At 71.4% G+C, this 56,221-nt stretch carries 52 protein-coding genes and 1 other RNA gene (2 of these 53 running past the window's edge); 22 read left to right on the top strand and 31 right to left on the bottom strand.

Annotation, left to right across the window (positions count from 1 at the left end; all coding sequences use genetic code 11):
• Together ABZV93_RS03130 and ABZV93_RS03125 are read right to left on the bottom strand one after the other, a co-directional pair.
• Positions 1–234, bottom strand: partial view of a response regulator transcription factor gene (locus ABZV93_RS03130; protein ID WP_354929419.1) — the 5' end (the start) only. Its footprint begins 468 nt before the window's first position; the window shows 234 of its 702 coding nt (coding positions 1–234); it begins with the start codon at positions 232–234; its stop codon lies off the left edge, out of view.
• Positions 231–1,658: a histidine kinase gene (locus ABZV93_RS03125; RefSeq protein ID WP_354929416.1), complete on the bottom strand. Its 1,428-nt coding sequence runs from the start codon at positions 1,656–1,658 to the stop codon at positions 231–233. The genes ABZV93_RS03130 and ABZV93_RS03125 overlap by 4 nt, the downstream gene beginning before the upstream one ends.
• A gap of 187 nt (positions 1,659–1,845) precedes the next feature.
• Here ABZV93_RS03125 and ABZV93_RS03120 point away from each other — a divergent pair, with 187 nt between their 5' ends.
• Complete coding sequence (locus tag ABZV93_RS03120; protein ID WP_354929413.1) at positions 1,846–2,640, top strand: class I SAM-dependent methyltransferase; 795 nt, start codon at positions 1,846–1,848, stop codon at positions 2,638–2,640.
• A gap of 18 nt (positions 2,641–2,658) precedes the next feature.
• Positions 2,659–3,507, top strand: coding sequence for an NAD(P)-dependent oxidoreductase (locus ABZV93_RS03115; protein WP_354929410.1), 849 nt, complete (start codon positions 2,659–2,661; stop codon positions 3,505–3,507).
• 6 nt (positions 3,508–3,513) lie between these two features.
• Here the strand turns inward: ABZV93_RS03115 and ABZV93_RS03110 are convergent, their stop codons facing one another.
• Positions 3,514–4,479, bottom strand: coding sequence for an LLM class F420-dependent oxidoreductase (locus ABZV93_RS03110; RefSeq protein ID WP_354929407.1), 966 nt, complete (start codon positions 4,477–4,479; stop codon positions 3,514–3,516).
• Between the two features lie 558 nt (positions 4,480–5,037).
• Between ABZV93_RS03110 and ABZV93_RS03105 the strand changes: the two genes are divergently transcribed.
• Entirely contained in the window at positions 5,038–6,429 is a 1,392-nt protein-coding gene (locus tag ABZV93_RS03105) for a glycosyltransferase (protein ID WP_354929404.1), read from the top strand.
• 131 nt (positions 6,430–6,560) lie between these two features.
• The gene (locus ABZV93_RS03100) at positions 6,561–8,333 is read left to right on the top strand and encodes a sulfatase (RefSeq protein WP_354929401.1); all 1,773 of its coding nucleotides are present in this window, start codon (positions 6,561–6,563) and stop codon (positions 8,331–8,333) included.
• Between the two features lie 32 nt (positions 8,334–8,365).
• Here ABZV93_RS03100 and ABZV93_RS03095 read toward each other — a convergent pair whose 3' ends face one another.
• Positions 8,366–9,589 (bottom strand): esterase-like activity of phytase family protein, encoded by a 1,224-nt coding sequence (locus ABZV93_RS03095; protein WP_354929398.1) that lies wholly within the window; start codon positions 9,587–9,589, stop codon positions 8,366–8,368.
• Between the two features lie 352 nt (positions 9,590–9,941).
• Between ABZV93_RS03095 and ABZV93_RS03090 the strand changes: the two genes are divergently transcribed.
• The gene (locus ABZV93_RS03090) at positions 9,942–10,583 is read left to right on the top strand and encodes an HdeD family acid-resistance protein (protein ID WP_354929395.1); all 642 of its coding nucleotides are present in this window, start codon (positions 9,942–9,944) and stop codon (positions 10,581–10,583) included.
• A 52-nt stretch (positions 10,584–10,635) separates the two neighbouring features.
• Here the strand turns inward: ABZV93_RS03090 and ABZV93_RS03085 are convergent, their stop codons facing one another.
• Together ABZV93_RS03085 and ABZV93_RS03080 are read right to left on the bottom strand one after the other, a co-directional pair.
• A complete protein-coding gene (locus tag ABZV93_RS03085; protein ID WP_354929392.1) occupies positions 10,636–10,956 on the bottom strand; it encodes a hypothetical protein in 321 nt (106 codons plus the stop codon).
• Between the two features lie 34 nt (positions 10,957–10,990).
• Entirely contained in the window at positions 10,991–11,611 is a 621-nt protein-coding gene (locus ABZV93_RS03080; RefSeq protein ID WP_354929389.1) for a DUF308 domain-containing protein, read from the bottom strand.
• Positions 11,612–12,083: 472 nt separating this feature from the next.
• On the opposite strand from ABZV93_RS03080, the gene ABZV93_RS03075 reads away from it, so the two are divergent.
• Together ABZV93_RS03075 and ABZV93_RS03070 are read left to right on the top strand one after the other, a co-directional pair.
• Positions 12,084–12,443, top strand: coding sequence for a hypothetical protein (locus ABZV93_RS03075; protein WP_354929386.1), 360 nt, complete (start codon positions 12,084–12,086; stop codon positions 12,441–12,443).
• A gap of 27 nt (positions 12,444–12,470) precedes the next feature.
• Positions 12,471–12,992 carry a flavodoxin domain-containing protein gene (locus ABZV93_RS03070; protein WP_354929383.1) on the top strand — a complete coding sequence of 174 codons (522 nt, stop codon included), beginning with the start codon at positions 12,471–12,473 and terminating at the stop codon, positions 12,990–12,992.
• A gap of 178 nt (positions 12,993–13,170) precedes the next feature.
• On the opposite strand, the gene ABZV93_RS03065 is transcribed toward ABZV93_RS03070, so the two are convergent.
• Both ABZV93_RS03065 and ABZV93_RS03060 read right to left on the bottom strand, forming a co-directional pair.
• Positions 13,171–13,746 carry a hypothetical protein gene (locus ABZV93_RS03065; RefSeq protein WP_354929380.1) on the bottom strand — a complete coding sequence of 192 codons (576 nt, stop codon included), beginning with the start codon at positions 13,744–13,746 and terminating at the stop codon, positions 13,171–13,173.
• A gap of 99 nt (positions 13,747–13,845) precedes the next feature.
• Positions 13,846–15,930, bottom strand: a complete 2,085-nt coding sequence (locus ABZV93_RS03060; protein ID WP_354929377.1) for an HNH endonuclease — start codon at positions 15,928–15,930, stop codon at positions 13,846–13,848.
• A gap of 181 nt (positions 15,931–16,111) precedes the next feature.
• Between ABZV93_RS03060 and ABZV93_RS03055 the strand changes: the two genes are divergently transcribed.
• Entirely contained in the window at positions 16,112–16,714 is a 603-nt protein-coding gene (locus tag ABZV93_RS03055) for a TetR/AcrR family transcriptional regulator (protein WP_354929375.1), read from the top strand.
• 131 nt (positions 16,715–16,845) lie between these two features.
• Here the strand turns inward: ABZV93_RS03055 and ABZV93_RS03050 are convergent, their stop codons facing one another.
• A complete protein-coding gene (locus tag ABZV93_RS03050) occupies positions 16,846–17,301 on the bottom strand; it encodes a hypothetical protein (RefSeq protein WP_354929372.1) in 456 nt (151 codons plus the stop codon).
• A 139-nt stretch (positions 17,302–17,440) separates the two neighbouring features.
• On the opposite strand from ABZV93_RS03050, the gene ABZV93_RS03045 reads away from it, so the two are divergent.
• The gene (locus tag ABZV93_RS03045) at positions 17,441–17,788 is read left to right on the top strand and encodes a hypothetical protein (protein WP_354929369.1); all 348 of its coding nucleotides are present in this window, start codon (positions 17,441–17,443) and stop codon (positions 17,786–17,788) included.
• Between the two features lie 81 nt (positions 17,789–17,869).
• Positions 17,870–18,259, top strand: a complete 390-nt coding sequence (locus ABZV93_RS03040) for a hypothetical protein (protein ID WP_354929366.1) — start codon at positions 17,870–17,872, stop codon at positions 18,257–18,259.
• A 17-nt stretch (positions 18,260–18,276) separates the two neighbouring features.
• On the opposite strand, the gene ABZV93_RS03035 is transcribed toward ABZV93_RS03040, so the two are convergent.
• Complete coding sequence (locus ABZV93_RS03035) at positions 18,277–18,606, bottom strand: nucleoside triphosphate pyrophosphohydrolase family protein (RefSeq protein WP_354929363.1); 330 nt, start codon at positions 18,604–18,606, stop codon at positions 18,277–18,279.
• 102 nt (positions 18,607–18,708) lie between these two features.
• Here ABZV93_RS03035 and ABZV93_RS03030 point away from each other — a divergent pair, with 102 nt between their 5' ends.
• Complete coding sequence (locus ABZV93_RS03030) at positions 18,709–18,948, top strand: pentapeptide repeat-containing protein (RefSeq protein ID WP_354929360.1); 240 nt, start codon at positions 18,709–18,711, stop codon at positions 18,946–18,948.
• Between the two features lie 147 nt (positions 18,949–19,095).
• On the opposite strand, the gene ssrA is transcribed toward ABZV93_RS03030, so the two are convergent.
• Positions 19,096–19,466: a transfer-messenger RNA gene (gene ssrA / locus ABZV93_RS03025) on the bottom strand.
• A gap of 235 nt (positions 19,467–19,701) precedes the next feature.
• Between ssrA and ABZV93_RS03020 the strand changes: the two genes are divergently transcribed.
• From ABZV93_RS03020 to ABZV93_RS03010, 3 genes are all read left to right on the top strand, one after another.
• On the top strand, positions 19,702–20,646 hold the full coding sequence (locus tag ABZV93_RS03020) for a phosphatase PAP2 family protein (protein ID WP_354929357.1): 945 nt from the start codon (positions 19,702–19,704) through the stop codon (positions 20,644–20,646).
• A 189-nt stretch (positions 20,647–20,835) separates the two neighbouring features.
• Positions 20,836–22,755: an acyl-CoA dehydrogenase family protein gene (locus tag ABZV93_RS03015; protein WP_354929354.1), complete on the top strand. Its 1,920-nt coding sequence runs from the start codon at positions 20,836–20,838 to the stop codon at positions 22,753–22,755.
• A gap of 84 nt (positions 22,756–22,839) precedes the next feature.
• Entirely contained in the window at positions 22,840–23,856 is a 1,017-nt protein-coding gene (locus ABZV93_RS03010) for a LacI family DNA-binding transcriptional regulator (RefSeq protein WP_354929351.1), read from the top strand.
• 38 nt (positions 23,857–23,894) lie between these two features.
• Here ABZV93_RS03010 and ABZV93_RS03005 read toward each other — a convergent pair whose 3' ends face one another.
• Positions 23,895–24,887 carry a helix-turn-helix domain-containing protein gene (locus ABZV93_RS03005; protein ID WP_354929348.1) on the bottom strand — a complete coding sequence of 331 codons (993 nt, stop codon included), beginning with the start codon at positions 24,885–24,887 and terminating at the stop codon, positions 23,895–23,897.
• A 71-nt stretch (positions 24,888–24,958) separates the two neighbouring features.
• Between ABZV93_RS03005 and ABZV93_RS03000 the strand changes: the two genes are divergently transcribed.
• Both ABZV93_RS03000 and serA read left to right on the top strand, forming a co-directional pair.
• A complete protein-coding gene (locus ABZV93_RS03000; RefSeq protein ID WP_354929345.1) occupies positions 24,959–26,293 on the top strand; it encodes an MFS transporter in 1,335 nt (444 codons plus the stop codon).
• 125 nt (positions 26,294–26,418) lie between these two features.
• Entirely contained in the window at positions 26,419–27,639 is a 1,221-nt protein-coding gene (serA, locus tag ABZV93_RS02995) for a phosphoglycerate dehydrogenase (RefSeq protein ID WP_354929342.1), read from the top strand.
• A gap of 25 nt (positions 27,640–27,664) precedes the next feature.
• Here serA and ABZV93_RS02990 read toward each other — a convergent pair whose 3' ends face one another.
• The 3 genes from ABZV93_RS02990 to ABZV93_RS02980 are packed head-to-tail and all read right to left on the bottom strand — an operon-like array spanning position 27,665 to position 32,378.
• Entirely contained in the window at positions 27,665–30,139 is a 2,475-nt protein-coding gene (locus tag ABZV93_RS02990) for a glycoside hydrolase family 31 protein (RefSeq protein WP_354929339.1), read from the bottom strand.
• A gap of 45 nt (positions 30,140–30,184) precedes the next feature.
• The gene (locus tag ABZV93_RS02985; protein WP_354929337.1) at positions 30,185–31,366 is read right to left on the bottom strand and encodes an acyl-CoA dehydrogenase family protein; all 1,182 of its coding nucleotides are present in this window, start codon (positions 31,364–31,366) and stop codon (positions 30,185–30,187) included.
• A gap of 31 nt (positions 31,367–31,397) precedes the next feature.
• Entirely contained in the window at positions 31,398–32,378 is a 981-nt protein-coding gene (locus ABZV93_RS02980; protein WP_354929334.1) for a hypothetical protein, read from the bottom strand.
• Positions 32,379–32,624: 246 nt separating this feature from the next.
• Between ABZV93_RS02980 and ABZV93_RS02975 the strand changes: the two genes are divergently transcribed.
• The gene (locus ABZV93_RS02975) at positions 32,625–33,542 is read left to right on the top strand and encodes a quinone oxidoreductase (protein WP_354929331.1); all 918 of its coding nucleotides are present in this window, start codon (positions 32,625–32,627) and stop codon (positions 33,540–33,542) included.
• Positions 33,543–33,587: 45 nt separating this feature from the next.
• Here ABZV93_RS02975 and smpB read toward each other — a convergent pair whose 3' ends face one another.
• The 12 genes from smpB to ABZV93_RS02915 all read right to left on the bottom strand — a co-directional run bounded on the left by smpB (position 33,588) and on the right by ABZV93_RS02915 (position 43,585).
• On the bottom strand, positions 33,588–34,064 hold the full coding sequence (smpB, locus tag ABZV93_RS02970; RefSeq protein WP_354929328.1) for an SsrA-binding protein SmpB: 477 nt from the start codon (positions 34,062–34,064) through the stop codon (positions 33,588–33,590).
• Between the two features lie 71 nt (positions 34,065–34,135).
• Positions 34,136–35,557 (bottom strand): M23 family metallopeptidase, encoded by a 1,422-nt coding sequence (locus ABZV93_RS02965; RefSeq protein WP_354929325.1) that lies wholly within the window; start codon positions 35,555–35,557, stop codon positions 34,136–34,138.
• A gap of 50 nt (positions 35,558–35,607) precedes the next feature.
• On the bottom strand, positions 35,608–36,507 hold the full coding sequence (ftsX, locus tag ABZV93_RS02960) for a permease-like cell division protein FtsX (protein WP_354929322.1): 900 nt from the start codon (positions 36,505–36,507) through the stop codon (positions 35,608–35,610).
• Positions 36,508–36,555: 48 nt separating this feature from the next.
• Positions 36,556–37,245: a cell division ATP-binding protein FtsE gene (gene ftsE, locus ABZV93_RS02955; protein ID WP_092654259.1), complete on the bottom strand. Its 690-nt coding sequence runs from the start codon at positions 37,243–37,245 to the stop codon at positions 36,556–36,558.
• 397 nt (positions 37,246–37,642) lie between these two features.
• Positions 37,643–38,761, bottom strand: a complete 1,119-nt coding sequence (gene prfB / locus ABZV93_RS02950) for a peptide chain release factor 2 (RefSeq protein ID WP_354929318.1) — start codon at positions 38,759–38,761, stop codon at positions 37,643–37,645.
• 184 nt (positions 38,762–38,945) lie between these two features.
• Positions 38,946–39,407: a pilus assembly protein TadG-related protein gene (locus tag ABZV93_RS02945; protein ID WP_354929315.1), complete on the bottom strand. Its 462-nt coding sequence runs from the start codon at positions 39,405–39,407 to the stop codon at positions 38,946–38,948.
• Positions 39,408–39,412: 5 nt separating this feature from the next.
• The gene (locus ABZV93_RS02940) at positions 39,413–39,904 is read right to left on the bottom strand and encodes a hypothetical protein (RefSeq protein ID WP_354929312.1); all 492 of its coding nucleotides are present in this window, start codon (positions 39,902–39,904) and stop codon (positions 39,413–39,415) included.
• Positions 39,901–40,326 carry a TadE/TadG family type IV pilus assembly protein gene (locus ABZV93_RS02935; RefSeq protein ID WP_354929309.1) on the bottom strand — a complete coding sequence of 142 codons (426 nt, stop codon included), beginning with the start codon at positions 40,324–40,326 and terminating at the stop codon, positions 39,901–39,903. The genes ABZV93_RS02940 and ABZV93_RS02935 overlap by 4 nt, the downstream gene beginning before the upstream one ends.
• Positions 40,323–40,538, bottom strand: coding sequence for a hypothetical protein (locus ABZV93_RS02930; RefSeq protein ID WP_354929306.1), 216 nt, complete (start codon positions 40,536–40,538; stop codon positions 40,323–40,325). Before ABZV93_RS02930 ends, ABZV93_RS02935 begins: the two co-directional genes overlap by 4 nt.
• A 13-nt stretch (positions 40,539–40,551) precedes the next feature.
• On the bottom strand, positions 40,552–41,490 hold the full coding sequence (locus tag ABZV93_RS02925) for a type II secretion system F family protein (protein ID WP_354929303.1): 939 nt from the start codon (positions 41,488–41,490) through the stop codon (positions 40,552–40,554).
• A complete protein-coding gene (locus ABZV93_RS02920) occupies positions 41,487–42,347 on the bottom strand; it encodes a type II secretion system F family protein (protein WP_354929300.1) in 861 nt (286 codons plus the stop codon). Before ABZV93_RS02920 ends, ABZV93_RS02925 begins: the two co-directional genes overlap by 4 nt.
• On the bottom strand, positions 42,347–43,585 hold the full coding sequence (locus tag ABZV93_RS02915; protein WP_354929297.1) for an ATPase, T2SS/T4P/T4SS family: 1,239 nt from the start codon (positions 43,583–43,585) through the stop codon (positions 42,347–42,349). The genes ABZV93_RS02920 and ABZV93_RS02915 overlap by 1 nt, the downstream gene beginning before the upstream one ends.
• 281 nt (positions 43,586–43,866) lie before the next feature.
• Between ABZV93_RS02915 and ABZV93_RS02910 the strand changes: the two genes are divergently transcribed.
• On the top strand, positions 43,867–44,328 hold the full coding sequence (locus tag ABZV93_RS02910) for a hemerythrin domain-containing protein (protein ID WP_354929294.1): 462 nt from the start codon (positions 43,867–43,869) through the stop codon (positions 44,326–44,328).
• Positions 44,329–44,376: 48 nt separating this feature from the next.
• Here ABZV93_RS02910 and ABZV93_RS02905 read toward each other — a convergent pair whose 3' ends face one another.
• Positions 44,377–49,275, bottom strand: a complete 4,899-nt coding sequence (locus ABZV93_RS02905) for an NAD-glutamate dehydrogenase (protein WP_354929291.1) — start codon at positions 49,273–49,275, stop codon at positions 44,377–44,379.
• Between the two features lie 313 nt (positions 49,276–49,588).
• On the opposite strand from ABZV93_RS02905, the gene ABZV93_RS02900 reads away from it, so the two are divergent.
• From ABZV93_RS02900 to ABZV93_RS02890, 3 genes are all read left to right on the top strand, one after another.
• Complete coding sequence (locus ABZV93_RS02900; protein WP_354929288.1) at positions 49,589–50,089, top strand: DUF2505 domain-containing protein; 501 nt, start codon at positions 49,589–49,591, stop codon at positions 50,087–50,089.
• Positions 50,086–50,676, top strand: a complete 591-nt coding sequence (locus ABZV93_RS02895) for a DUF402 domain-containing protein (protein WP_354929285.1) — start codon at positions 50,086–50,088, stop codon at positions 50,674–50,676. The genes ABZV93_RS02900 and ABZV93_RS02895 overlap by 4 nt, the downstream gene beginning before the upstream one ends.
• Before the next feature lie 166 nt (positions 50,677–50,842).
• A complete protein-coding gene (locus tag ABZV93_RS02890; protein ID WP_354929282.1) occupies positions 50,843–51,052 on the top strand; it encodes a hypothetical protein in 210 nt (69 codons plus the stop codon).
• A 122-nt stretch (positions 51,053–51,174) separates the two neighbouring features.
• On the opposite strand, the gene pruA is transcribed toward ABZV93_RS02890, so the two are convergent.
• Positions 51,175–52,800, bottom strand: coding sequence for an L-glutamate gamma-semialdehyde dehydrogenase (gene pruA / locus ABZV93_RS02885; RefSeq protein ID WP_354929279.1), 1,626 nt, complete (start codon positions 52,798–52,800; stop codon positions 51,175–51,177).
• Between the two features lie 201 nt (positions 52,801–53,001).
• Between pruA and ABZV93_RS02880 the strand changes: the two genes are divergently transcribed.
• Positions 53,002–54,282 carry an APC family permease gene (locus ABZV93_RS02880; RefSeq protein ID WP_354929276.1) on the top strand — a complete coding sequence of 427 codons (1,281 nt, stop codon included), beginning with the start codon at positions 53,002–53,004 and terminating at the stop codon, positions 54,280–54,282.
• 66 nt (positions 54,283–54,348) lie between these two features.
• Here the strand turns inward: ABZV93_RS02880 and ABZV93_RS02875 are convergent, their stop codons facing one another.
• Positions 54,349–55,329, bottom strand: a complete 981-nt coding sequence (locus tag ABZV93_RS02875) for a Ku protein (RefSeq protein WP_354929273.1) — start codon at positions 55,327–55,329, stop codon at positions 54,349–54,351.
• A 108-nt stretch (positions 55,330–55,437) separates the two neighbouring features.
• On the bottom strand, positions 55,438–56,221 hold the 3' portion of the coding sequence (gene murQ, locus ABZV93_RS02870) for an N-acetylmuramic acid 6-phosphate etherase (protein ID WP_354929270.1). Its footprint extends 179 nt past the window's final position; 784 of the gene's 963 nt are visible here — the last part of the coding sequence; its start codon lies off the right edge, out of view; it ends in the stop codon at positions 55,438–55,440.

Raw genomic sequence — 56,221 nt, 5'->3', positions numbered from 1 at the left:
CTCCACCCCGCGAGGCGGGTCGAGCAGCTGCCGGGCCGCCTCCAGCCCGTCCAGCTCCGGCATCCGGACGTCCATCAGGACCACGTCCGGCCGAAGGCGACGGCCGGCTTCGACCCCGGCCCGGCCGTCGGCGGCGTCACCGACCACCTCGATGTCGGGTTGGGCGGCGAGCAGGGCGGCGAAACCGGCCCGCACCATCGCCTGGTCGTCGACCACCAGGACCCGGATCGTCATCGCTCCTCTCCCTGGCCGGGCCCCGATGGCACCGCTGGTCCGGACGCCACCAGCGGACGGCCGGCGCCGAGGGGAAGGCTCGCCCGGACCACGAACCCGCCGTCGGGTGCCGGACCGGCCGCGAGCTCACCGCCGGCCAGCCCGACCCGCTCGCGCATGCCGAGCAGGCCGTGCCCGGCGCGGGCGGTCTCGGCCAGCGCCTCGACCGGCGCCTCGACCGGCGGGCTGCCCGGGCGGCCCGGCCCTCCGGCGGCGTTGGCCACCCGGACCACGAGGTCGGAGCCCACGATGTCGACCGACACCCTGGTGGACGCTCCGCTCGCGTGCCGGACGACGTTGCTGAGCGCCTCCTGCACGATGCGGTAGGCGGTCAGTGCGAGGACGTCGGGCACCTGCTCGGGTATGGCGGTCATCGACAGGCGTACCGGCGTGCCCGCGCGCCGGGTCGACTCCACCAGCGACGGTATCCGGGCGAGCCCCGGCTGCGGGGTGCGCGGGGAACTGGGGGAACGCGTGGACCTCGTGGAACCCGTGGCGTCGCGGGTGTCCGCCGGGCTCGGTGCACCCTCGGCTGTCCCGCTCTCGGCTGGCGCGGTCTCGGCAGCGCTGTCCTCGGCGGGCCGGTCCTCCCGCAGCACCCGGAGCAGCCGGCGCATCTCCGTCAGGGACTCCCGCGCGGCCGCCGCGATCGAGCCGAACTCCTCCTTCGCCGCCGGCGGCAGGCCGGAAAGGCGGTATTCGGCGGTGGAGGCCTGCACCACGATCACCGACATGTGGTGAGCCACGATGTCGTGCATCTCCCGGGCGATGCGGGCGCGCTCCTCCAGCAGCGTCCGCCGGGCGCGCTCCTCGGCGGACAGGCGTTCCTCGGCGAGGAGCCGGGACCGCATCCGGGTCCTGATCCGCAGCCCGACACCGGCGACCAGCGCGAGCGCCGAGGTCAGCACGAACAAGGTCACGTCCGGGCCGGTGGCCAGCACATCGTCGCCCGTCTGTGCCATCACGACGAAGGCCGCGCAGGCCAGTGCCCAGGCCGCGGCCGCGACGTAGAGCGGTCGCCGCCAGGCCAGCAGGATCTGGATGACGAGGTAGGCGATCAGGGCCGGCGGCAGCAGCGGCCACGGCTCGGACGGGTCGACGGGGGTGACCAGGAGGGGCGCGACGACCAGCGTCGGCGCGTAGACACACCAGGCGACCAGCGGCCGGCGTACCGCGATCAGCAGCGGGACCACCTGCCACAGCGCGATCAGCACGCCGACCGCGCCTGGCGCGCCGACCCGGTAGTTGGTGCTGGTGAACACCGCTCCGGAAGCCCCCAGCACCGCCGCGAGCGTGAAGGCACCCAACGTCGGAGCGACCCGGGCCACGACCGACCGGCCGGCGCCCTCGTGGGCGTCGGCGCGCGGGTCCGTGGGAGTGGTCATCGCCGCTCACTTTAGATTCCCCGACCGACATCGCGGATCACACCACGGTGTGACCTGCCGACCGTCCCTCCCCCGCTGGTGCCACCGCGCGGACCGGTCTCCCGTACGACGCGACGACGGCGACCTCCGACCTAGCTTCTCGCCGTCGGCGCCCGAAGGCGGCGCCGCCGAAGCGACGGGAGATATCATGCGAACCACGTCCGACACGCTCGTGACCGAGTCCTTCGTGTCCGCCCTGTACGAGAGATACGCCGAGGGCCTGCGGAGGGTGCGCCAGGAACAGCGGGAGCTGTACGACCGGCACCGGCGCGCCGGAGGCCGGGCCCAGCTGGACGACCTCGAGGCCGAGATCAGCTACCTGCTGGTGCGCCACACCAGGCCGGCCGCCCTGGTCGAGATCGGCTGCCTGCACGGCTGGTCGACGAGCTGGTTGCTGCGGGCGCTGCGGGACAACCGGGAGGGGACGTTGTACTCCTTCGACCGGACCGGAGCGGCCCGCCGGTGGGTTCCTCCGGAGCTGTCGGAGGGCCGCTGGCTGTTCACCGAGGGCGACGTCCGCGAGCGGGTGGCCGAGCTCCCGGACGACATCGGGTACCTCTTCCTGGACGCCGCACACTCGGCGCGCTTCGCCCGGTGGTACCTCCGTACTCTGCTGCCGCGGCTCGCTCCGGGCACCGTCGTGAGCGTGCACGACGTCCATCACCGGGCCAGGCCACTGCCGGGTACGGAGGGCGCCGAGCTGCTGCGGTGGTTGTGCACGGCCGGGATCACGTCGTTCACCGTCGCCGCCGCGAAGGCGCCCGACGTCAACGCCCGGTTGCGCCGGCTGCGCGTGGAGCTGGGGCTGGCCGAGCCGGTCCACTCCGGAGCCGACGACCCGATGGTCTTCTTCACCACCCCGCACCCCGCAGGCCACTCCGGCCCCTCCCTGGCGGAACCGGCCGCGGCCCCGGGTCGCGTCGGCCACGCGGAACCGCGATGATGCGGAGGACGCCGGTTCGTGGCGTCGGTCAGGCGCCGGTCGGGCGCCGGCACCGGCTTCGGGGAGGTCTGCATGCGGGTACTCGTCATCGGCGGTTCCGGTCTGGTGGGCGGGCTGGTCCTGCCCCGGCTGGCCGAGGAGCACGACCTGCGCGTGTTCGACCTGAAGCCGCCGCGCTCCGACGTCGACGTCGAGTACGTCCCGGGTGACCTGCGGGACGTGACGGCGGTGACCCGCGCCGTCGACGGCGTGGACGCGGTGATCTTCATGGCGATGGGGCCGATGGCCGACTGGGGCAGCCTGGACAACGCCCGCATGCACCTGGAGGTCGCGGTGCCCGGCCTGCACGTCGCGCTGCGGGCCGCGCACGAGGCCGGTGTCACGCACGCGGTCTACACCAGCAGCATGTCGGTGTACGCCGAGCCGGCCGTGGACGACCCGAGGGGCGGGGACGACTCGCCGAACGACACCTCGATCAGCGCCGGCGTCCCCGGCCGCGACCGCTATCCCGACGAGTCCACCCCGCCGGACGGGACCGACTTCTACGGCCTGGCCAAGCGGCTCGGCGAGGAGGTCTGCCGCAACGCCGCGGAGGTGTACGGCATGAGTGTCGTGGCGCTGCGGCTGTGCCACCCGGTAGCCGACGCCGACTTCCCGCGTACGGACCACCCACGGGCCAGGCTGATCTGCACCTCCGCGCGCGACGTCGCCCGGGCGCTGCTGGCGGCCCTGGACCGGCGTGGCCACGGGTTCGAGCCGTTCGCGATCAGCGGCGACGCCGCCGAGCGGCTGGTCCCGATGGCCAGGGCGCGGGAGGTGCTGGGCTGGACGCCGCTGGACAACACCGACCGGCCCGACCCGCGGTAGTCCGCCTCACAGTTCCCGGAGGGCCGGCAGCAGCTCCTTGTTGGCCCAGGCGACGAACTCCTCCTGGTGGTCGCCGCCGATCTGCACCAGCGCCACGTGCGTGTAGCCCGCGTCGACGTACTCCTTGATCGCCTCCACGTGGGTGGCGACGTCCGGGCCGCAGGGGATCTGCTCGGCCACGTCGTCGGGTGTGACGAACTGCGACGCCGCAGCGAACGCCGACGGGCCGGGCAGTTCGGCGTTGACCTTCCACCCGCCTGCGAACCACCGGAACTGCTCGTGGGCGCGCTGCTTGGCGGCCTCGGTGTCGGTGTCGTAACACACCGGGATCTGGCCGATGCGCGGCTTGCCGGTGCCGCCGAACTCGTCGAACATCTCGCCGAGCTCCGGCTTGGGCTCGGTGGCGATCAGCGCGTCGCCGTAGTGGGCGGCGAGCCGCACCGACTGCGGCCCGGACGCCGCCACCCCGATCTTCGGCGGCGTCGGCGGAAGGTCCCAGAGCTTGGCGGACTCGACCTTGAAGTGCTCGCCGTCGTAGCGCAGGTAGCCGCCGTCCCACAGCTCACGGATGATCTCGATCGCCTCGGTCAGCATCTCGTGGCGTAGGTCGACCGGAGGCCAGCCACCGCCCACGACGTGCTCGTTGAGGTTCTCCCCCGCGCCGAGCCCGAGGGTGAACCGCCCCTCGCTGAGCAGCGCGACCGTGGCCGCCTTCTGCGCGACGACCGCCGGGTGGTAGCGCCTGATGGGGCAGGTGACGTACGTCATCAGCGGGATCCGCGAGGTGGCCTGGGCGACCGCGCCCAGCACCGACCAGGCGTACGCCGAGTGCCCCTGCGCGTCCAGCCAGGGGAAATAGTGGTCGCTCATCACCGCGAAGTCGAAGCCGGCCTCCTCGGCCAGGCATGCGTCGCGTACGAGCTGGGTCGGGCCGGCCTGTTCGCACATCAGCGTGTAACCGAACTCCACCATGGTCACTCCTCGTCGGTTCGGGGCGGGTGCACCGGGTCCTCGCGCCTGTGGGACCTACTTCCCGGGACGCGCCGCCGAACACGCACCGACGGCACCTGGCCACCGAAGCGACTGTCGCCGGCTGCCGCCCATGCACACAGTCACGCCGGGCCTCTGCCCCGCGCACGTACGCCCCGATCCGCCACCGCGCCCCTGCGAACGTTCGCCCGGGCTGGTAGGAAGGGCGGCAATGAAGGTAATACCGGTAAGACCACGGCCGATCCACCCACACGGCTCGCAACCCGGCCACGCCGGCTAGCCGGCCCGACGACGCGAACCGAACCACCAACAGAATCACACCGGCGCCCTCAGGCGCCCTCGCACCATCCCTGACCGGTCGCTTCGACAGCGCGCCCGTCGACCGACGTCGACCGCGGCGCCCGGCGACCCCACCGGTACACGACGACACCGGTACACGATCTCCGCGGGGGGCGGTTTTCGAGCTCCGGCGGCGCTGCCGCCTGCTCTCTACAGCTAGGAAACACCCGCATGCCCGATGTCCGCACCACTGTCCGTCGCATGACCGCCACCGCCCTGCTGATCTTCTGTGCCGCCGCGGCGCTGACCATGTCCAGGTGGCTGCACCACGGCCTGGCAAGCGTGTACGGGTTCGCCGTCTTCACCATCCTCGGCACCAAACTGCTGCTGTCCCTGCTTCCGGCCAGGCGGTGGCCGAAGCCGAACCCGCGCCGCCGGATCGGTGCGATCGTCACGATCTACAACGAGGACCCGGACCTGCTGCGCTCGTGCCTGGACTCGCTGCTGTCCCAGTCGTACCCCCTGCGCCGGATCGTGGTCGTCGACGACGCCTCCCAGGACCCGGCCGCGTTCGAGGTGGCCAGGCAGTACGCCGCGGTCCACGACCGGATCAGCGTGTTCCGCCAGCCGGAGAACCTCGGCAAGCGGCACGGGCTCGCGGTCGGCTTCCGCGCGATGGCCGGGGACGTGGACATCTTCGTGTGCGTCGACTCCGACTCGGTGCTGGAGCCCACCGCGGTGCACGAGGGCCTGCGGCCGTTCGGGCGCCGGCGGATCACCGCCACCACCGGGCTGGTCCTGCCCCTCAACCACGACCACAACGTGCTGACCCGGATGCAGGACGTGAGGTACGCGAACGCCTTCCTCGGCGAGCGGGCGGCGTACTCACGGCTCGGGTCGGTGCTGTGCGTGTGCGGGATCCTCGCCTTCTACCGGGCAGACGTCGTACTCCGGCACCTCGACGACTTCCTCACCCAGGAGTTCCTCGGCAAGCCCGCGATCACCGGCGACGACCGGCGGATGACGAACTACTGCCTGAGCGAGGGCCGGGTGGTGTTCGTCGAGTCGGCGATCGCGCACACCGCCGTACCCGAGCGCTTCAACCACTTCGTCCGCCAGCAGGCCCGGTGGGGCAGGTCCTTCTTCCGGGAGTCCCTGTGGGTCCTCGGCAACCTGTCCCCCACCAGGCCGGCGTGGTGGCTCACCCTGCTCGAGCTCGCGCAGTGGGCGGTCTTCTCCTCGATCCTGCTGTACGTGCTGGTGGTGCACACGTTGCTGACCGGCGAGGTCCTCGTCCTGCACTACCTGTGGTTCGTGGGGCTGATGTCGCTGGCGCGGTCCGTTCGCTACTTCGACGTACGCCGGGAGGGCCAGAGTGTCTGGTCGCGGTTCCTGACGTTCGCGACGTCACCGTTGTACGGCTACGTGAACCTGCTGGTGATGCTGCCGCTGCGGTTCTGGTCGCTGATCACCCTGCGCTCCACGGGATGGGGCACCCGGTCGCGGGTCGAGGTGGCCCTGCGCCCGAAGCCCGAGCCCGCGCTTCGGCAGCCCGAGCACCGGCAGCCGGTGAGCGAGCAGCCGGTGACCGAGCAGCCGCTGACCGAGCAGCCGGCGCGGGAACGGGAACGCGAGTACGTGGGTGCCGCCTGACCTCCGCTGCGTCCCGCTCCCGGTCACTGAGCCAGGTCTGCCCGACCGGCGGTTTCGCCGGCACCGTGAGGACCCTTGCCGGGTCCGGTCGCGGCGGGCGTGTCGTCGGCGGCTGCTGGTAGGAAGGTCCGGTGAAGGCGATCCTGGTGCTCTTCGACACGCTCAACCGCCGCTTCCTGCCGCCCTACGGCAACGACTGGGTGCACGCACCCAACTTCTCCCGGCTGGCACGGCGGTCCGCGACGTTCGACCGGTGCTACGGCGGCAGCATGCCGTGCATCCCGGCCCGCCGTGAGCTGCACACCGGCCGGTACAACTTCCTGCACCGCGACTGGGGTCCGCTGGAGCCGTTCGACGACTCGATGCCGCAACTGCTGAGCGAGCACGGCGTCTACACCCACCTGGCCAGCGACCACCAGCACTACTGGGAGGACGGCGGGGCGACCTACCACGGCCGCTACGACTCCTGGGAGTTCTTCCGCGGACAGGAGGGCGACGCGTGGAAGGGGCAGGTCGCCGACCCGCACGTGCCCGACAGCCCCAAGATCAACCGCGGCGCGACCTGGCGACAGGACTGGATCAACCGCGAGCACCTGCGCCAGGAGGAGGACCACCCCCAAAGCCGCACCTTCGACGCGGGCATCGAGTTCCTCGACACCAACCACGCGCAGGACAACTGGTTCCTGCACCTGGAGACGTTCGACCCGCACGAGCCGTTCTACACGTACAAGCAGTACAAGGATCTCTACCCGCACGCCTACGCCGGTCCGCACCACGACTGGCCCGACTACAAGCGGGTGACCGAGCGGCCCGAGGTTGTCGAGCACGTGCGGTTCGAGTACGCCGCCCTGCTCAGCATGTGCGACCACTCGCTGGGCCGGGTGCTGGACGCGATGGACGCCCACGACCTGTGGTCGGACACCATGCTGATCGTGGCCACCGACCACGGGTTCCTGCTCGGCGAGCACGGCTGGTGGGGCAAGAACGCCCAGCCGTGGTACGACGAGAACATCCACAACCCCTTGTTCGTATGGGATCCGCGCGCTCCGCACGCCGCCGGGCAACGCCGCTCGAGCCTGGTGCAGACGATCGACATCGCGCCCACGCTGATGGACCACTTCGGGGTGGAGCGCCCGCCGGACATGCACGGCGTACCACTCGGCGCGACGGTGGCCGACGACACGCCCGTACGCGAGGTGGGGTTGTTCGGCAGCTTCGGCGGCCACGTCAACATCACCGACGGGCGCCACGTCTACATGCGTGCGTGTGCCGAGCCGGACAACGCACCGTTGTACGCCTACACGCTGATGCCCACGCACATGCGCGAACGCTTCCGCGTGGACGAGTTACGTGACGCCCAGCTCGCTCCGCCGTTCGGGTTCACCAAGGGCTGCCCGGTGCTCCGCGTGCCCGGCGAACCCCTGGCCAACACCTATCTCCACGGCTCGATGCTGTTCGACCTCGACAACGACCCGCACCAGGACGACCCGCTGGTCGACGACGAGGTGGAGACCCGCCTGGCCGGGCTGATGGTGGAGCTGATGCGGGCCGAGGAGGCGCCGGCGGAACAGTTCACCCGGCTGGGCCTGCCCGAAACCGGCGACGTCGGGCCGGAGCACCTGTTGCTGCGCCGTCAGCGCGAGCAGGTTCGGAAGGCGACCACGCCGCTGCCGGACCCGGAGGAGTTCCCCGCCGGGCCGCAGTCGCTCACCACTCCGGTGGCCGAACTACTGGCCGACCCCGGCGCGGTGGCCTCGATGGAGTCGGCGGTGCCCGGCCTGCTGGACAACCCGCGGGTCGCCACCCTCGGCCACCTCTCGCTGCGCGAGCTCGCCGCGGTGGCGCCCGGTGTGCTCGACGGTGAACGCCTGCGGCGGCTGGCGAGCGCGCTGGCGGCGAGCTGAGTCCGCGGCCGCGGCCCCCGGCCGGCTGAGGGTCAGCGCACCGCGAGTGCGACCACCTGGGTGACCTGGCTCGGGTTGAAGTTGTCGTCGGACACGAACACCAGCGTCCGTTCGCCGGTCGCCAGTCTCGGCCCCCAGGCCATGCCCTCCAGGTTGTCCACGTGCGGGAGCCCCGCGCCGGCGAAGTCCGCGAAGTCGACCACGAGGCGCTTGCGCACCGGTCGGTAACCGCCGTCGGCGAGGCTCGCCCGACGGAGGACGTTCGTCGCGCCGCGGTCGTCGATCTCGTACAGCCGGATGCTGTTGCCGACGCCGGAGGCGAAGGAGCGTTCGAGGACGAGGTAGCGGTGGCGGTCGACGGCCAGCAGTTCGCTGACGCCGTTGTCGGCCGACGCGGTGGGCGGGTTCGGCGCCACCGGGATCGGGTCGAGCGGGTACGCCACCTGCCGGAAGGCCCGGCCGGTGCGCTTGTCGTACCACGTGAGGCGGGTGAGCGCGCCGCGGTCGACGGTCGGCGACGGACCGTCCTGGTAGAGCGGTCCCTCCATCGACGTCACCAGCCGGCGCCCGTCGGTGGTGAGGGTCATCCCCTCGAAGGTCGCGTTCGCCCGCGGCCCCACCTCGTCTGCGTGCATCGCCAGGTCTGCCGGGCCGGCGAACTGGCGTACGTACTTCCCGGCCGACGTCGCCTGGCGTACCCACGGATCGATCAGTGCGGGCGCCGACCCGTCGGTGGGCACCACCCGCTTGCCCTCGCTGGTCCAGTACAGGCTGTCGTCGCGGGGGTCCACGCGGATGGACTCGGGGTCGGCCACCTCCGGGTCCGCACTGGCGAACGGCGGGAAGGTGGAGCCGTCGGTGCGTTCGAGGGCGGTGGCGCCGGTGAACCGGATCTCCCCCACGCCTGCTTCGGACACCTCGAACCGGGCGGTGAACATGCGCACCGGGCCGTCCTCGGAGTCGTCGGACAGCAGGTACCACCGACCGGTGCGCGGGTCGCGGTCGAGGCCGGAGAGTTCACCGACGGACAGGCCGCCGACGACGAGTCCCTTCGGCACGGTTCGCACCCCGAGCAGGCGCGGCGTGCCCAGTCCCGGGTCGTGGCGTCCGGCAGCCGCGGCCGGCGGCGGTGCGGCGTTCGGAGCGGCGTCCGGTGCGGTCGCGGGAGCCGCGGCGGCGGAGCCGGTGGCCAGCGCGACGCCGAGCAGCGGCGTGACCAATGCGGCCGACAGGACGAGTGCGGTGGACCTACCCATGCGCCCCATACAACTCGATCACCCCCGGGTCCGACCATTGGCGACACAGGCGGACGGCGGAAGTTGGCCAGGAGTTCGCCGTCGGCACGCGTGCACACGACCGGGAGTCGCTCACTTCACCCGACCAGGATGAGCCGCGGACAGATCGCGGGAGACATCGTTCACCTGTACGCCCGACCGGCGTGCGCGAAGCCGAAGGCCGTCCAGGCGTGCCGCGGCACAGCCGGACCCGACCCAAGGGGTGGAGATGTCAGGCGAATCCCCAGAGACCCCCCAGCGCCCGCAGCGCGGGGCCACGGCACAGGGCGCGCAGATTCCCGAACAGGCGCCGCAAGGAACCCGAGCCGAGGACATGCCCACCAGGGAGGCCCCGATGGGTGGTGAGGCGCCGGCCATGGAGGTGGCGGAGTCGGTCAGCAAGCTGTGGTGGCTCTACCTCGCCGCCGGCGTCGTGTGGACGTTGTACGGCATGCTCATCCTGAGCCTGCGCCCGGCCGCGCTGGTGTCGCTGGCCATCCTGGCCGGCATCGCGTTCATCCTCGGCGGCATCTCGCAGTTCATGCAGGCGTCACGTGCGGACAGCTGGCGCTGGCTGTGGATAGTGGGCGGCATTCTCGGCATCGCGGCCGGAATCGTCGCGTTCGTGTGGCCGGGGCCGACGTTGTTCGTGCTCTCGGTCTTCGTGGCGTGGTACCTCGTGATAAGCGGGATCTTCACCATCGTTGCCAGCCTGGCCTCGGTCCGGCGGAACCTGTGGTGGGTGGGCCTCATCATCGGCGCGCTGGAGATCGTGCTGGGCATGTGGGCGATCAGCTCGCCCGGTCGCGAGGTGCTGCTGCTGGTCAACCTGATCGGGATCGGCATGATCCTGTACGGCGTGACCGAGATCTTCGCGGCGTTCAGCGTCCGCAAGCTCCCCGAACTCGTCGGCGAGGCTCAGGCCACCCGCGGCCGGGGACGCATTCCCGGGCAGGGCCGGTCGGCGCCTGCCTGAGCCTGGCTGGCCTGATCCCGGCCGAACGAGGAGCCTGGTCCCGCACTGGACGTCAGTGCAGGACCAGGCTCTTCACGCCGACGATGGCCAGGCCCAGCACGAGGTTGACGCACGCCGACAGCACGACCACCGAGCGGCCCGCACCGGCCTGGGCGGTGGCGACCACTGCCCAGAGCACTCCGCCGGCAACGGCGACCACGAGTGCCAGCCAGCTCACGACGTTGGCCGGCCAGCCCAGCAGGGCACCGGCGAAGGCCGGTACCGAGGGTGGGAACGCTGCGAGTACGGCGATGCCGAGGTCCAGCGGGGCGAGCGGGTGGTCACCCCCGCCTGCGCCGGCCACCACCGAACCGGCGAGCAGGGAGCCGTACACGGTGTAGTCGGCACGCGGCGTACGAGCGGGTTCTTCAGCCGCCGGCCGCGTCGCCGCGGTCGGACCGGTCGCGGTCGGCCGGCCGGTCGGGCGCCGCACCGCGGACCTGGAACGCCGCCACGATGGTCAGCACGCCGAGGACGGTCGCGTAGCCGCCGAGGACCTCGGCGACCACGGTGAGGGACGCCTCGGGGTACGACAGGACCGCGATGCTCGCCCCGATCGCCAGCAGCCCGCCCAGCATGGCCGGACCGCGCCCGGGGCGGGCCCTGCCCACGAACTCCGACAGGGCGGCGATCACCCCCGCCACCAGCCAGAACAGCCCGGCCATCAGCCCGAGCACGGCCACGGTGCCGCCGATTCCACGGACCAGCAGGACGCCCACGACCAGGGCCTCGATGCCGAGCAGCGCCACCAGGACGCGGCGGCCGCCGTCCACGTCGGGCGCCGCCATCGCGCGCAGCAGGTGGCACAGGCCGTACAGCAGGATCTGGGCGCCGAGCAGGACGCCGATCGTCCTCGTGGTGGGGCTCGGCCAGGCGGTCGTGCTCAGGTGGGGCCAGGCGACGACCGCGGCGCCGAGCAGGAGGCTCGCACACCCGAGAAACAGGATCGCGCCCCAGCTGTCCCCCAGGGCGAGCAGGACGGTGGCCACGCCACGGCTGGCTTTGCGGCTGGTCCTACGGCTGGTCCTGGGCCCGGTTGCCCTCCGCGGGGCGGGTACCTCCGGCGCCGGGGCGGGTGCCTCCGGCGGTTCCAAAGCCTGCGGAGGTTCCAAGGTCTGCGGGGGTTCCGGAGTCGGCAGCGGTTGCGGCAGGGCTTCCGGAGCCGGCGGTGAGCCGTTGGGGGCGGAGCCGGCGGCGCTCGGGTCGGACGGCATCACTGCGCTCCCCTCGGCCGGGCCCTGCCGGACCGGTCACTGGTCCCCGCATCAGCAGGCTGACCAGTGAGGTCCGCTCCGACACCACCCGCCGGGGATGAACCCGCTCCGTCCGGGTCGTGCCCTACCGGGCCGCTGACGGGACCTCCGCCCCTGTCCCGGTCGTACACGGGCGGGATCCCATGGTCGAAGGCGCCGAGGCACGAGGCTGTGCCGGGGGCGTACGGGAGTGACGTGCGGGAGGTGCATGGTGACGACGCGCGTGCTCGTGGCGTACGCGACCAGGAACCGCGCGACCGGACATCCGGTCTGGCTGTTCGGCAGTGGCCCGCTGGACCGGTCGGCGGAGGAACACGAGATCCCGCCGGTGGACACGGCCCGCGACGCGGCGGAGAAGGTGCACGCGCGTGGCCACCGGACCTTCGGCGGACGGTTACGCGAGGACGCGCGCGGCTTCTTCGGGCTGGCCCGGCGGATGGGGCGCCGGGGGACGGCCGACTACCGCGACGAGCAGGCGATTGACTCCTGGGCACACGAACCTGCCCGCGAGCTCGGCGCAGATGGGTCACCGACCGGCCGGCCGCCGTCCGGCGGTCCTTCGTCCTGACCGGCTCCGGGACTGGGGGTACGCAGCATGGCTGTGGTCCTGATGGCGTACGCGAGCAGGAACGGCTCGACCCGCGGCATCGCCGAGCGCATCGCGGCAAGTCTGGACGAGTACGGCAACCAGGTCGAGGTGCACCAGGTGGGCCGGGCGCCGGATGCCGACGGGTACGACGCGGCCGTGCTCGGGTGCGGGTTGTACGGCGGTGCCTGGCCGACCGAGGCCCAGGCGTACGTACGACGTAACCAGTCCGCGCTGGTGCTCCGGCCGGTGTGGTTGTTCAGCGTGGGTCTCGGCCCGGCCGCGGCAGAACAGGGCTTCCGGTTCGCCGGCATGCTCGCGGGTGAGGCGCCCAAGGTGGTCGGGCAGTTCAGGGATGCGATCGACCTGCGCGACCACCACGTCTTCGCCGGTGCGATCGAACCGGCGCACCTGTCGCGGGCCGGCCGGCTGCTTTACCGGGGGATCCGCGGAAAGTACGGCGACTTCCGCAACTGGAAGGACGTCGACGCCTGGTCGGACACCATCGCCCGCCAGCTCGCCAACGACTAGTGCACCTCACCTCGCCGGCATAGCGGCCCTCCGGCGCACCCGTCGAAGCCGGCGTATGTACGGGCTGACCGACACTCCGGCGACCACGTGCGCTGCCGGCCCCGCCTGCCCCGAAGCTTCCTGACCGTCAGGCGCCCTCCGGCTCCGGGCCTGGGTCTCAGGAGACCGGGCCCGGAGATCAGCCGGCCGCGCCCGCTCGCGTCCGGCTTCGCGCGGTTTGCTCGGCGAGGCGGGCGAGGTTGAGCAGTTCGGCCCGCATCATCACCAGGTCACCCCAGGAGAGCAGTGTCTGGCGTAGCCGTGCGGCGGGGTGGCGCGCTTCCGGAAGGACGAGCTTGACCAACAGCCGGGACACGTCCTGCCCCGGCGGTGCGTGCGGATCGTGCCTCACCGCGTACGTACCCGCCAGTTCACCGAACAGACGCCGGCCCGACCGGTCGGTCAACACCAACGTGATGTCGCGGTCGTAGGTGAAGTCGGCCAGCGTGAAGATCCGCGCGAACGACTGGCCGATCTCGAGGTGCTCCAGGCCCGGAGTGAGCTCACGCGGGCTGCGTCGCCCGCCGTTGTCCACCAGGTCGTAGCTGTACGGCGCAACTCTCAGTTGACACAACCAACGGAAGACCGTGGGTACGTCGGCGCGCACCGTCACCGCCCGGAACAACGACGTCGTACGACCGGTGAAGTATCCGTCACACGGGTACTCGACGGCCACCTCCTCGGGCCGGGCGCCCCACACCTGCGGCAACCTCATGTCATCTCCCCGAACATCCGAAAACCGTTTTGGAGAGCGTACTCTAAAATTACGGCCGATCTGGAGGGTTCTCTCTACAATGACGGGCTGGAGCGGGCCCTAGAACGGTGGTAGGCCGTCGCCGACCGTCCTGGTCGCGGCTGGGGTGGTTGCCGACTCGGCCAGTGTGGAGTTGCTCGGTACCGGGTCGGTGAGGGAGGGTGCTCGGCTTGCGTACTGGCGGCCGAAGGGGTCGGTGAGGGTGTGCTCTCCCGGCCCGGTCTGGTGGAGCTTCCAGTCGCGTTCGGTCTTGGCTTTGTGGTGGCGCGGGCACAGGGGTGCGATGTTGTCCACGCTCGTTTCGCCGCCGTCGGCGTGTTCGGTGTTGTGGTCCAGGTGGCAGGTCGCTGCCGGGCGTCTGCAGGTGGTCCATGCGCAGCGCTGGTCGCGGGCATGCACCAGCTCGGCTTGTAGTCCGCGCAGGAACCTGGCGGGTATCGGATGCAAATGGAGTAGGCGTCCGGTGACGGGATGGGTGATTCCGACGCTGAACCTGGCTTCGGGGTTGGTGAGATTGTTCGCCACCAGTCGTTCGGCGACCTCGGTGATCACCGGGCCCCACCCGCCGAGCTCCCCGGGCCGGGTGGACAGTCCCATCAGCGTGGTCAGCGGAATATTCAGCTGGATCTTCGAGCGCGTTCGTATCGGCCCCCAACTCGGCTGCGTAGAAGACCACGGCGGCGGTGGCGGTGTCGAGTTGTCCGGTGGCGGGCCGGTCGGCTCGCCAGGTGGAGAATCGGTCGACTCATCCGGTCGGCGGCTCTGCTGGGGGATCTGACCCGCGGCGGAACCGGTGTCGGAAGCGGTGGCGGCACCATCTGCATTCTCACCGACTGCGTGCCGGCCGGCTGCAGACTCCGCGTCGTCGTTGAAAGCGGTCGAATCACCCGCTGCCGAGTTGCACTCCGCCGCATTCTCGTCCACCGCATTCTCGTCCGCCGCACTCTGGTCCGCCACGTTCTGGCCGGCTGCGGTGCGGGCAGCCTCGTGGGCGGCGATGTCGTGAACCGGAACGCCGTTCTTCGCCCCACACACCGCGCACCTGGCGACCGAAACCGGAGCACAGTCGCCGCACTCACACCAACTGTCGTGCAGGTCGTGGTCGGGGAACCGGTGAACGGCACACTGCCCCTTCCCGTCCTGCGCATCCCCGGCCGCCACCTCCGCTGCCGTCTCCTGCTCGGTGTCGTCCTGCTCGGTCTGCTCCGGTTCCGACTCTTCCTGAGCTGCCTGGGCGGCCGAAGTCTGGTCCTGGTCGGTCTGTTCCCGGCCGGTCTGTTCCCGGCCGGTCTTGTCGGGGGGCCGGTCAGCTTGGCTTGGGGCTGAGCAGTCGGTGATGTCGGCGGTGCCGGCGAGCAGGGAGTAGGCCACGTCGGCACGCAACTGGCTGAGCCTGCGGGGGTCGCCGCTGGACTTGACCGCGCGGGCGATGGCGTCGATGTAGCCGTACGCCTCCGCGGCCTGGTCCGCGGACAACCCTCGGACGGCGAGGTCGGCGACGCCGTCGACGGCAGGCCAGATCGCGACATTGCGCCCCGACCTTGCGGCACGGTGTCGTTTGGCGGCAGCGTCGGGGTCGGCCTTGACCACCTCCGCCTCCACCTTCGCCCGCAACAACCCACCACGAAGCTCCAGCACCTTGGGAAAGATCGCGTCCTCGATCCCGCCCCACAGATGCGGTTTGGCGTCGGTGACCCGGTCCACGATCATGCGGACCTCAGCCAACTCCAACCGCCCCGACGCCAACGCCTCCCGCACCCGGGGCAGCCGGGGAAGGGTGGTGGCCAGCGTCAGATACCAGTCGGCGTGATAACCGGACCACCCCAGCAGAGCCTCCAGGACGACCTGGGTCATCGAGTCCAGCTCGGCACTGCGTTGCGCCGGCTCCTCAGGCATACCGGGGGCGGTGTGGGCCAACTCGTTCACATCGGACAGGCACTCGGCCTCAAGCCAGCCGATCAGCTTCCGACGCGCCCTGACCAGCTCTTCCAGCTCGAACCCGTTACACAAAGCCCGGTCCACCGAGGCAACCAGCACCGCAAGCCGCGGCCCAGGCAGCATCTCCGCCAACCCCGCAGGCAGCACCCGGCGACGACCCGGGCCCCCACCCGAGTCGTCGCCGAAGAACCCACTGCCGTCGCTCATGCGTTCGATTCTACCGGACAAGATCGACTGATGTGCGCCGGAAACCCCTTACCCACAAGGCGAATCGACGTCAATCTCAGCCTGCATGCACGATGGCCGGCCCGTCTTTCGTACCCCGGAACCTGTTCGTCGATGACCGTCTCGCATCGCCGGGAAGGCCGGCACTCCTACACTCGCTCGCATGGGCAGACCACCTCGCCACGACGTCGACGGATTGCTGGACGCCGCGGCCAGTCTGGTCGCCGACGCGGGACCGCGCGCCGTCACGGTGGCCGCGGTCGCCCGGGCGGCCGGAGCACCCAGCGGCTCGGTCTACCACCGCTTCCCCAGCCGCCCGGCACTGCTCGCGGCACTGTGGTTGCGTTCCCTGGAAAGGTTCCAGGCCGGCTTCCTGGTCGCGGTCGACCAGGACGAGCCCCTCGCCTCCGCACGGTCCGCCGCCCGGCACGTCGTCGCCTGGAGTCGCGCGAACCCCGCCGACGCGACGATCCTGCTGTACGCCGCCGCCGACTTCGACGCGACCGACTGGCCCGACGAGGACCGCGAGCGACACCGCCGCGGCAACCGCCAGGTGGCCCGCGCCGTCGGAGAGATCGGCCGCGGGCTCGGCCGGACCTCAGACCGCGACAAGGAGGTGGTGCGGATGGCGATCGTGGACTTGCCGTACTCCGTCGTACGCCGGCACTACCGCTCCGGACAGCGAATCCCCCGCCACGCCGAGGATCTCGCCGCGGAGTGTGCGGCCACCCTGCTCGGCGCCGGCCGGTCAGGTGTCGTCACGTAGCAGGCCGGCGGCAGTGGCTGCGGCAGTATCGTCCCAGACCGCCATCGCGGTCGTCATCGGGAGGAATCCAAGCCTCCGGTAGAAAGGCTCGGCTCCCGGGTTGGCGTACAGGATTATCTTGCGGTGCCCGGTCAACCGGCAGCCTCGGAGCTCGCGAGCGTGGGTGGCGCGGCTCTGCGGGTGTGGACGACGCCGGCCAGCAGGTGTGCCCAGAACAGCAGGAAGGCGCCCGCGCCCAGGACGAACGACGGACGCTCCAGCACCATCACCGCGGGCATGGGCCGTCCGGTGTCCGCCGCCTCGAAGCCGACCCCCCACAGCCACCACACGACGACGGAGCAGACGGCCCAGACGCCGAGGGACGCGAGCATGAGGAGTCGCCCGGGTCGCCATGCGGCCGAGAAGCGTGCGGTGAGAAGCACCGCGGCGACTGTGAGGCCGGCCACCGCAGGGAGGACGAGCCAGCCGAGCAGGAACACCGTCACCCACAAAACCACCAGCGTGGACCAGGCGAGGGCCGCGGCCCACACACCGGACCCGCCCACGAGCACTCGCTGAACCCGCCGCGCGCCGTTACCTGTGAGCATGAGCGTCCCCTTCCGCCGTGTGGGTTGGCTGGAGCGTAGCGAGTACGCGGCCGGCGGGCGAGATGACGTGAGAACCCCACAGTGTCTGGGTGCGTGATCTAGAGTCTGGATCCTGGTTGGTGCGGCGGAGGGGGCGACAGTGGTCCGCAACTCCATTCGGCTGGCCGGGCGGGTGCTCGCGGTGCTGACGCTTGCGGGCGTCCTTCTCGTTCTCGGGCTCTTCCTCGACCATGGCCGAGCCAGTACGGCAGCCGAGCTCAGGGACGTTCACCTCGGGCTCCCGTTCGACTGGATCCGCCAGGACCAGTCGTGGATGGACCCACCGGAAGGTCAGGCGTCCGGCCTGAGGTTCGGGCTACCGCAGGAGAACCCGACCCGGATCTCTGCTGGGATGCTCGCACTGGACCTCGCACTGGACCTCGCCCTGGTCTCGTCGGCCGTGGCCGTCGTCGGCGTCGGGGTCCATCGGTTCCTGTTCCGCCTGTGACGGGCGTACGTTCACCCGACGGCCTTCGCAGCACGCGTGGGCCAAGGTGTCGGGTCCTTGGTCCGGCAGGAAGGTGTCGACATGAAGGTGGGCCGGATCTGGCGGCACTCGCCCGGGTGGTTGCTCGCGGGTTACGTGCTGCTCGACGTGCTCCTGCTGACCTACACCCGCACGGTCGGGGCCGCGATGAACGCGGACTACCCGTTCGCCGAACAACTGGTGGGGACGCTGATCTTCGCCGGGCTCGCCTGGCTGGTGTGGCGCCGAGGCCGAATGGCGTGGGGACTGTCGGTACTCCTCGGCGCCTGGCTGTTGTTCGTGCTCGTCGTCGGTGGTGACATCACGACCTACATGGTCCCTTTACTACTGATCTCTGCGGCCAAGCTGGCGACGCTGCTGTCGCCTGCCGTCCGTAGACACCTGGTGCGGCCGCAGATGCAGGCACCACCCGACACTTCCCACACGGTGTGATCACGCAGCGCGGCACATCAACGGTTGTCGCCGCTCCCACCCAGGACGCCGCGATCCTGGCGGCTTGCCAGCTTGGCGAGGTTGCCGCTCGCGATGTCGTCCAGCGACAGGTCGAGGTAGTCGGCGAGCACCGCGACGTACCAGAGCACGTCCCCGAGTTCCTTGGCCACGCTGGCCCGGTCGATCCGCGACTCGTCGCTGTCCTGGTCGCGTACCCACTTCTTGAACTTCTCGGCGATCTCACCCGACTCGCCGACCAGCCCGAGCACCAGGTGCAGTAGCTCGTTCTTCTTGTCCCGCGACGCGGCGGTGCGCAGGGCGCCGCACTGGTACTCGTCCAGATCCATGGCCGACCAGTATGGACCGGCCCACCCCTGAGTTCGGGTTCGAGCCTGACCGTAAGATCGCCAAGTGGCGCTGAGGGATGCAACGCCACATCGCGCCTTAGCGTGAAGAGGAATGCTGTGGCAACCTTCACGCGGTCCAGCAACCTGCAGGGAGCAGAGTTCGCCGGCGCGGACCTGCGTGGTGCTCGATTCGTTGGGGCTGACCTGTCCGGTGTCGTGATGCGGTTCGCTTTCCGGGCGCGCCGACCGGCACGCCGCAGATCCGGACGGCCTCTACGCGGCCTGGGCCGCTCTCGAACGCACCTTGGCAGCCACCGCGGATCTTGGGAGTCGATCAGGTGATTGAGCCCGACGCCGCCTGGCGCGCGACACTGACGCTCGCTGTCGGACGTGTCCGAGGGGCGACCGCCCGTACACAAACTGGTCGTAAAGTGGTCACTGGCACGCGAAAGCCCCTGGTCAGATGGCTCTGACCAGGGGCCTTGCGGTTGGTGGAGGTGGCGGGAATCGAACCCGCGTCCTTCGTCGATGTTTCAGGGCTTCTCCGGGCGCATCCTGTTAGGCGTTCTACTCGGCCCCGGCGCTCTCACAGGCAAGTCGCCGACGGGCCCAGCCACTGTTCATTTCCCCGTACGGCCCAGTGGCCAGTCCGTACAGGTGAGCCCTCTTGATGAGATCAGGACCCGGGCCGAAGGCACTCCCGGGCTGACCCTTCGTCAGCTCGCCTCAGGCGGCGAGAGCGAAGTTAGTGCGCTTGGAATCGGCACTTATTGGTTTCCAGGGATCGTTAACGAGACGACCCTGGGTCCTCGGCCCGCTTCCCCTGAAGCGATCGCACGAAGTCGAAACCGTTCACCCCCATGTTGAGTTGTCAAGGTTGTCCTGCTCGCGCCGGATCGGGCGTACCCGACCGACCCGGACCACTGTACTGCCCAACGCCCGCGTAGGTCATCCGCATTCCGCGGCCGGCGCCGGGCGTCCGTTATGTGAGACATGTCCAGAGGCGACTCCCGGAGGCCTCATCTCCGCCGCCCGTCGGGGATGAGGCCTCCGGGAAGCGGCCGGGCACCCAGGGTGAGCAGTTACCGTGATCGCATGCCGAGCCGCTCCCGTGGAGTCACCGCGTCCTGGCTGTTCACCCTCACTCTCGGCTTCGTCGTCGCACTGGCGGCCGTGTGGTGGATCTTCATCCACACCCACCACGGCCAGCTCCTGGACTCGGTGGCGCTCGCCGGCAACGTGGTCGGCCAGACACACGTGCACACGTTGGTGACCCGGGTGCTGGACGTGGTGTCGGTGGCCTCCCTCGCGGCCGCGACCCTGCTGATCGGGTTCATCGCGCTGGCCAGACGCCGGGTGCTGCTCGCGCTGGTCGCCACGCTCGTGGTCGCCGGCTCCAACCTCACCACCCAGGTACTCAAGCACGTCGTCATCCAGCGCCCCGACCTCGGCGTCCAGGGCGAGACGGCGGCCGGCCTGAACAGCCTGCCGAGCGGGCACACCACGGTGGCCGCGTCGGTCGCCGTCGCGTTCGTCCTGGTGCTCCCACCCGCCCTGCGCGGCACGGCGGCGGTGCTCGGCGCCGGCTACTCCGCGCTGACCGCGGTGGCCACGCTGTCCGCCGGCTGGCACCGGCCCAGCGACGCCGTGGCGGCACTGCTGATCGTCGGCGGCTGGGCGGCCGGTGGCGGGTTCTGTTTGGTCCTCGCCCAGTCCCGGTTCGCCCGGGCCACCACCCGGGAGGCTCATCCGTACGCCGTCTCACTGCTCGCGGTGGCCGGCGTGGCCCTGGTGGCCGGCGGCATCCTCGCCGCGGCGGTCGCCGACCCCGGGCTGTACGCGAACATCGACGCGCTGACCCGGCGGCGGCTTTTCGTGGCGTACGCCGGAAGCGCGGCCGCCATCTCCGGCACCGCCTGCCTGGTGATGGCACTCACCCTGGCCACGGTTCATCGGGTCGTGCCCCGCATGGACCGGCGGCCCTTCCCGCCCCGGCCGCCGAGGTCACCAGACCGTGAGTGGTCGTCAACCGACGCCTGACAGGCCTGCCCGACAGGTCCGTTTCGCCTGCGTACACAGGCTTCTCGGACCGTACGCGACCGAGGCCAACCACTGTCAACGGCACCTTTCGGACCACTCGCCCAAGCTGTCGGTCCCTTTTCAGGTTCCCCTGGCACGCCTCTTACTGGCGAGTAACACTGGCCGGTAGTACCGGCGAAAGGGTGAGCCATGAGCCAGACCGGCCGCGTCACCGAAGTGGAAGCTCGCGCTGTCGCCGAGGCGGCCCGCGAGGCTTCCTGGGTCAAGCCGAGCTTCGCCAAGGACCTCTACCTCGGGCAGCTCCGCCTCGACCTGATCCATCCCGCCCCGCGTCCTCCCGCCGACAAGATCCTCCGGGGCCGGGAGTTCCTGGCCCGCCTGCGCGCGTACTGCGAGACGCTGGACGGCCAGGTCATCGAACGTGAGTCCCGCATCCCCGACGAGTACGCGAAGGGCTTCGCCGCCCTGGGCGCGTTCGGGATGAAGATCCCGGTGGAGTACGGCGGTCTCGGCCTGTCGATGGCCGACTACGGCGCCGGGCTGATGCTGGCAAGCTCGGTCCACCCGAGCATCGGCGCTCTGCTGTCGGCGCACCAGTCGATCGGCGTGCCCGAACCGGTGAAGATGTTCGGCACCGAGGAGCAGAAGCGGGAGTACCTCCCCCGCTGTGCGCGCGGCGCGATCAGCGCGTTCCTGCTCACCGAACCCGACGTCGGTTCCGACCCCGCCCGGCTGGCGATGGCCGCCGTGCCGAGCGCGGACGGCTCCGAGTACGTCCTGGACGGCGTGAAGCTGTGGACGACGAACGGCGTCGTGGCCGAACTCGTCGTGGTGATGGCCCGGGTGCCCCGCTCGGAGGGCCACCGCGGCGGCATCACCGCCTTCGTGGTCGAGGCCGACAGCCCCGGCATCACGGTCGAGAACCGCAACGCCTTCATGGGCCTGCGCGGCATCGAGAACGGCGTCACCCGCTTCCACCAGGTGCGGGTCCCCGCCGCGAACCGGCTCGCCGAGGAGGGCATGGGCCTGAAGATCGCGCTGACGACGCTGAACGCCGGCCGGCTGTCGATCCCCGCGATGTGCGCGGGCGCGGGCAAGTGGGCTCTGAAGGTCGCCCGCGAGTGGTCCGCAGAACGCGAACAGTGGGGCCGCCCGATCGGCCGGCACGCGGCCATCGCGCACAAGATCTCCTTCATCGCGGCCACGTCGTACGCGCTGGAGAGCGTCCTCGAACTGTCCGCCGGGATGGCCGACCAGGGCTCCCTCGACATCCGGCTGGAGGCGGCGCTGGCCAAGCTGTACGCCAGCGAGAAGGCCTGGCAGATGATCGACGAACTCGTGCAGATCCGGGGCGGCCGCGGCTACGAGAGCGCGGAGTCGCTGGCGGCGCGCGGTGAGCGGGCTGTGCCCGTGGAGCAGATGCTGCGGGACATGCGCATCAACCGGATCTTCGAGGGTTCGACCGAGATCATGCACCTGATGATCGCCCGCGAGGCGGTCGACACCCACCTGCAGGCCGCGGGTGCGCTGGCCGACGTGCAGGCCGACACCGGCGCGAAGGCGAAGGCGGCGGCCAGGGCGAGCGGCTTCTACGGACGGTGGCTGCCGCGGCTGGTCACCGGCAAGGGACACCGGCCCTCGTCGTACGCCGAGTTCGGTGACCTGGCCCCGCATCTGCGGTTCGTGGAGCGCGCCTCGCGCAAGCTGGCCCGCAACACCTTCTACGGCATGGCGCGCTGGCAGGCCAAACTCGAACAGCGGCAGGGATTCCTCGCCCGGGTGGTCGACATCGGCGCGGAGCTGTTCGCCATGACGGCGGCCTGTGTGCGGGCCGAGCGCCTGCGGCAGGAGGACCCCGAGCGCGGCGCCGCGGCGTACGAACTGGCGGAGGCGTTCTGCGTCCAGGCGCGGACCCGGATCCGGGAGCTGTTCCGCCGGCTGTGGGTCAACGCGGACGACAGCGACGACGCGCTGGCCAAGCAGATCATGGCCGGTCGCTACACCTGGGTGGAGGAGGGCGTACTCCACCTCTACCCCGACGGCCCGTGGATCGCCGGATCCGCTCACGGCGCCTCGGGCAAGGAGAACCTCGCCCGCCGGATGATCTGACGCGGCGGGCACGCAGACGCGGGGCGCTCTCTCCGACCGGGACGGACGAGAGCGCCCTGCTGTGTCCTACGCTGAGCCACCACCATGGCCACGATCTACGACGTCGCCCGCCGCGCGGGCGTCTCCGCGTCCACCGTCTCCCGGGTGCTCAACGGCAAGCAGACCGTCGACGCACAACTGGCCGACCGTGTCCGTGCCGCCGCGACCGAGCTCGACTACCGGCCCAACGCGCTCGCCCGCAGCCTGCGCCGCAGTCAGACCCACCTGTGGGCGGTGCTCGTCTCCGACATCAACAACCCGTTCTTCACCGCGCTGGTGCGCGGGGTCGAGGACGTCGCGCAGCAGGCGAGGTACTCGGTGGTGCTCTGCAACAGCGACGAGAGCCCGGCCAAGGAGGCCGACTACATCGCCGCGATCCTGGCCGAGCAGATGGCCGGGGTGATCGTCTCGCCGACCAACCAGCCGGGTCACCTGGCCCAGCTGGTGTCGGCCGGCGTACCGATCGTGGCCATCGACCGGCGGGCGGAGGAGGTCGAGGTGGACACGGTGACGGTGGACAACACCAGCGCCGCCGAACTCGCCACCGCCCACCTCCTCGACGAGGGCTTCACCCGGGTCGCCTGCATCACCGGGCCGCGCGACGTCAGCACCGCCGAGGAACGCCTCGAGGGCTACCGCCGCGCGCTGCGGGCGGCCGACCGGAAACCGGATCCGCGGCTGGTACGCCACACCGACTTCCGCGAGCAGGGCGGGTACGCCGCCATGGGCGAGCTCCTCGACCACACGCCTCGCCCGGACGCGGTGTTCGCCACCAACAACCTGCTCACCGTCGGCGCGCTGGAGTGCCTGGTCGACCGGGGCCTGCGGGTGCCCGCCGACGTGGGTGTCTTCGGGTTCGACGACGTGCCGTGCGCGACGCTGATCCGGCCGCCGCTGTCCACGATCACCCAACCCACGTACGAGATCGGGCGCACCGCCGCCGACCTGTTGCTGCGCCGGGTCGAGGACCCGTCCAGGCCGCCGTCGGTGACGGTGCTGCCCACCGAGTTGCACGTACGGGCGAGTTCACTGCGGTCGCGTACGCGGACAAGCGCCGGTTGACAGCGGCCCTCCGGGGCCGGCGAAACGCTCGGCCCCGCTCAGCGCTCGGACCCACCGCGGAAGGTCCGCCGGTACGCCAGCGGCGAGACCCCGACGACCGCGTGCAGGTGCTGGCGCAACGACGCGGTGGTCGCGAACCCCGCGGCCCGGGCAACCGCGTCGACCGGCAGGTCGGTGGACTCCAGCAGGTGCCGGGCATGCTCGACCCGCTGCCGGCCCAGCCAGGCGCCCGGGCTCAGGCCCGTCTCCTCCCGGAACCGCCGGGTGAACGTCCGTACGCTCATCCGCGCGTGCCCGGCCAGCGCCTGCAGGTCGAGCGGGTCGGCCAGGTGGTTCAGCATCCAGCGACGGGTTGGTTCGGTGGTGGTGCCGGCCGGAGAGGGAACCGGGCGCTCGATGTACTGCGACTGGCCGCCGTCACGCCAGGGCGGCACCACACATCGGCGGGCGGCGCCGTTGGCCACCTCGGCACCGTGGTCGCGGCGGATGATGTGCAGGCACAGATCGAGCCCTGCGCCCACGCCCGCCGAGGTGAGCACCGGACCGTCGTCGACGAACAGCACGTCCGGGTCGAGCCGCACCTTCGGGTACAACTGCCGGAACCGCTCGGCGTGCGCCCAGTGGGTCGTGGCCGGGCGGCCGTCCAGCACCCCGGCCGCGGCCAGTACGAAGGCGCCGGTGCAGATCGACACCAGTCGCCGGCCGGTCGCCACCACCTCCCGCAGCGCCTGGCCGATCAGCGGGTCCAGCGTCCCGTCGGTCATCGCGGGTCCGCCGTGCACGCCGGGCACCACCACGGTGTCCGCGGCGGCGAGCAACTCCGGTCCGTGCTCGGGGGTCACGTCGAAGCCGGCGGCCGTTCGCACCGCCGCCCCGTCGGGCGTACCGACCCGAACGGCGTAGTGCCTGCGGTCGTCGCCGTCGCGGGCGGAGCAGAAGACCTGGGTCGCCGTGCCCAGGTCGAACGGCACGACGCCGGGCAGGGCCAGCACCGCGACCCGGTGCCGGGAGTCGGTGACAGGAAATGGCATGGCCCGATCCTTGCACATGTTGGCCTTCAGGCCACTCGTTCGCGCCCGGCCGGTCCCGAAGACTGGTTCCTGTGCAAACGTCCACCGCGCCAACGTCCACCCGGGCGCCCCGCCTCCACCGTGCCTGGCTCGTCGCGGGGGTCTCGATGCTCACCCTGGTCGCCGCCGCCGGATTCGGTGCCACTCCCGGTGTCCTGGTCACTCCACTGCAGGAGGAGTTCGGCTGGTCCCGCAGCACCATCTCGCTCGCGATCTCGGTCAATCTCCTCCTCTACGGCCTGACCGCGCCGTTCGCGGCCGCACTGATGGAGCGGTTCGGGATCCGCCGCGTCCTGGTCGGTGCGCTCGCGTTGATCGTGGTGGGCAGCGGCCTGACGGTGTACATGACCACCAGCTGGCAGCTGGTCCTGCTGTGGGGCGTGCTCGTCGGCCTGGGTACCGGTGCGATGGCGCTGGGCTTCGTGGCCACGATCACCGGGCGGTGGTTCGTACGGCATCGCGGCCTGGTGACCGGTGTGCTCACCTCCGGCGGCGCGGCCGGCCGGCTGGTGTTCCTGCCCGTACTCGCCACTCTCGCCGTCGGCTCGGGCTGGCGCAGCGCGTCCTGGACCGTGACGATCGCCGCCCTGGCGGTCATTCCGCTGGTCGTGGTGTTCCTGCGCGACCGGCCGAGCGACGTCGGCCTCAAGCCGTACGGCGCGAACGGTGACGAACCCGGCGAACCCGCCCAGCATCCGGCCGCCGGGCGTGCCCTGGCCACGCTGGCCGCGGCCGCCCGCACCCGGCCGTTCTGGCTGCTCGCGGCGGGCTTCGCGATCTGCGGCATGTCGACCAACGGGCTGATCCAGATCCACCTGATCCCGGCCGCCCACGACCACGGCATGGCCGAGCCGGTGGCCGCGTCGCTGCTGGCCCTGGCCGGCGTGATGGACGTGGTGGGGACGGTCGCCTCCGGCTGGCTCACCGACCGGGTTCCGGCGCCGCTGCTGCTAGGAATGTACTACGCGCTGCGCGGCGGCTCCCTCCTGCTGCTGCCGTCCCTGCTCTCGGCCGAACCGCACCCGAGCCTGCTGATCTTCATCGTGTTCTACGGACTGGACTGGGTGGCGACCGTGCCGCCGACGATCGTCTTGTGCCGTACGCATTTCGGCACCGCGGGACCGATCGTGTTCGGCTGGGTCTTCGCCTGCCACCAGATCGGCGCGGCGATCGCCGCCACCGCCGCGGGCGTGATCCGCGACGACCTGGGCAGCTACACCCTCGCGTTCACCGGCGCCGGCCTGCTCTGCTTCCTGGCGGCCGCCGCGTCCATCCGGATTCCGAACCGCCCCGCGGCCGAACGGGATGCGGACGAGGATCGGGGCGACGGCCTGGACCAGGGCGAGCTGTCCCCCGCCAGACCCTAGACACGCCCAGACAGCGACCGGGGCCGGCACCGATATGACGGCGTTGCCCCCGGATTCGCCGGAGTGCGTACCGCACCGTGGACCCGGGTGTGCCCGCTCGGGGCGAAGGGGGCACCATCTTTGCCATGGCCTCGACCGGAGACGACAAGATCAACGTCCTGCTGCTGGAGAACATCCACCCCGACGCCACCGAGCTGCTCTCCTCGGCCGGCTTCCACGTGGAGACCCACGACGGCGCACTCGGCGAGGACGAGCTGGCCGCGCGGATCGGTGACGTACACCTGCTCGGCATCCGGTCGACCACCCAGCTCACCGACAAGGTGCTCGACCAGGCCGGCAACCTCCTCGCGGTGGGTGCGTTCTGCATCGGCACCAACCAGATCGACCTCCCGGCGGCGACCCGGCGCGGGGTGGCGGTGTTCAACGCACCGTTCTCCAACACCCGCAGCGTGGTCGAGCTCGCCATCGCCGAGATCATCGCGCTCACCCGGCGGCTCACCGACAAGAGCCGGGACATGCACGCCGGCATCTGGGACAAGTCGGCCGCCGGCAGCCACGAGGTGCGCGGCCGCCGGCTCGGCATCGTGGGGTACGGCAACATCGGCAGCCAGCTGTCGGTGCTGGCCGAGACGCTCGGCATGTCGGTGTACTTCTACGACATCAACGACAAGTTGGCCCTCGGCAACGCGGTCCGATGCTCCTCCATCGAGGAGCTGCTGGAGTCGGTCGACATCGTGACCCTGCACGTCGACGGGCGGCCCGGCAACAGCGGGATGTTCGGCGAGGCGGAGTTCGCCCGGATGCGTGCCGGCTCGATCTTCCTCAACCTCTCCCGCGGCTTCCTCGTCGACCACGAGGCGCTGCGCCGCCACATCGAGTCCGGCCACCTCGCCGGCGCGGCCGTGGACGTGTTCCCACGCGAGCCGAAGCGCCGCGGCGAGGCGTTCGAGTCGGAGCTGCGCGGGCTGTCCAACGTCATCCTCACCCCGCACGTCGGCGGGTCCACCGAGGAGGCGCAGCAGGACATCGGGCGGTTCGTGGCGTCCAAGCTGCGCCACTACGCCGACGACGGCAACACGTCCCTGAGCGTGAACCTCCCCGAGCTCGCCCTGCCCGAGCGGGTCGGCGCCCACCGGCTCGCGCACGTGCACGTGAACACCCCGGGCGTCCTCGCCACCATCAACGGCGTCCTCGCCGAGCACGGCGTGAACATCGAGGGACAGTTCCTCGGGACGCGCGGCGAGGTCGGCTACGTCATCACCGACATCGGCGCGCCGGCCGCGGACAAGGTGGCCCAGGTGCTGCGGGAGATGCCGGAGACGATCCGCCTCCGGCAACTCTCCTAGAGAGTCGCAGGTCCCCGATCGGCGGTCACGGCAGGTCGGAGGCCACCCGCCAGTCCACGTCGTACGGCAGTGAGCCGGCCGGCCCGGAGTAGCGCACCTCGAGCCGGCCGTCGGCGTCGCGGCCGAGAGTGAAGCGCTCCTCCACCGGCTCGGCGTAGCCGTCGCCGGCGTCGGTGACCAGCATCCCGCCCGGGCCCTGGGCATCGCCTGTGGCCGACTCGTCGTCCGGACCGGGCGCGTAGACCTCCAGCACGATCGAACCGGCCCGCTCCACCGGAAGCACCGAACCAGCCCGGACGAGCACCGGGGTCGAGTCCAGCGGTGCCGGCACGGTCACGTGCCCGGGCCCGTCGTGGGCGATCCCGGTGCGCCGGTCGTACCACCGCCCGGCGGGCAGCCGAACGCTCCGCTCGCGGACGCCCTCGGCGAGCACCGGTGCCACCAGCAGCGAGTCGCCGAGCAGGAACTGGTCGTCCTCCCAGCGCAGGGCGGCGTCGGCCGGGTCCGCCCAGAACATCGGCCGGGCGTAGGGCGTCCCGGTGCGGTGCGCGACCCAGGCCAGGGTGTACCAGTACGGCAGCAGGGTGTATCGATCGGCCAGCGCAGGTCGCACCTGCCCCAGAACCTCCGGCCCGAACGCCCACGGCTCCCGGTGCGGCAGTGACGCGGCGCAGTGCACCCGGAAGAACGGGAGATACGAGGCGAGCTGGAACCAGCGGACGTACAACTCCGCCGACGGGTGCGCGTCGAAGCCGCCGATGTCGGGACCGGAGTACGGCATTCCCGAACAGCCCAGCCCGAGGGTGAAGCTGAGGCTGATCCGCAGGCTCTCCCACGCCGTGCCGATGTCACCGGACCAGGTGCCCGCGTAACGCTGCAGGCCCGCGAACCCCGACCGCGACAGGAGGTAGGGGCGGCGGTCCGGCCGCAGCCGCCGCACGCCGTCGAACCCGGCGTGGTTGAGCAGCAGGGCGTAGACGTTGTGCGCCTCGCGGTGGTCGCCACCGCGGCCGTCGAGGTCGTGCCGGGTGGACAGCGGAAGCGTCCCGTCCCCCCACGCCGCGAACGACGACGGCTCGTTCATGTCGTGCCAGAAACCGGCGACACCGGCGCTGACGTAGGTCTGGTAGAGCCGGCTCCACCACTCGCGGGTCCGGGACGCGGTGAAGTCGGGAAAGACCGTGGTGCCCGGCCACACCACCCCGGTCGCCAGCCCGCCGTGCTCGTCCCGGCAGAACACGTCGGCCGCGAGCCCGCCGGCGAACACGGGGTCGCGGCGGTCCGTGGCGACCCCGGGATCGGCGATGGCCACCAGGTGGATGCCGCGCTCGGCCAGGTCCGCGGTGAGGGTGGCGAGGTCGGGGTAGCGCTGCGGGTCGACGTTGAACGGCCGGTTGTCGACCAGGTGGTCGATGTCCAGCCAGATCACCGACAGCGGCAGGCCGCGTTCGGCGAACTGGCCGACGATCCGGCGGACCGCGGACTCGCTGCCGTACCCCCAGCGACTCTGGTGGTAGCCGAGTGCCCAGCGCGGCGGCAACGCCGGCCGACCGGTGAGCGCGGTGTAGGCCTCCAGCGCCCGCGCCGGACTGCCCGGGAAGACGTAGTAACGCAGGGGGCCGTCGGACAGGCGGGCGACGACCTGCTCGCCCACCTCGACGGTGCCGTCGAAGCTGGTGTCGTGGAACGCGAGGTGCGTGCCCGCGTCAGCGACGACGAGGTAGACCGGGATCGACAGCGACAGCGGGTCGTCGCCCAGCGTGTAGGTGCCGCCGGGGTCGGAGTTCCACAGCCGGTAGGTACCGCCCCTCCGGTCGACCGGTGCACTGCGGCCACCGAGGCCGAGCACGGCGGCATCGCTGTCCAGCGTGCTGCGGTGGGTCCAGGCAACGCCGTCCCAGCGGGGCGGCAGATCCTGGCGGAGCGGTGGGGCGTGCCCGTCGCCGCCGGACCGGAACGTGAGCCCGCCGGAGGGGTGGACGGTGACGCTCAGCTCGCCGGTGCCGATCGTCCAGTCGTCGCCCTCCCGGGCGAGCGTGGTGTCCTCGGCCGGGGCGGGCGGCTGCCCGGACCCGAAGTCGGCCAGCGCGTAGGACGGGGTGGGTGCGGCGCCGTCCCACCCGACGAAGACGCCGCCGGTGGCGAGGAACCGCACCTCCAGGGTGAGGTCGTCGGAGGAGGCCCCGCTCCCGGTCCCGCCGGTCGGAGCGAACGTGAACCGCGCTCCCCCGGCGACCGGCTCCGCACCGGTCAGCCGGCCCGGCACGCGCGGCGGCGTGCGCGACGGCTGTTCCAGCCGGCGGTCGAGCCAGGTGCGCCGGACGGCGTAGCGCACCGCGCGCAGGCTGTTCTGCCAGCCGATCAGCTGGAACGCGCCGGCCAGGGCCTTCGTGCGGTCGAGGACGTTTTCGCGGGAACGCGGGCGCAGGTGCCGCAACCAGCCGCCGAACATCGGCGGGGTGACCGGATCGTTCCCGGGCAGGGACCTGCTCAGCCGCATGTCCTCTCCGTTCTCCGCGAGTTCTTTCGCGAGTGGACCGTCACCCTAGGGTGTGCCACCGACATCGCCGGCGCCAGTCGACGTCGCGCCCGGTCGCTCAGCTCGGTCGTCGTCCGGTTCGCCACCCGGACCGTCGGCCCAGTACCGGAGCTGCTCCTCGCGGGCGGGCCTGGTCTGCGCCTGCACCAGCAGGAACGCCGCCTCTCTGGCCAGCCGCTGGGCCGGGTCGGTCAGCGTCATCGACCTGCCGCCGCCGGCGACGACCAGCGCCGTGGTCGCGTCCACCAGCAACGTGCCGACCTGGGCCCGGACAGCCAGCCGGACGTCGTGCTGGTCGTCCGGAGGCACCTCGTCGAAGAGCCGGTCGGTGCGCTCGCGCAGGCGTTCCAGGCGTTCGGAGAACCGGTCGGCGGCCCGGCCGGCCGGGGCCAGCCCGGTCTGGTCGGCGACCTCGCGAAGTCGGATGACGGCGGTCGCTACCAGCCCGAACGCCGCCGGGTTGGGCATCACGGTGTTGCGCCGGTCGGTGTGCAGCCAGCGGTCGACCGGAACCCGCGCCACGACGTGGGAGTCGGGTACGAGGAGGCCGTCGAACCGCAGTCGCACCGTACGCGTCGCGGTCATCGCCGCCAGCCGCAGCGGGTCGGAGGCGGCCAGCCCCTCCTGTACCCGCGCGGGCACGATCCCGAACACCACCTCACCGGCCGCGGTCGCGCCGCCGAGGGAGAAGACGTCGTTGAGCCCCCAGCCGGTGTACCACGGCGCGACGCCGCTGAACCGCCAGCCACCCGCGACGCGCTCGGCCTCCACCGGACGGTCCGGCCAGCGGCGCAGGTGCGCGAAGGCCGTGCCCGCCAGGAGTTCGCCGCGGGCCAGCCGGGGCAGTAGCTCGGCTCGGGCCGGGGCGTCGCTGTCGGCGAGCAGCCGGACGGGGCCGTGGTGCTGGGCGCCGACGAACCAGGTCGCCGCGTCGGCACCGGCCAGCACCTCCGCGATCCGGCGCTGCAGCCGGGGCGGGGCCGCGCTGCCGCCGTCGGCGACCGGCGCGGCCAGGCCGAGCAGGCCCGCCTGGCCCAGTGCGTCCAGGTGCGAGCGCGGAACAGTGCCGGTGTCCACGTCGGCGGCGTTCGGGGCGAGCAGGTCGGTGGCGAGTCGGTGGGCGGCCCGCAGCAGCGGCGAGTCCGTCGGGGAGCCTGTCGAAGAGTTTGTCGGGGCGTCGGCGGTCACGCCGCGATCCTGCCATCAACCGCCGGTTCGTTCAGCCGACGACCCGGCCCCGCCGCCGGTGTCCGGGAAACCACCGGCCGGTGGACTCGCGGTCGCCGGTCGCGCCGCGGACCGCCTGCCACCAGGTCGCCGCTCCGGCGTCACGGTCGGCGAGCTCACCGGCGTCGACCGCCCGCATCCCGGCCACCAGGCGCGCCGCCTCCTCCTCGCCGACCTCGCCGTGGTCGAACTCCAGGCGTACCCACTGGCTGCCCACCCGGGTGAGGTAGCGCGGCGAGGTGACCCCGCCGAGCCGCCGCAGCGCCGGCCGGACCGCTCCGGCGAGGACGAGGGTCCGCTCGGACTGGGCGGGTACGAGGTCGCGCTCGGGCGCATGGTCGAACGGCGTCAGCTCGACCGAGAGGGAGTTGTCGGCGGCCGCGTTGTCGTACCCCACGCTGATCGAACGCCCGTCCGGTGCCACGTAGACGTAGTCCAGGCGCCAGGACGGGTCGTCGACCAGCAGCGGGCGCAGCCCTGTGGCGCGGATCTCCTGCCGCTTCACCGCCACGTCGAGGCGTTCGGCGAACACGTGCTCGACCACCGCCACCACGCCCAGCCCGGCCAGCACCATCAGTCCGGCGACGCGGGGCGGCCACGGTCGGCCCGGAGCACCCGCCCAGCCGGCCCAGCCGCCGACGAGGGCGGCGAAGGTGGCCAGCGCGAACGCCGGTGTCAGCGCGAGCGCGTCGGCGAGGAGGTAGAAGGTACGTGCCAGGGCGACGTGCACGACCAGCACGGCGGTGCCGGCCACAAGGGGGGCGAGCACCGGGCGGTCCGTCCGCAGCGCCCACAGCACGAGGGCGGCGGCGCTGCCGCAGGCGACGGGCACCACGACGACCTGCAGCCACTCCGGGTCGATTCCGGGGGACCATCTGCCGGTGTGCACGGCGTCGGCCAGCACCGTCCGAAGGTACGGCACACAGAGGACGGCGCCGCCGCACACCGCTGCCGCCAGGACCACATCCCGCATCGGCGTCCTCCGTCTTCGTCGGAAGCCTGGTAACAACCACCCTGCACCCGCGGCGCGGTGGGCCGCCTGAGTACACGGGCCCAAACCGGCCGCGTCGGCGTACTCAACGGATGTGCCGGTTGCGGAATCGGGCCGGGCTCATAGGTTGGGAGGGTCCCCGCCCGAACGACCGGGCGACGACCAGAAGGGGTGTCTTGGGTGCGAGCAGTGCAGGTGACCCGAACCGGCGGACCGGACGTTCTCGAGGTGGCCGATCTACCGACCCCCGAGCCCGGGCCGGGTGAGGTGCTGGTCGACGTGGCCGCGGCCGGCGTCAACTTCATCGACATCTACCGGCGCTCCGGCGCGTACCCGATGTCCACGCCGTTCGTGGCCGGCAGCGAGGGCGCCGGGACGGTCGCCCGGCTCGGTCCCGGCGTGACGGAGTTGGCGGTGGGCGACCGGGTGGCCTGGAAGGAGGCGCCGGGGTCCTACGCCGAGCAGGTGTGCGTCCCGGTGGCCGAGGCCGTGCCCGTCCCCGACTCCGTCAGCGACGAGGTGGCGGCGGCGACGATGCTGCAGGGGATGACCGCGCACTACCTCGCCACCTCCACCTACCCGGTCGGCAAGGACGACTGGGCGCTCGTGCACGCCGCCGCCGGCGGGGTCGGGCTGCTGCTCACCCAGATCGTCAGGCTGCGGGCCGGACACGTCCTCGCTACCACCTCCACGGCGGAGAAGGCCGAGCTCGCCCGCGGCGCCGGCGCGGACGAGATCGCGTCCTACGACGACTTCGCCGACCGGGCCCGCGAGCTGACCGACGGCGAGGGGTTCCCTGTGGTGTACGACGGGGTGGGCAAGGCGACGTTCGAGCGTGGCCTGGACGCGTTGCGGGTGCGGGGGCTGATGGTGTTGTACGGCGCGGCCAGCGGCCCGGTCCCGCCGTTCGACCCGCAGACGCTGAATTCCAAGGGCGGGTTGTTCCTGACCAGGCCGAGCCTCGGCTACTACACCCGCGACCGCGCCGAGCTCCTCGGCCGCGCCGAGGAGCTGTTCGGCTGGATCGGGCAGGGACAGCTGCACGTACGGATCGGCGGGCGCTACTCGCTGGCGGAGGCCGGCCGGGCGCACGCGGACCTGCAGGGACGCCGGACCACCGGGAAGCTGCTGATCCTCCCCCGCTGACAGCCGATCGGCCCCGGCGGCGTGCCGCCGGGGCCTGCCAGTCGCTCAGCTGTGGCGGCGGTTGTGCTCGGCCAGCTGCCGGGCGGCGTCGCGGTCGGCCTCCCGCTTGGCCAGGGTCTGCCGCTTGTCGTACTCCCGCTTGCCTCGGGCCAGGCCGATCTCGATCTTCGCCTTGCCGTCCTTGAAGTACAGCGCCAACGGGACGATCGTGATGCCGCTCTCCCGGGTGGCCGCGCCGATCTCGGCGATCTCCTTGCGGTGCAGGAGCAGCTTGCGGGTCCGCCGGGGCGCGTGGTTGGTCCAGGTGCCCTGGGAGTACTCCGGGATGTGCACCCCCTGCAGCCACACCTCGTCGTTCATCACGACGGCGTAGCCGTCCACCAGCGAAGCGCGGCCGGCGCGGAGGGCCTTCACCTCCGTACCGGTGAGGACCAGACCCGCCTCGAACGTGTCGTCGATGTGGTAGTCGTGCCGGGCCTTGCGATTCTGCGCGATCACCCGGCGCCCGCGCTCCTTTGCCATCCCTCTATCTTCCCGGACCGGCGCAACCGCGTTTCCGCTGGGGACCCGCCGAGCCGCGGAGCGGGGTCCGGTTACAGCCAGTTCATGGGGTTCGTCGTGGATCCGTTCCGATAGACCATGAAGTGCAGGTGGCAGCCGGTGGAGTAGCCCGTGGTGCCGACGTAGCCGACGACCTCGCCGCGGCTGACCCGCTCGCCGACGTGCACGGCGTACCTCGTCATGTGGTTGTACGCGGTGACGATGGACGCACCGCGCATCCGCCCGTGCGAGACCAGTACGCGGTTGCCGTAGCCGGCGTTGTAGTAGCGGGCGATGACCTTCCCGCCGGCGGCCGCGTGGATGGGGGTGCCGCAGGACGCGCCGAAGTCGGTGCCGTCGTGCAGCTTCCACCGGTGCAGGATCGGGTGGAACCGCATGCCGTACGGCGAGGTGATCGGGGCCTGCACGGGACGGGACAACGTGCTGCCGTTGCCGCCGCCACCGCCGGAACCTCCACCGGAGCCCCCGCCGCCGTTGTCGCCACCGGAGCCGCTCTCGCCACCGGAGCCGCCGCCCCCGTTGCCGCCGGCGCCGGACCTGCCTGCGTCGTGGCCCCGGCGCTGGCGTTCCTGGCGTTGGCGTTCCTGGCGCTGACGCTCCTGCCGAGCCTCCTTGCGGGCCAGCTCCTCCAGCATCGCCTGGATGCGGTTTCGCTCGGCGACCAGCTGCTGGTAGCGCCGCAGGTCGTCGGCCTTGGTGCGCTCGGCCGCGGCCTGGGCGGACCTGCGCTCGGCGACCAGGCTGCCGATCGACGCGGCGGTCGAGGCGGCCTGGTGCTCGAGCTCGCGTACGCGGGTGAGGTTGGCGGCTGCAGCTTTGCGCTTGCGGGCGACCACCCGCTCGGCGGCAGCCAGCACGCTCCGCTTGCCGGCGAGCTGCGCCCGGGCGGCGTTCAGCCGGTTCAGGGCCCCCTGCTGGGAGTCGGACACGCTGCTGACCAGCTGCGCCCGGTCGAGCAGCTCGCCGGTCGTCTCACTGGTGAGCACCGCGGTGAGCTCGCTCACCCCCGGCTGCTGGTACGCCGCGGCCGCGAACGCCCCGATGTCGTCCCGCTGGGCCCTCACGCCGGCCTCGGTCCGGGCCAGCTCCGCCCGGCTCCGGGCGACGGCCGCACGCGCCCGGCCCAGGTCGGCGGCGAGGGCGGCGTCCTTCGCCTTGGCGGCGGCCAGCTCACCCCGGACGGTGGCCAGCCGGGTCTGCGCCGTCCGCAACCGGGCCTGCGCCTGGGTCAGGGCGAGCGTCGCCGAGCGCAACCCGGCCGAGGACTCGTCCAGGTCGCCCTTGGCGTTCTCCAGCTGGAGGTCGACTCGCCGCCTGTCGTCGTCGGGGCCGGCCTGCGCCTGCTGCAGGCCGGGCCTCAGGGTCGCGGAGGACGCGAGAACCGCCGCAAGGCAGGCCACCACGAGCGCGACGTACGCCAGGCGCCGGCGCACCCCAGGGGTCGGACGGGACACGGAGGGTCCCCTCTCTCTCGGAGGTTCCTACCGAGAGTAGGAGGTACCCATCACACCGTCAGGTATTTCCGCAGTGTCACGAACGACGCGACGATGGCCAAAAGTGCACCCAGCACCACCAACACCGGCATCGTGGCGAGAGTCTCCTCCCACCCGATCCAGGGAATGGCGCGGATGTCGGTGCGTAAGCGCGTGGTGAGCATGGGCGTCAGCGCAAGCGTCCCGCAGGCCAGCGCGGCGCCCACGAGCGCCGCGACGACGCTCTCCACGATGAACGGCAACTGGATGTAGAGGTTCGACGCGCCGACGAGCCGCATGATGCCTATCTCACGTCGTCGGCTGAAGACCGTGAGCCGGATCGTGTTGCCGATCTGCAGGACCGCCGCCACCAGCAGCCCGCCGGCCAGGCCGATCGAGATCCACTGCAAGCCGTTCAGCCCCTTGAACAGGGGTTCGAGCAGCTTGCGGGAGTCCTGGACGCTGAACACGCCGGGCAGGCCCTGCACCGACGAGACCACGCCCTGGTACTCCTGTGGGTTCTTCAGGCTCACCCGGAACGACTCCGGCAGGTCCTTCACCTGCACCACCCTGGAGGTGGCGGAGTCCTTGTAGATCTCCTGGTAGCGCTTGAAGGCCTGCTCCTGGGACTCGTGGTAGACCCTGCGGACCTCGGGACTGGAGCTGAGCGCCTGCTTGATCTCCGCCCGCTGGCCGGCGCTGACCGCGCCGTCGGCACACTGCGGCGAGGACGACACGCCGTTGCAGAGGAAGACCGCGATCTCCACCTTGTCGTACCAGAAGCCCTTGACCATGCCGACCTCTGAGCGGATGAGCATCCCCATCCCGAAGAGGACGAGAGAGATCCAGACGGTGACGACGACGGCCACGGTCATGGTGACGTTGCGGCGAAGGCCCGTGCCGAGTTCGGAGAAGGCGTACCTGATCTGCATGGTGTCCTAGCGTGTCGGGGTCGTGACGTCGGGGCGGTGGCGGGGCGGCTAGGTCTGGTAGCCGTAGACGCCGCGGGTCTGGTCGCGGACCAGCTTGCCGCCGTCGAGTTCGATGACGCGCTTGCGCATCTGGTCCACGATCGAGGCGTCGTGGGTGGCCATGATGACCGTGGTGCCGGTGCGGTTGATCCGGTCCAGCAGCTTCATGATGCCGACCGACGTCGACGGGTCGAGGTTTCCGGTCGGCTCGTCGGCGATCAGGATCTTCGGCCGGTTGACGAACGCCCGGGCGATCGCGACCCGCTGCTGCTCGCCGCCGGACAGCTCGTCCGGCATGCGGTTCTCCTTGCCGTCCAGCCCGACCAGCTCCAGGACGACCGGGACCTCCTTGACGATCTGCGACCGCGAGCCCCCGATGACCTGCAGCGCGAACGCGACGTTGTCGAAGATCGTCTTGTTGGGCAGCAGCCGGAAGTCCTGGAAGACCGTGCCGATCTGGCGGCGCAGCCGCGGGACCTTCCACGACGACAGCCGGTTGAGCTCCTTGCCGGCCACGAAGACCCGGCCCCGGGAGGGCCGCAGCTCACGCAGGGCGAGCCGGAGGAACGTCGACTTGCCCGAGCCCGACTGCCCCACCAGGAACACGAACTCGCCCTTGTCGACCTCCAGGGACAGGTCGGCGAGCGCGGGCCGGGTCTGTCCGTCGTAGATCTTGCTGACGTTCTCGAAGCGGATCACGGCATGCTTCCTGACCTGGGTCGGGGGCCGGTGCCCTCGCTCGGGCTCCGGTACGGATCGGGGGCATGGGGTCTGGGGTCGGTCTGGCCTCGGTCTGATGACCGGCCCTGGGCGGTCTTGGTCGGCCAGTCGTCGAGTGTACGACCCGAATCCTGCCCAATCGCCAGACTCCCCAGCAAGCCGCAAATGTCACGCTCCGCGGGCATTCGCGGACGCGTACGACGTATCGCCCCAGGACGGGCGTGCGGGTGTGAGCTGCCGGCTACCCCGCGTCAAAGGTGCGGGCGTTCGGCGTCAGGACATCCGGCGGGACGACCGGGCCGGGACAGGGGCAGCGGCAGCCGGCAAGCGGTCCGCGTCGCGGCCCGTCGTCAGGGGTGGTTCAGGCCGGGGCGGTTCAGGCGGTGGCGGCTGCACCGCTGGTGCGGCGCCAGCGGATGCCGGCCTCGATGAAATCGTCGAGTTCGCCGTCGAAGACCGCCTGCGGGTTGCCGGTCTCCTGCTCGGTCCGCAGGTCCTTCACCATTTGGTACGGGTGCAGGACGTAGTTGCGCATCTGGTCGCCCCAGGAGCTGGTGACGTTGCCCCGCATCTCGTCGATCTTGGCCCGCTCCTCGGCCTTGCGCAGGGCGAGCAGCTTCGCCTTGAGGATCGTCATCGCGGTGGCGCGGTTCTGGATCTGGCTCTTCTCGTTCTGGCAGGACACGACGAGCCCGGTCGGGAGGTGGGTGATGCGCACCGCGGAGTCGGTGGTGTTGACGCTCTGGCCGCCCGGACCAGACGAGCGGTAGACGTCGATGCGGATCTCCTCCTCGGGGATGTCCACCTCGTCGGTCTGCTCGAGAACCGGGACGACCTCGACGCCCGCGAACGAGGTCTGCCGGCGACCCTGGTTGTCGAACGGTGAGATCCGGACCAGCCGGTGCGTGCCCTGCTCGACCGAGAGCGTGCCGTAGGCGTAGGGGGCCTTCACCGCGAAGGTGGCCGACTTGATACCGGCCTCCTCGGCGTAGGAGGTGTCGTAGACCTCGCTGGGGTACTTGTGCCGCTCGGCCCAGCGGATGTACATCCGCATCAGCATCTCGGCGAAGTCGGCGGCGTCCACTCCGCCGGCGCCGGACCGGATGGTCACCAGCGCCTCGCGGGAGTCGTACTCACCGGAGAGGAGGGTGCGGACCTCCAGCGCGTCGATGGCGCGGCGGAGGTCGGTGAGCTCCCTGTCGGCCTCGGCGCGGGTGGCCGAGTCGTCCTCGGCGTCGGCCAGCTCGACCAGCACGGCGAGGTCGTCCAGCCGCTGCCGCTGGCTGGTCACCCGGTCCAGGTCGGCCTGGCGGGCGGCGAGCCGGGTGGTGACCCGCTGGGCGTTGGCCTGGTCGTCCCACAGGTTGGGAGCGGACGCCTGCTCGCTCAGCTCGGCGATCTCCCGCCGCAGCTGGTCCAGGTCGAGCACCGCCTCGATGCTGCGCAGCGTCGAGTCGAGTGCCTTGAGTTCTGCTTCGAAGTCGGGTCCGGCCACGATCCCCAAGCCTACGCGCCCGGCGGCGGCGCCGGTTTCGGGCATCGCGTACCCGATCGGGCACCGTGATCGGGCCGCTCTGGAGGATCGGCCGAAGGACACGCGGAGCACCGGTCCGTCCCGGTTTCCGGTGATGTGTGCAGCGTCGCGCGGCCGGCGCCGTGCAGGCCGGTCGCGGCGCCCGCTACGGCGTGGCGAAGGTCTCGGCGTTGGCGCGTACGGTGATGTCGACCCGACCCTGCCCGCCGGTCACGGAGTTGGTGATCGGCAGGACCACGGTCCCGCCACAGGTGACGGTGACCTCGGCGGCGTTCATCGCGCTCACGCCGCAGTCGACGGAGCGGTATCCGCCCTCGGAGACGTACCTGTCGACTTCCTCCTGCGCCAGCTGGCGGCTGAGCACCACCCGGTCCCCCACCCCGCCGCGGTAGATGGCCGCCTTGTCGACGCCGTTGGTCGCGGCCAGCGCCGCACCGTCGGCGATTCCGCTGAGGGCCCGGCGGTAGACGAAGGCCTGGGCGGCGTCGAAGACCACGGCGCACAGCAGCATCACGATGATGCCGAATCCGATGATCAACGGGATCAGCGAGCCGCGCTCGTCGGGCCGGTTCCTGGACGCGCGAGGCCCACCCGGTGGTCGGGCCATCCGGGTCACCCCTTCGACTCGCGGTAGTCGCCGTAGGGCGTGCGGTGCGTGCTGCTGACGGGTATCGACGCGAGCGGGCCGCCGATGGCATCCGGAACGAAGGGCAGCGGGACGGTGTAGCTCACCCGGACGGTCACCGCGGAGCCGGCCGTCAGGCAGCCGCCGTCGCACTGGTAGGAGAAACCCGAACCGAGATCGAGTCCCTGGTCCGCCATCGCGAACTGCGCGGCCTGCCGGGCCCTGGCCTGGGCGGAGCCGACGTCGGGGGCCAGCACGAACGCGCGACCGGCGTCGCGAGCCGCGGCCGAGGCGCCGTACATCGCCCGCTGCAGGTCGAACACCGCGAGCATGACGTAGACCAGTGGGACCAGGAACAGGATCCCCATCATGCAGAACTCCACGATGGCGTTCCCGCCCTCGCCACGTGCCCGCCGCCGGGCCAGAGCAGCGGGGGTGGAGGTGACACCACGCACGGCGCGGAGCAGCCGCCAGGTCATGGCGTCGGCTCCTTCACCGCGTGCCCGGCGACCGTGAAGCCGAACGTCGGGCCCCACAGCCCCATCGCGGGCATCCGGGCACGCACCCGCATCTGCACCACCTCCTGGCCGCCGGCACTGGTCGTGCCCGGCGTCACCGCGCCCGCCATCCCGGCCGACAGCGCACCGGAGATGCAGTCGCGCGTCACCGCCACACCCTCCGTCGGCGTCCCGTCGTAGTTGGCGGCCTGGCGGGCACCGTCGTGCGCGCAGGCGGTGAGGGTGTTGCGGACGTGCAGGAACAGACCGAGCTGGAGCACGCCGAGGAACAGCGGCAACAACACGATCAGCACCAGCACGAACTCCACCGGCGCGGCTCCGCGTTCTGCGCCGAGGGCCCACCGAAGGCCGAGGCCACGCCGGCGGCCCTCCTGGGTACTCATCCGGGGATGGAACCCCGCGCCTTGTTGATGGCGTCCTGCAGCATCGACTGCAGCTGTGGGCCGAGAAACGCCCAGAGCACGGCGACCAGAGCGGCGGTCATGACGGTGATGAGAGCAAAGCCCACCAAGTCCCCGCGCTCACGTCCCCCGGTCAGCAGGCGGGCGTGCATGCGCACGAGCACCGCTGCGAGCTGTTCCTTGACGGTGATCATTACTGATCCTCTCTCATGGGGACACCATCTGAAGGCTGATGGCGCCCGGGAAAAATGCGAACAGTACGGTCACGGGCAGGACGAGGAAGACGATCGGCACCATCATGCCGATCTCCTTGCGCCCGCCCGACTCGATCAGCTCCCGCTTGCCGGCCTCGCGGACGTCGGCTGCCTGCGCGCGCAGAACGTCCGCCAGCGGGGTGCCGCGTTCGACCGCGATGGCGATGCCGTCGACGAACCTCGCCAGGATGGAGACGTTGGTCCGGTCGCCCACCGCCTCCAGCGCCTGCACCAGGGTGGCGCCGGTGCGCGCCTCGGACAGCGCGAACCGGAACTCCCTGGCCAGCTCACCCTTGCTGACGTTCGCCACCCGCTCCAGCGCGGCGACCGGGCCTTCGCCCGCCGTCACCGACAGGGCCAGCATGTCGGCCACCGTCGGGAACTCCGCCATCATCCGGACCTCGCGCTTCTTCACCTGCTCGACCAGGCGACGGTCGCGCAGCAGGATGCCGATGACGAACGCGGCGACGCACAGGATCAGCAGCGGGATCGGGTTGGTCCCCCGGCTCACCAGGAGCAGCAGCGACAGCGCCAGGGCGGCGGCGAACCCGGCCGCACCCCAGATCAGCTGCTCCACCCGGAAGTCCTCCACCCGCATCTCCAGCCCGGCCTGCTGGAGCCGGCGACGGATCACCGCGCCGCCGCCGAGGACGCGTTCGAGCAGGCCCGCACCCCTGCGGAAATAGGGCCGCAGGATGCGTTCCAGGGTGGGGAACGGCGTGAAGACCCGGTCGGAGAAGTCGTAGGCCGCAGGTCCGGCCGCGTCGCGGATGTAGGGCGCCAGCCGGTCGTCGAGCTTCGGCCGGCGGAACACCGGCAGCCGGAAGATCGCCAGCACCAGGCCGAAGCCCGCGAACAGGCCGAGCAGCGCGCCGTACCAACTGATCGTCATCGCAGCACCCGCTGTTCTTCGGGCAGCCGGCCGATCCGCAACATGAGCCGGTAGGCGACCGCGCACAACGCGGCGCCCACCAGCAGGATGAAGAAGCCGAGCGGGGAGTTGTAACGGGCGATGACGTCGCGCTGGAACGACATGAAGCCCAGCACCAGCCAGGGTGCGGCGACCGCGAGCCGAGCGCTGTTGACGGTCATCGACTGCCGCGACTCCAGCTCGCCCCGGGTGCGGACGTCCTCGCGCAGGAACGACGAGAGCGTGCGGAGCAGCCGGCCCAGGTCACTGCCGCCGACCTCGCGGGCGATCCGCAGCGACTCCACGATGCGGTCGCCCACCGGGTCGGCGAGGTTGCGCTTGAGCTGGTCGAGGCACTCGTTGAAGCGGCCGGTCGCGCGATAGTCCTCGGCGAACCGCTGGAACGGCCGGCGCAACGCCTCCGGCCCGCGGATGCCGATCTGGGTGAGCGCCTCCGCCAGCGACAGGCCGGCCCGGACGCTGGAGGCGAGGTTGTCCACGACGTCGGGCCACAGCTCGCGCAGCTCCTGCCGGCGGGACCGGGCCCGGTAGCGCACCAGTGCCAGCGGGCCGTAGCCGGCGAACGACGCGAACGCGAGCGCCACCGGGAACGCGCCGGAGATGACGAACATGACCAGGAAGACGAAGATCCCCACGCCAAGGCAGGCGCCGAGCAGCTGACCCGGGGACACCGCCTCGATCCCGGCCTGGGCGAGCAGGTCCTCCAGGCGCTCGCGGACCGACGGCCCGGACCTGGCGGCCTTCGGTGTCGGCTTGAGGAACGACCTGATGATCAGCACCAGGCCGAGCCCCAGCATCAGGCCGAGGAGGATTCCCATCAGGCGACTCCCTCGAAGCGAGGCGCCAGCAGGCGGGACAGGTCGTAGCCGATGCGCTCGAAGCGGTCCGGGTGCGGTGGGTAACCGTCGGCGCGGACCAGCCGGTCGCCGCGCAGGACGAAGATCGGCTCCAGCTCCACGACGTCGCCCTCGACCCGGCCCGGCACCGCGCAGATCTCGCGTACGCGCCGGCGGCCGCTCTCGATCAGCTGGGTGTGCACCACGATGTCGACCGCACCGGCCACGGTCGGAACGACGAACCGCGAGCCGATGTTCTCCCCCGCGAGCAGCGGGAGTGTGCACATCTTGGTGATCGCCTCACGGGCGGAGTTGGCGTGGATGGTGCACATGCCCGGCAGCCCGGAGTTGAGCGCGATCAGCAGGTCGAGGCACTCCTCGGCGCGGACCTCGCCGACGATGATCCGGCTGGGCCGCATCCGCAGGGCTTCCTTGACGAGGTTGCGGAGCCGGATCTCGCCGGTGCCCTCGAGGTTGGACTGCCGGGTCTGCATCGGCACCCAGTCGGGCAGCGGGATCTTCAGCTCGAAGACCTCCTCGCAACTGACGATCCGCTCCCGGGGCGGCACCGCCGCGCCCAGGCAGTTGAGCAACGTGGTCTTGCCGGCCTGGGTACCGCCCGCGACCAGGACGTTGAGTCCCGCGACGACGCAGGCCTCCAGGAAGTGTGCACCCTGCGTGCTGAGCGTGCCGAGCGCGACCAGGTCCTCCAGGTGGGTCGCGCGCACCACGAACTTGCGGATATTGACCGCCCAGTGCGTGCGGGTGATGTCGGGGATCACGACGTGCAGCCGGCTGCCGTCGGGCAGCATCGCGTCGACGAACGGCGTGGAGAAGTCGATCCGGCGCCCGGTGGTCTTGAGCATCCGCTCGACCAGGTCACGCACCTCGTCTGCGGTGAGCACCGTGGTGGTGAGCTCGGAGCGGCCGTTGCGGGCGATGAACACCTTCGAGGGCTGGTTGATCCAGATCTCCTCGATCGTGGGGTCGTCGAGGTACTTCTGCAGCGGGCCGAACCCGGCGATGGCGTTGAACACCTCGCGGGCCACCTCGCGCTGGTCGCCCAGCGGGGGCAGCGTTGCCACCAGGGTGCGCTCGTCGTAGCGAAGGATGACCTGGTCGATGATCCGGCGGATCGCGCCCGGCTCCTTGAGAGGGTCGAGCCCTTCGCGGCGTACCTTCTCGCGCACCTCGGAGTCGATGATGTCGACCGCACTCATGTCTTCCCTGCACCCCGCGCCACTAGCACGTCTACATCCCGGTCAGCGGCGTCGATCACTAGCCGCTCGTGGATTGTGTCATGCACCGATCGGGACCGCGAACGGTTGTCCACAGGCCCTTCCGCCGCACCGCGAGGGGTCACCGGCCGGCCGCCCGTGGTCCAGCGCCGGCGCCGCGGCTAGAGTCGGTGCAACGTCGCGTGCCGGTGGCAGTCCGTGTCAGGCATGGAGGCGTCGAACCGAAGGACTGCCGATGTTCTCATCGCTCCCTTCGTCCTCGCGTGACTGAGCGCGAGACGACCAGGCTCGTCGCCTGGAGCACCGAACTCCGGCGCGTGCATCAACGCATCCGTGAAGCTCTCCGCGTCACCCAGGAGGCCGTGAGTGCGGGGCACCCGGCCGAGCGGGACCTGCTGCTGTACTGCCACGGCTTCTGTGCGGCGCTCGACGGCCACCACCGGGGTGAGGACCGAACGCTGTTCCCCGCGATCGAGCAGGCGCACCCCCAGCTGGCGCCCGTACTCCGCGCGCTCGAACGCGACCATGCGGCGATAGCCGGTCTCCTCGGTGAACTGCGCGCGGCGGTCGACCGCTCCGCCCCGGCGGAGGAGCTCGACCGTCATCTGGAGGGTGTGGCCGCGATCATGGAGAACCACTTCCAGTACGAGGAACGCCGGCTGCTCGAGGTGCTGGAGACCCTCGAACTGCACGCCGCCGTGAGCGAGGTGTTCGGCTCGCTGTGACTCGGCGACTGCACGCTCCGGGCCGTCCGCGCCGACCTGGGACGTGTCCTAGTTGGCGGACGGGAGCAGGCGGCGCACCACCCGGAGACCGACCGACAACCGCGCCAGGTCGGCGGCGTCGCCCTCCACGATCTCGCCCAGGGTCGACCGGGTGCGGCTGACCAGCGCCTGGTCGCGTTCGGCCCAGGCGGCCACCCGGTCCTCGGGTGCGGCGTCCGCGGGCGTCACCGACAACGCGTCCATGGTCAGCTGGGAGTGCACGTTGTGCAGGTCGTCGCGCAGGGTCGCCCGGGCGGTGGTCTGCCAGCGGTCCTGCCGGGGCAGGGCGAGGATGCGTTCGAGCAGCCGGCCGAGCTCCAGGCGTTCGCCCAGGATGAAGTGCACCCGGGCCACGTCCATCAGGTCGACACCGGCGCGGTTGGCGGTCTCCACGATGCCCAGTCCGGCGTACGTCGGTGCCAGGGCGGCGACCCGGGTGGCCAGCTCCTCCGGCACGCCCGCCTCGACGTATCCGTGCAGGCGCCCTTCGAACAGCGTCCGCTCGCGCCCGGTCAGCACCTCCGGCAGCGACTCCGACAGCTCCCGCATCCCCGCGGCGAAGAAGTCGATCGTGGCGGCGACGTCCATCGGCGGGCGGCGGTTCTGGACGAACCACCGGCTGGCGCGCTCGACGATCGTGCGCGCCTCCAGCCGCATCCGCACCTGCATGCCGGACTCGATCCGGTTGTCCAGCCGCTGGATCTCGGCGAAGATCTCGTCCGCCCCGAAGATGGCCCGGGCGGCGACGTGGGCGCGCGCCAGCTCCTCCGCCGGCGCGCCCGTCTCCAGCGACAGCCGGGGATAGAACGTCATCCCGGCCATGTTGACCATCCGGTTGACCACCTGGGTGGTGATGATCTCCCGGCGGAGCGGGTGCTCGGCCATCTGTTCCTGGAAGCGTGCGCGGATCGGCTCGGGGAAGTACGCCACCAGCTCGGCGTGGAGGTAGGGGTCGTCGGGCAGCGACGTCCCGAGCAGCTCACGGGCCAGCACGATCTTGGTGTACGCGAAGAGCACGGCCAGCTCGGGCGCGGTCAGCCCGCCGCCCTGTGCCTGGCGTTCGCGGAACTGCTTGGGGTTGGGCAGGAACTCCAGCTCCCGGTCGATCAGCCCGAGCTTCTCCAGCCGGCGGATCCAGTCGGCGTGCACGTGCATCAGCGCCTTGGAACCGGCCGCGGCGTTCTGCAGGGCGACGTTCTGCTGGTAGTTGTCGTCCAGGACGAGCTGGGCAACCTCGTCGGTCATCCCGGCCAGCAGCTCGTTGCGCTGCTTGCCGGTGAGGTCGCCCTCCTGCAGCAGGCGGTCCAGCAGGACCTTGATGTTGACCTCGTGGTCGGAGGTGTCCACCCCGGCGGAGTTGTCGATGAAGTCCGTGGTGAGCTTGCCGCCCTGCTGGGCGTACTCGATCCGGCCGAGCTGGGTGAGGCCGAGGTTGCCTCCCTCGCCGACACAGGCGGCGCGCAGCTGGCGGCCGTTGACGCGCACCGCGTCGTTGGCCTTGTCGCCGGCGTCGGCGTGGGACTCGGTGGACGCCTTGACGTAGGTGCCGATGCCGCCGTTCCACAGCAGGTCGACCGGCGCGGTGAGGATGGCCCGGATCAGCTCGCTCGGGGTGAGCGCGTCGACGTTGCGGGCGATGCCGAGCGAGGCGCGGACCTGCGGGCTGAGCGGGATCGACTTCGCCGTCCGGCGGTAGACCCCTCCCCCGGCGCTGATCAGGTCGCGGTCGTAGTCGGCCCAGCTCGACCGCGGCAGGCCGAACAGCCGCCGGCGTTCGTCGAAGGACGTCTCGGGGTCGGGATCGGGGTCGAGGAAGATGTGCCGGTGGTCGAACGCCGCCACCAGCCGGGTGTGGCGCGAACACAGCATGCCGTTGCCGAAGACGTCACCGGACATGTCACCGACGCCCACGCAGGTGAAGTCCTCGTTCTGGCAGTCCCGGCCCAGCTCGCGGAAGTGCCGCTTGACCGACTCCCACGCCCCGCGCGCGGTGATGCCCATCGCCTTGTGGTCGTAGCCGTCGGAGCCGCCGGAGGCGAACGCGTCGCCGAGCCAGAAGCCGTAGGACTTCGCCACGTCGTTGGCGATGTCGGAGAAGCTCGCGGTGCCCTTGTCGGCGGCGACCACGAGGTAGGCGTCGTCGCCGTCGTGGCGTACGACGTCCTCGGGCGGGATCACCTCGCCGCGCTGGAGGTTGTCGGTGATGTCCAGCAGCCCGCTGATGAACGTGCGGTAGCACGCGACCCCTTCGGCCATCCAGGCGTCGCGGTCGGCCGGGTCGGGCAGCTGCTTGCAGAAGAACCCGCCCTTGGCGCCGACCGGCACGATCACGGTGTTCTTCACCATCTGCGCCTTGGCCAGGCCGAGGACCTCGGTACGGAAGTCCTCCCGGCGGTCGGACCAGCGCAGCCCGCCACGGGCCACCGGGCCGAACCGCAGGTGGACGCCCTCCACCCGCGGTGAGTAGACCCAGATCTCGTACTGCGGCCGCGGCTCGGGCAACTCGGGGTTGGACCTCGGGTCGAGCTTGAACGAGATGTACGGCTTGGGCTCCCCGTCGGCGTCGCGCTGGAAGTAGTTGGTGCGCAGCGTGGTGCGGACGAGGTTGAGCAGGGAACGCAGGATGCGGTCGTGGTCCAGGCTCACCACGTCGTCCAGGCCCGCCTCGATCTGCTCGACCAGCTCATCGGCGTTCTTGTCGCGCGTCTTCGGGTCCTGGTCGCCGCGCGGGTCGAACCGCGCCTCGAACAGGCTGACCAGCTGGCAGGCCAGGTCGACGTTGGCGGTGAGGGCGTCCTCGATGTAGGTCTGGCTGAACGTCGACCCCGACTGGCGCATGTACTTCGCGTACGCACGCAGGATGCTCGCCTGCCGCCAGTTCAGTCCGGCCCGCAGCACCAGCGCGTTGAACCCGTCGCTCTCGGCCCGCCCGGACCACACGGCGGCGAACGCGTCCTGGAACAGCTCCCGGATCGCTGCGGCCGGAGCTCCGACCACCGCGGCGCCGTAGACGAGCCCGAAGTCGTAGATCCAGGCCCGCCGGTGGTCGGCGGTCTCGATCTCGTACGGGCGCTCGTCGATCACCTCCACGCCCATCCGGGTGAGCCGGGGCAGCACGTCGGACAGCGACAGGCTCTGGCCCGTGCGGTAGATCTTGAACCGGCGTTCGTTCGACGCGGCGTCGACCGGCTCGTACAACGACAGGCCCAGGCCGCCCTCGGCGGGCAGCTCCTCCAGCCGCAGCAGGTCGGCCACACCGGTGCGGGCCGGGAAGTCGTCGCGGTAGGCGACCGGGAACGCCTCGTCGTAGCGGTGCAGCAGCCGCGCGGCCTCCGCCTCGCCCACCTGGTCGTTGAGCGCGTCGGCGAAGTCGTCGGACCAGGTGCGGGTGGCCTGCGACAGCTGCTCCTCCACCTCGGCCACGTCGAGGTCGGGGATCGTCGCGCCGCGCGGCATCCGGATCACGAAGTGCAGCCGGGCGAGCACCGACTCCGACAGCCGCAGCGCGAAGTCGATGGTCTCCCCGCCGTAGGCGGCCAGCAGCAGCCGCTGCAGCTCCAGGCGTACGTCGGTGGAGAACCGGTCGCGCGGGAGGTAGACCAGGCAGGAGACGTAGCGGCCGTAGTCGTCGCGGCGTACGAACAACCGCAGCTGGCGGCGTTCCTGGAGGTAGAGGACGGCCATCACGGTCGGGAGGAGTTCCTCCGCCGACATCTGGAACAGCTCGTCGCGCGGGTAGGTTTCCAGGATGTCCAGCAGGACCTTGCCGGAGTGGGAGTCGGTGGAGAAGCCCGAGCGCTCGATCACCTCCGCCGTCCGGGCACGCAGCACAGGGATGCGGCGCACGCTCTGGGTGTAGGCAGCGGAGGTGAACAGCCCGAGGAAGCGGCGTTCGCCCACCACCTCGCCGGACTCGTCGAAGGTCTTGATCCCGATGTAGTCGAGGTAGGCCGGCCGGTGCACCGTGGAGCGGGAGTTGGCCTTGGTGAGGATGAGGAGCCGCTTCTCCTTCGCCTTGGTGCGCACCTCCGGCGGCATCTGACGGAACGACCGCGTCGAGCGCGGGTCCGAGCGCAGGATGCCGAGTCCCTTGCCTGGCACGGCCCGCATCACCGAGTCGCCGTCCGGTGTCTCGTGCAGGGTGTACTCGCGGTAGCCGAGGAAGGTGAAGTGGTTGTCGGCGAGCCAGGTGAGCAGCTCCCGGGTGTCGGCGATCTCCTGCTCAGGCAGCGGCGGCGGGTTGGTGGCGAGGTCCTCCACCACCTCCAGGGCCCGGGCGCGCAGCTTCTCGAAGTCCTCCACCGACTCGCGTACGTCGTTGAGGACCCGGCGCAGGTCGGCCTCGATCTGCACCAGGTCGTCGGGGTCGCTCACCCGGTCGATCTCGACGTGGATCCACGACTCCGGCACCAGGTCGGGCTCGCGGCGGGCGGCGGACGTCGCCGGGGCGCCGTTGTAGCCACTGTCGACGCCGAGCAGCCGGCCGGTGATGTCCCGGTGCACGGTGACCTGCGGGTGGACGACGAGGTGGATGCCGTGGTTGCGCCGGGACAGCTCCATCGTCACCGAGTCGACGAGGAACGGCATGTCGTCGGTGACGACCTCCACTACGGTGTGGCTGCACGACCAGCCGTGCTCCTCGACCGTGGGGGTGAAGACGTTGACCGCGGCGGTGCCCTGCGGGCGCTCCTGCGCCAGGCGGAAGTGGCTGCGCGCGGCGCCGTAGACGTCCACCGGGTCGCGGTGGAGCAGGTCCTCGGCGGAGACGTGGCGGTAGTAGATGGCCAGCAGCCGCTCCACCTGGTCAGGCGCCAGCGCCCCGGCCGAACGACTGTGCTCGGCGACCTTGGCGGCATCGGCCAGGATCGCGTCCTTGGCGTCGTCCCACTTGCTGCCGGTGACGGTCATGACCTCGCCTTGTCCGTTTGTCCACCGGAGCCACGGCAGGCGCCGGGGCCGTACGCCGTCGTACGGGCCTCTCCGACCCTAATCCCTGCCCCCGGGTCCCTGCACGGTCTGCGCGACGAGGCACGGGGTGGGATGAATCCGGCGTTCCGGCACGTCCCGGGGCGTACAGGCCGGGCAGAGGGGGCTCTCCGGGGGCCTCCCGGCGGCTCGGGGCGGCTCCGGCGACCCGGCAGGCTTCGTCCATGGCTCGGTATGGACTTCGTTATGGGCTTCGTTGTCGGCATTCGCGCCGATCTTCGTGTTGGATCTCACCATGGACCTTCATCGGGAATGCAGCTACGCGGCTCCGCCGGACACCGTGTACGCCATGCTGACCAACGAGAGCTTCATCCGGCACCGGGTGGAGAAGGCGCACGCGCTGAGCTACGACATCGACGTGACCGACGGCAGCGGCGGCGCCCGTACGACCACCCACCAGTCGTTGCCCGCGAAGGTGCCGGACTTCGTCCGCAAGTTCGTCGGCGAGCGGATCGAACTGGACGAGGTGATCGACTGGGGTGCGCCCGGCCCGGACGGGTCCCGAACCGGCGACCTGAAGGTCGAGATCGCCAACGCGCCGGTGTCGATGCGCGGCAAGATCCGGCTGGTGCCCGACGCGGGCGGCTCGGCCACCAAGCAGATCGTGGACGCCGACCTGAAGGCGTCGGTCCCGATCATCGGGAAGAAGATCGAGCAGGCCGCCGCGCCCGCGGTGATGGCCGGACTGGACGGCATGGAGGATCTCGGCCGCGACTGGCTGGCCAGCCAGCGGTGACGGCGCGGGCGGCCGGGACGGCGGAGGCGCCCGGCCCGTCCGGCGGCGCGGAGCCGGCGACGTCGATCCCCCCGCCGCACGTGGAGACCTACGACGTGGCGGCGGGGATCAACGTCGATCGGGAGGGCACCTCGCGTCCCCTCGACGCCTGGCGGGTCACCGACTTCGGGCTGTACTTCTCCCGGCCGGTGACCGGCCACCCCACCATCGGGTGGGTGCAGTCGTGGATCCTCCCCGGGCTGGGCGTCCGGGTCAGTGACTTCCGGGCGCACCGCGGGCTGGTCCGCACCGAGAACCACTACGTCGACGTCATGGCCACGACCGTCCGGGGCCAGGTGTGGCGCACCGTCGACCACTACCTCGACATCCTGGTCCGCACCGGCGTGGACGCCCGGGTGGTCGACTCCGACGAGTTCGTGGCCGCGGTGCGCGCGGGTCTGCTCGGCCAGGCCGACGCCGAACGCGCGCTGGAGTCGAGCTACGCCGCGTACGCCGGGATCGTCGGCCACGGCCACGACGTGGACGCCTGGCTGGCCGGCCTCGGGATCGCCCTCACCTGGGCGCCGCCCCCTCCGGAGGTGGCCTGAGCCTGGTGGCGCCCGGCCGCCCGGCGCCCGTCACGCAGCGTCGGATCGTGATCAGTTCGGCGTGTCGGCTCGGCGTTGTCGGTCCTTGCTGCGAACGTGAGTTCGGTACCGCTTGGAGGTCACAGCTCCCGGCGGCCCGACTTCACCGACGTGGGGAGGCCCGGTCATGACCGACGCGACGCGCGAGACGACCTACCAGTGCCCGACCTGCCGACGGCTGGAGCTGTTCGTCCAGCCCCAGTGCGACGAGGGCCACGGTGAGGCGTGCCCCGACTGGGTGTGCGTGATCTGCGGGACGGCGCTGTTCATGGACACCTCGTTCGCCGAGCAGGTCGAGGTCGAGAAGATACGCAGCAAGCCTTCCCGCGTCGCCTGATCGTGGCTCCCCGCATCACGGCTGGCTGCGTTGTCGTCGTCACGCGTAGAACACCGCTACGCGCTTCCCCCTCCGCCTTGCCAGCCGCGCGCGGATGAGCCACGACCGCCGATCGTGGGGCCTCAGCCCATGTGGGGATAGCGGTAGTCGGTGGGCGGCACGAAGGTCTCCTTGATCGTCCGCGGGCTCACCCACCGGACGAGGTTCCAGACCGAACCCGCCTTGTCGTTGGTGCCGCTGGCGCGAGCACCGCCGAACGGCTGCTGGCCCACCACCGCACCGGTCGGCTTGTCGTTCACGTAGAAGTTCCCGGCGGTGTAGCGCAACCGCTCCCCCGCGGTGGCGACCGCCCCGCGGTCGCGGGCGATCACCGCACCGGTGAGGCCGTACGGCGACGCGGCGTCCAGCGCCCCGATGACCTGCTCGTACGCGCTGTCCTCGTACACATGCACGCCGAGGATCGGCCCGAAGTACTCCGTGGTGAAGATCTCGTCGGTCGGGTCGTCACTGGTCAGGATCGTCGGCCGGACGAAGTAACCCACGCTGTCGTCGAGCGTCCCGCCGGCGACGACGCTGATGGAGTCGGTCGCCTTGGCGCGGTCCAGCGCGGCGGCGTGCTTGGCGTACGCCCGCTCGTCGATGACCGCGCCCATGAAGTTGGACAGGTCGGCGACGTCGCCCATGGTCAGTGCCTCGGTCTCGGCGACGAGCTCGTCGGCGATCCGGTTCCACACGCTGCGCGGCAGGTAGGCGCGGGAGGCCGCCGAGCACTTCTGCCCCTGGTACTCGAAGGCACCGCGGACGAGCGCGGTCCGCAGCACGTCGGGGTCGGCCGAGGCGTGCGCCAGGATGAAGTCCTTGCCCCCGGTCTCTCCGACGATCCGGGGGTAGTTGTGGTAGCGGTCGAGGTGCTCGCCGACGCCACGCCACAGCGTCCGGAACGTCGCCGTCGAACCCGTGAAGTGGATGCCGGCCAGGCTCGGGTGGGCGAGCGCGACCCGGGACACCGCGAGCCCGTCACCGGGCAGCAGGTTGATCACGCCGGGCGGCAGGCCCGCCTCTTCCAGCAACCGCATCGTGAAGTACGCCGCGAAGGTCTGGGTGGGCGACGGCTTCCACAGCACGACGTTGCCCATCAGGGCGGGCGCGGTCGGCAGGTTGGCGGCGATCGCGGTGAAGTTGAACGGCGTGACCGCGTAGACGAAGCCCTCCAGCGGCCGGTAGTCGAGCCGGTTCCACACCCCGGGTGAGGAGATCGGCTGCTCGGCGTGGATCTGCCGGGCGAAGTGCACGTTGAACCGGAGGAAGTCGATCAGCTCGCAGGCCGCGTCGATCTCGGCCTGCTGGACCGACTTGCTCTGGCCCAGCATCGTCGCGGCGTTCAGGGTGTCCCGCCACGGGCCGGCGGCCAGGTCGGCGGCCTTCAGGAAGATCGCGGCCCGCTCGTCGAAGGACATCGCCCGCCACTCGTGCGCGGCGTCCTGGCCGGCCTTGATCGCGTCCTCGGCGTCCTGCTCGGTGGAGTTGCGCAGCGTGCCGAGCACGTGGGCGTGGTTGTGCGGCATCACCACCGGAACCGGGTCGCCGCCGCCGGCGCGGTGCACCCCGCCGATGGTGGCGGTGAGATCTACGTGGTCACCGGCCAGCTCCGCCAGCCGGCGGGACAGGCTCGCACGCTCGGCGCTTCCGGGTGCGTAGGACTTGACCGGCTCGTTGGCCGGTGGGGGTACCTGCGTGACGGCATCCATCGATGGCTCCCGCGTCTTTGTGGGGCGTGGACCAGGCTGGGCGGGCCTCCCGGTCGGGGAGGTCCCAGCGCCCATCGTCCCACCAGGACCCCGGCTGCGGTCGGCGCGGGGACGAAGAATCGCACCGCTCGATATCGTTCCGGCAGAAGTCGATCAGCGGCCGGCCAATCGGGCCCAGGCCCTTTCCGGAGGACTCCGCCCATGAGCGGTTCGGACGACCCCGCCGGGTCCGACCGGCTGGCCCGCCGGCTCGGTGTGACCGATGCGGTGGTGATCGGGTTGGGCTCGATGATCGGTGCGGGCGTGTTCGCGGCGTTCGGTCCGGCCGCGGCCGCCGCCGGCGCGGGGCTGATCGTCGGCCTGGTGGTCGCGGCGGTGATCGCGTACTGCAACGCGACTGCGTCCGCCCAGCTGGCCGCCGCCTACCCGACCTCCGGCGGCACCTATGTGTACGGACGCGAACGCCTCGGCCACTGGTGGGGATTCGTCGCCGGCTGGGGGTTCGTCGTCGGCAAGACCGCGTCGTGTGCGGCGATGGCGTTGACCTTCGCGGTGTACGCCGTGCCGGGCCCGTGGTGGGCACAGCGGATCGTCGCGGTTCTCGGCGTGCTCGGGCTGACCGCCCTGAACTACCGCGGCGTGACCCGGACCGCGCAGGCCACCCGGGTCCTGGTCACCTGCACGCTGACCACCCTCGTGGTGCTGGTCGCGGGCATCTGGCTGGCCGGCCACGCCTCACCGGACCGGGTGGGCGGCTGGGACACGCTGACGACCGGCGGGGCGTACGGCATCCTGCAGGCGGCCGGACTGCTCTTCTTCGCGTTCGCCGGCTACGCCCGGGTGGCGACCCTGGGCGAGGAGGTTCGCGACCCGGCACGGACCATCCCGCGGGCGATCCCGCTGGCGCTGGCGATCACCGTCGTGGTCTACCTCGTGGTCGGCCTGACCGCGCTGTTCGCCGCCGGTCCGGAGCTGCTGGCGCGGTCGGCCGCACCGCTGGCGGCGACGGTGCAGGCCGCGGGAGTGGGTGGGCTCGCACCGCTGGTCCGGGTCGGCGGCGCACTGGCGAGCCTCGGCGCGCTGCTGGCGCTGATCGCCGGCGTGGGACGGACGACGCTGGCGATGGCGCGCAACCGTGACCTGCCCGGCTGGCTGGCAGCGGTCCACCCCCGTTACCGGATCCCGCACCACGCCGAGCTCGCGGTGGCGGCCGTGGTCTGCGTGCTGGTCCTCACCACGGACCTACGCGGCGTGATCGGCTTCTCGTCGTTCGGCGTACTGGTCTACTACGCGATCGCCAACGCGTCGGCGTTCACCCAGCCGGCCGGACAGCGGCGCTGGCCGCGCGCACTGAACGTGCTCGGGGTGGCCGGGTGCGTGGTTCTGGTGGCGGCGCTGCCGTGGACGTCGGTGGTCGCCGGCCTGGTGATGTTCGGGCTCGGCCTGGCCGGCCGGGCGGTCGTCCTGCGTCGCCGGGCCTGATTCCCCGGGGCCGACCCGGGGCCGACCCGGGGCCGACCCGGGGCCGACCGGATCGGCCCAGTTCGGCTAAGCGGACTTGCGGGCCGGGGTCTTCGCCGTCTTCGCGGTCTTCGCGCTGGTCTTCTTCGCGGCAGCCTTCTTGGTGGTGGTCTTCTTCGCCGCGGCCTTCTTGGCCGGCGCCTTCTTCGCCGCCGTCTTCTTGGCAGGCGCCTTCTTGGCCGACTTCGCACCCGACCCGGCCGCGCGGCCGGCGCCACCGGTCGACTCTCCGCGTTGCCGGCGAGCCTCGTCCACGCTGGCCTGCAACGCCGCCATCAGATCGACCACCTCACCCCTGGCGGGCGCTGCGGCCGCGGGAGCCTCCACCTCGTGCCCGGTCGCCTTGGCTTCCAGGACGACCTCGAGGGCGGCGCGGTACTCGTCGTGGTAGCGCTCGGGGTCGAAGCTGGTCTCCAACGTCTGGATGTAGGACTCCGCCATCGCCACCTCCTGCGGGCGGACCTCCACCTCCGACGGGGGTGCCGCGAACGACGCGTCGCGTACCTCGTCCGGCCACAACATCGTCTGCAGGACCAGTACGTCGTCCTTGGGGCGCAACATCGCCAGTGCCTCGCGGTTGCGCAAGGCCACCTTGACAAGGGCCGTCTGACCGGTGCGGCGCAGCGCGTCCCGCAACAGGACGTACGGTTTGGCGGCCGGTCCGTCGGCCTGCAGGTAGTAGCTGCGGGAGACGTAGATGGGGTCGATCTCCTCCGCCGGAACGAACTCCAGCACCTCCACCACGTGCCGGGTCGGCAGCGGCAGGTCGGCCATGTCGTCCGCGGTCAGGATCGCCATCTCACCGTCGGGAAGCTCGTACCCCTTGGCGATGTCGGAGTAGGCCACCTCCTCGCCGTCGGCCTCGCAGATGCGGCGGTACCGGATGCGGCCACCGTCGGCGGCGTGAACCTGACGGAACGCGACATCCTTCTCCTGGGTGGCCGCGTATACCTTGACGGGGATCGTCACCAGGCCGAAGGACACCGAACCCTTCCATATCGCCTGCACAGGGACCTCCGACACGTCTGGGCGCGTCGACGAGGGAAGAGACGCACCTGGAACCTCCACACTGCGTGGTTCTCTACCCGTGGTGCAAGACCACAACCGGACAGGTGTTCACACCCGGCGCACGTCCGCGAGCGCCGCGTGCACGTGCCCGTCGGCGCGTTCCAGCGCCGCCCGCGCCACCTCCGGACCGACTCCGCCGAGCACCGCGACCAGGGCGGTCTTCAGCTCCCCGCCGGCGTCGGTCAGTGCCCGGGCGCAGGTCTGCTGGTCCTCTCCCGTCGCCTCGCCGAGGATCTCCAGCATCCGCCCGCGCAGCTTGGCGTTGGTGGCCATCAGGTCGACCATCAGGTTGGAGTACGTCCGGCCCATCCGGACCATCACCGCGGTGGAGAAGGCGTTCAGGATCAGCTTCTGCGCGGTGCCCGCCTTCATCCGGGTGGAGCCCGCGACCACCTCCGGGCCGGTGTCGACCGCGACGAACACGTCGACCTCACTGCCCACGGCAGCCGAGGGGTTGGCGGTGACCAGGACGGTGGCGGCGCCGAGCCGGCGGGCGGCCCGCAGCGCACCGACGACGTACGGCGTCCGGCCGCTCGCGGCGAGCCCGACCACCACGTCACCGGCCACCGCAGACTCCGCGATCTCCGCGGCCCCGGCCTCCTCGTCGTCCTCGGCGCCCTCGATCGCACGCAGCAGGGCGGTCGGCCCGCCGGCCGCGTGGGTCACGAACCAGCCGCGCGGCACGTTGAACGTCGGCGGCAACTCCGCGGCGTCGAGCACGCCGAGGCGTCCGGAGGTGCCGGCTCCGACGTAGTGGACGCGACGTCCCTCGCGCAGCGCCTGCACCGCGAGGTCGACCGCGGCGGCAAGGCGGGGCAGCACGGCACGGACC

Origin of the sequence: Actinopolymorpha sp. NPDC004070 (assembly GCF_040610475.1) — a bacterium.
In the GTDB taxonomy this organism is placed as follows: Bacteria; Actinomycetota; Actinomycetes; order Propionibacteriales; family Actinopolymorphaceae; genus Actinopolymorpha.
The sequence above is the reverse complement of the archived record's forward strand: the minus strand, read 5'-3'. Positions and strand labels throughout refer to the sequence as shown.

Bases quoted from the DNA above. Each gene is read 5' to 3' on its own strand.
- ABZV93_RS03005 (WP_354929348.1), bottom strand. From the start codon at position 24,887: ATGCCATTTCCTGTCACCGACTCCCGGCACCGGGTCGCGGTGCTGGCC.
- serA (WP_354929342.1), top strand. From the start codon at position 26,419: ATGGCCTCGACCGGAGACGACAAGATCAACGTCCTGCTGCTGGAGAAC.
- ABZV93_RS02880 (WP_354929276.1), top strand. From the start codon at position 53,002: ATGAGCGGTTCGGACGACCCCGCCGGGTCCGACCGGCTGGCCCGCCGG.
- ABZV93_RS02990 (WP_354929339.1), bottom strand. From the start codon at position 30,139: ATGCGGCTGAGCAGGTCCCTGCCCGGGAACGATCCGGTCACCCCGCCG.
- ABZV93_RS03055 (WP_354929375.1), top strand. From the start codon at position 16,112: ATGGGCAGACCACCTCGCCACGACGTCGACGGATTGCTGGACGCCGCG.
- ABZV93_RS03090 (WP_354929395.1), top strand. From the start codon at position 9,942: ATGCCCACCAGGGAGGCCCCGATGGGTGGTGAGGCGCCGGCCATGGAG.
- ABZV93_RS03095 (WP_354929398.1), bottom strand. From the start codon at position 9,589: ATGGGTAGGTCCACCGCACTCGTCCTGTCGGCCGCATTGGTCACGCCG.
- ABZV93_RS03125 (WP_354929416.1), bottom strand. From the start codon at position 1,658: ATGACCACTCCCACGGACCCGCGCGCCGACGCCCACGAGGGCGCCGGC.
- ABZV93_RS02890 (WP_354929282.1), top strand. From the start codon at position 50,843: ATGACCGACGCGACGCGCGAGACGACCTACCAGTGCCCGACCTGCCGA.
- ABZV93_RS02930 (WP_354929306.1), bottom strand. From the start codon at position 40,538: ATGATCACCGTCAAGGAACAGCTCGCAGCGGTGCTCGTGCGCATGCAC.
- ABZV93_RS02920 (WP_354929300.1), bottom strand. From the start codon at position 42,347: ATGGGAATCCTCCTCGGCCTGATGCTGGGGCTCGGCCTGGTGCTGATC.
- ABZV93_RS03070 (WP_354929383.1), top strand. From the start codon at position 12,471: ATGGCTGTGGTCCTGATGGCGTACGCGAGCAGGAACGGCTCGACCCGC.
- ABZV93_RS03120 (WP_354929413.1), top strand. From the start codon at position 1,846: ATGCGAACCACGTCCGACACGCTCGTGACCGAGTCCTTCGTGTCCGCC.
- ABZV93_RS02915 (WP_354929297.1), bottom strand. From the start codon at position 43,585: ATGAGTGCGGTCGACATCATCGACTCCGAGGTGCGCGAGAAGGTACGC.
- ABZV93_RS02945 (WP_354929315.1), bottom strand. From the start codon at position 39,407: ATGGCCCGACCACCGGGTGGGCCTCGCGCGTCCAGGAACCGGCCCGAC.
- ftsX (WP_354929322.1), bottom strand. From the start codon at position 36,507: ATGCAGATCAGGTACGCCTTCTCCGAACTCGGCACGGGCCTTCGCCGC.
- ABZV93_RS03035 (WP_354929363.1), bottom strand. From the start codon at position 18,606: ATGGATCTGGACGAGTACCAGTGCGGCGCCCTGCGCACCGCCGCGTCG.
- ABZV93_RS03040 (WP_354929366.1), top strand. From the start codon at position 17,870: ATGAAGGTGGGCCGGATCTGGCGGCACTCGCCCGGGTGGTTGCTCGCG.
- pruA (WP_354929279.1), bottom strand. From the start codon at position 52,800: ATGGATGCCGTCACGCAGGTACCCCCACCGGCCAACGAGCCGGTCAAG.
- smpB (WP_354929328.1), bottom strand. From the start codon at position 34,064: ATGGCAAAGGAGCGCGGGCGCCGGGTGATCGCGCAGAATCGCAAGGCC.
- ABZV93_RS03110 (WP_354929407.1), bottom strand. From the start codon at position 4,479: ATGGTGGAGTTCGGTTACACGCTGATGTGCGAACAGGCCGGCCCGACC.
- ABZV93_RS03060 (WP_354929377.1), bottom strand. From the start codon at position 15,930: ATGAGCGACGGCAGTGGGTTCTTCGGCGACGACTCGGGTGGGGGCCCG.
- ABZV93_RS02905 (WP_354929291.1), bottom strand. From the start codon at position 49,275: ATGACCGTCACCGGCAGCAAGTGGGACGACGCCAAGGACGCGATCCTG.
- ABZV93_RS03075 (WP_354929386.1), top strand. From the start codon at position 12,084: ATGGTGACGACGCGCGTGCTCGTGGCGTACGCGACCAGGAACCGCGCG.
- ABZV93_RS02935 (WP_354929309.1), bottom strand. From the start codon at position 40,326: ATGAGTACCCAGGAGGGCCGCCGGCGTGGCCTCGGCCTTCGGTGGGCC.
- ABZV93_RS03020 (WP_354929357.1), top strand. From the start codon at position 19,702: ATGCCGAGCCGCTCCCGTGGAGTCACCGCGTCCTGGCTGTTCACCCTC.
- ABZV93_RS03065 (WP_354929380.1), bottom strand. From the start codon at position 13,746: ATGAGGTTGCCGCAGGTGTGGGGCGCCCGGCCCGAGGAGGTGGCCGTC.
- ABZV93_RS02900 (WP_354929288.1), top strand. From the start codon at position 49,589: ATGGACCTTCATCGGGAATGCAGCTACGCGGCTCCGCCGGACACCGTG.
- ABZV93_RS03105 (WP_354929404.1), top strand. From the start codon at position 5,038: ATGACCGCCACCGCCCTGCTGATCTTCTGTGCCGCCGCGGCGCTGACC.
- ABZV93_RS03050 (WP_354929372.1), bottom strand. From the start codon at position 17,301: ATGCTCACAGGTAACGGCGCGCGGCGGGTTCAGCGAGTGCTCGTGGGC.
- ABZV93_RS02925 (WP_354929303.1), bottom strand. From the start codon at position 41,490: ATGACGATCAGTTGGTACGGCGCGCTGCTCGGCCTGTTCGCGGGCTTC.
- ABZV93_RS02980 (WP_354929334.1), bottom strand. From the start codon at position 32,378: ATGCGGGATGTGGTCCTGGCGGCAGCGGTGTGCGGCGGCGCCGTCCTC.
- ABZV93_RS03015 (WP_354929354.1), top strand. From the start codon at position 20,836: ATGAGCCAGACCGGCCGCGTCACCGAAGTGGAAGCTCGCGCTGTCGCC.
- ABZV93_RS02940 (WP_354929312.1), bottom strand. From the start codon at position 39,904: ATGACCTGGCGGCTGCTCCGCGCCGTGCGTGGTGTCACCTCCACCCCC.
- ABZV93_RS03010 (WP_354929351.1), top strand. From the start codon at position 22,840: ATGGCCACGATCTACGACGTCGCCCGCCGCGCGGGCGTCTCCGCGTCC.